Origin of the sequence: Halomonas sp. ANAO-440 (assembly GCF_019915905.1) — a bacterium.
GTDB lineage: Bacteria > Pseudomonadota > Gammaproteobacteria > Pseudomonadales > Halomonadaceae > Halomonas > Halomonas chromatireducens.
Window position 1 is genome coordinate 1 of sequence record NZ_JAHXBV010000007.1, and the last position, 51465, is coordinate 51465.

The window sequence follows — 51465 nt, forward strand, 5'->3', positions numbered from 1 at the left end:
CACGGTTCGGAGGGCGGGGAGGCTAAGCCTTCCCGACCCCTATCAGCTGTTTTGTCCAGCCATGGCAGGCGATTACCACCCTGTTGGAGTATCTTCAGATCACGACTGGAGGCCGAAGGACTCCCGGCGGTGTTGCCCGACGTTGGCGATCACTGCCAATGTGGCGGCCTCCGCCGAGGCGCCTGGTGGCGCCAGTCGCGACGCAGAGTCGGAGCGCCGAACCGAGCGCTCCCACCATGATACTTTCCACCGACGGTGCTACGCCGCTGTAGGAGTCTCACGTCCGATCATCCTCGGAAGTCGAGCGGGCCACCGTTGAGTCCGGTTCCAAGGATCTGAGCAGGCCGCGCAGCAGCGAGAGCTCCTTGCGGCTGGGTTGTGCGCGTGAGAACAGGGCCTGGAGCTGGGTTTCGGTTCTGGCATGGGGCTGCGTCAAGAAACCGCTCTGCCGCATGACACGACCCAGGTGCTCATGGAAGTGCTCCAGCTGCTCGCGGGTGGGCTGGCGTTCCTCGGCGGGGCGGGGGTGTTGGTAGAGGCTCTCGGGGCGCTGGCGCCACGCCTTGAACGTCTCGTAGGCCAGCACCTGTACCGCCTGGGCGAGATTGAGGATGCCATAGTCGGGATTGGCCGGAATGCTTACCTGGTGGCTGCAACAGCGGATCTCGTCGTTGGTCAACCCGAAGCGCTCCCGGCCGAAGACCAGGGCGACCGGATCGTCGGCGTTGGCGATCAGCTCGCGTGCCATGGCCTCTGGTTCGTCGAAATGGGGCAGCGGCAGGCTGCGCAGCCGTGCGCTGGCCCCGACCACCTGCACGCAATCACTGACGGCCTCGGCCAGGGAATTAACGATCCTGGCATTGTCGATCACGTCCTCGGCGCCGGCAGCCATGCGCGAGGCTTCTGGGTCAGGAAAACAGCGGGGGTTGACCAGCACCAGGTCGGTCAGGCCCATGGTCTTCATGGCCCGCGCCGAGGCGCCGATGTTGCCGGGGTGATAGGTCTGAACCAGTACGATACGAATATTGGCGAGCATGAGTCAGGGTCGCAGGAGTCTTAAAACGGCGATGGTACCAAAAAACAAGCCCCGCACGTGGCGGGGCTTGCTCAGTCTTGCAGGCCGGAAAGGCCTTGAGGGTGGGGCTGCTTACATCATGCCGCCCATGCCACCCATTCCACCCATGCCGCCCATGTCCGGACCGGAGTCCTTCTCTTCCGGGTCGTCGGCGATCATGCACTCGGTGGTGATCATCAGACCAGCCACTGAACCAGCGGACTGCAGGGCAGAACGGGTCACCTTGGCCGGGTCGAGGACACCCATCTCGAACAGGTCGCCGTACTCGCCGGTCTGGGCGTTGTAGCCGAAGTTGCCTTCGCCTGCCTTCACCTCGTTGAGGATCACGGAGGCTTCCTGGCCGGCGTTGGTCACGATCTGACGCAGCGGTGATTCCATGGCGCGCAGGGCGATGGCGATACCGTGGGTCTGGTCGACGTTGTCGCCCTGGAGGTCCTTGATCTTGGTCAGCACGCGGACCAGAGCGGTACCACCGCCAGGTACGACGCCTTCCTCGACGGCGGCGCGAGTGGAGTGCAGGGCGTCTTCGACGCGGGCCTTCTTCTCCTTCATTTCCACTTCGGTGGCGGCACCGACGCGGATGACGGCAACGCCGCCGGCCAGCTTGGCGACACGCTCCTGAAGCTTCTCGCGATCGTAGTCGGAGGAGGTATCTTCAATCTGGGCGCGGATCTGGTTGACGCGGGCTTCGATGTCACCCTCGCCACCGGCACCATCGATGATGGTGGTGTTTTCCTTGGACATGGTGATGCGCTTGGCGCTGCCCAGGTGATCCAGCGTGGCCTGCTCGAGGGTCAGACCCACTTCCTCGGAGATCACGGTGCCGTTGGTCAGGATGGCGATATCCTGCAGCATGGCCTTCCGACGATCACCGAAGCCGGGTGCCTTGGCGGCGGCGACCTTGACAATGCCGCGCATGGTGTTGACCACCAGGGTGGCCAGCGCTTCGCCTTCGATGTCTTCGGCGATGATGGCCAGCGGCTTGCCGGCCTTGGCGACAGATTCCAGCACCGGCAGCAGTTCGCGGATGTTGGAGATCTTCTTGTCGACCAGTAGCAGGTAGGGGTCTTCCAGCTCGACCGCCATGGTGTCCTGGTTGGTCACGAAGTAGGGCGACAGGTAGCCGCGATCGAACTGCATGCCTTCGACCACTTCCAGCTCGTCTTCCAGGCCACGGCCTTCGTCGACGGTGATGACGCCTTCCTTGCCGACCTTCTCCATCGCTTCGGCAATGATCTCACCGATACGGGCGTCGCCGTTGGCGGAGATGGTGCCGACCTGGGCAATGGACTTGCGCTCGGTGCAGGGCACGGCCAGGTTCTTGATTTCCTTGACCGCAGCGATGACCGCCTGGTCGATGCCGCGCTTGAGGTCCATCGGGTTCATGCCCGCGGTCACGCCCTTCATGCCCTCGGTCACGATGGACTGGGCCAGCACGGTAGCGGTGGTGGTGCCGTCACCGGCGACGTCGGAGGTCTTGGAAGCGACTTCCTTGACCATCTGAGCGCCCATGTTCTCGAAGCGGTCCTTGAGTTCGATTTCCTTGGCGACGGAGACGCCGTCCTTGGTCACGGTCGGTGCGCCGAAGGATTTCTCGAGAACCACGTTGCGACCCTTCGGGCCCAGGGTGGCTTTGACGGCGTTGGCCAGGACGTCTACGCCACGGGCCATGCGCTTGCGGGCGTCATCGGAGAACTTGACTTGTTTCGCTGTCATTTTTCGCTACTTCCTGTGAGTTCTTGAACGTCGTATGAATTAAGGAGGTAAGAGCAGGAGCGGCTCAGCCTTCGACAACGGCGAGGATATCGGACTCGCTCATGATCAGGACTTCCTCACCATCGATCTTCTGCTTCTCTACGCCGAAGCCTTCTTTGAAGATCACGGTATCGCCGACCTTGACGTCCAGCGGGCGGACATCACCGCTGTCGAGAATCCGGCCGTTACCGACGGCGAGCACTTCGCCACGAGTCGGCTTTTCCTGGGCATTGCCCGGAAGCACGATGCCGCCAGCGGTTTTTTGCTCTTCTTCAACGCGACGGACGACGACGCGATCGTGCAAGGGACGGATGTTCATTGCTCACGTTCTCCTGATGGTTTGCAGTGCCATGATTAAAGACATGGCGGTTCATCTTCACCCTTCCAGTCACCTGGAAGGTGGAGGCGAGGACGCCTTCCTTGTCGAAGGTGCCGAGCGCTGCTCGGCACCGAAGCCTGGTGCTGACCGTGAAATGGGGCCGAGCAAATCCCTTTCAAGGGTCAGAACGAATTTTTTTTATGCAATGAGCCTCATCGACACAGTGACTTAGCGACTCGTCTCGTCACGGCTGATGAAATCCCCCTCCAGCGGCCGCTCACCATTATCGTACTGGCCCGGGCCGCGTCCTCGATCCTTGCCTGCCTGTTCGCCTCGGGCTTGCTGCCAGCCGTCGGCCTGACCTGGTCCTTTGCCATCTCGGCGTGCGGCCATTACCTGCAACCGGACATGGGCCGCGGCGAGCAGCCTGGCAAGCAGGCGCCTGGCCCCGGGGATGACGCAGAGAAAGCCCAGTGCATCGGAGAGGAAACCGGGGGCCAGCAGCAGGGCGCCACCGAAGATCAGCGCCGCGCCGGTGAGCAACTCGCTTGAAGGCAGCTCCCCCAGCTCCATGCGTTGACGGGCACGTGAGAGTGCGGCGGTGCCTTCCCGGCGGATCAGGTAGAGCCCGGCGAAACCGGTGGCCAGTACCAGCCCCAGCGTGGTCAGCAGACCGATGTTGCTGCCCACCGAAAACAGAATGACAAAATCGAGCAGGGCAAAGAGCGTGAAGATAAGCAGTAAAGGCATGACGGCTCCGGGAGGGACGGTTGCCGAAAGGATGGGGGCAAATTGGTGAAAATCAAGCCTGGCGAAGGCACGAAAGGAGAGCTTGATAGCGGGCTATCATTTGCTGCATTGCACAAAGATGCTAAGGTGGGACTAAAGCTTTCCACCATTGCGGCCGAAAAAGCAGGAGAGCCGAAACAAATAATGACGGGCGGCGCTCATGCCGCTGCATACCATTTCCTGAGGAATCCTATGAAACTGGACAAGACTGTCATCGCCATTACCGGTGGGGCTCGCGGCTTGGGCTTCGCCATGGCACGTCGCCTGGGTAAGCAGGGTGCCAGGCTGGCTCTGCTCGACATGGATTCCGGCGCACTGGACCAGGCGGTATCGGCACTTCATGGCGAAGGCATCAAGTCAGGTGCCTTTAAAGTCAATGTGGCCGACGAAGCATCGGTCAAGCAGGCTTTCGGGGATGTGGCTGCCTCCCTGGGGCCGGTCAGCGGCCTGGTCAACAATGCCGGTATCCTGCGCGATGCGCTGCTGGTCAAGGCCAAGGACGGGAAGGTCGAGAAGACCATGTCCCTGCAGGCGTGGCAACAGGTCATCGACGTCAACCTGACCGGGGTCTTCCTGTGCGGCCGTGAAGCGGCTTCACAGATGGTTGAGGCGGGCCATGAAGGCGTCATCGTCAATATCTCCAGCATTTCGCGGGCCGGCAACATGGGCCAGAGCAACTATGCCGCAGCCAAGGCCGCCGTGGTGTCGCTGACCACCACCTGGGCCAGGGAACTGGCGCGCTACGGGATTCGCGTGGGTGCCGTGGCGCCGGGCTTCATCGAGACCGACATGACGGCCTCGATGCGTGAGGACATGCTGGAGAAGCTCACCGCGGGTGTGCCGCTCAAGCGGCTCGGGGATCCGGACAACATCGCCCAGAGCGTGTCATTCATCTTCGAGAACGACTATTTCACCGGCCGCGTGATCGAATGCGATGGTGGGCTGCGCCTCTGAGTGCATGCCGCTAAGCGGTAAGGGCTGAACGACGAGGCCGGCGGTGTTCACCGCCGGCCTCGTTGCGTTTCAAGGTAGCGCCCCCATCATCAGAATTCGACTTGATCGCGGAACGCCTCCACCGTCGCCGGCCCGATGCCGCTGACTCGTGTAAGGTCGTCGGCACTCTCGAAGCTGCCGTTGGTCTCGCGCTCCTCGATGATGGCTTCGGCCCGGCTGGGCCCGATGCCCGGCAGTTCGGCCAGCAGCTCGGCATCTGCCGTGTTGACGTTGATTGGCGCCAACTCCTGGGCCTGGGCCGTGGAGGCCATGGCCAGCAGTACACACAGAATCAAGCCGAGCGCCGCCCCATGAATGTTTCCTTTCATGATTTTTCTTCTCCTTTTGTAGCGTGTTTGTGACACCTGGCGTGTCCCGTTAAACGCTATAAGAAAGGGGGCGATGACGGGGTCGGTATATGACGGTTTTCTATGTAAGAAAAAGCCGATTATCATGGGCGTCATTTTCGACGTCACTTGTGGGACAACGCCTAATATACGCCCGACTCCGCTATCAGGCGGGTCGGGCGAGGTCGCACTAAGCGCAGGTAAGCGAGGGGCGGGAGCTTACTCGGTGGCGGCTTCGTCGGTACGGGCTGCCAGGATGAAGTCGTTCTTGTGCAGGCCCTTCATTTCGTGGGACCACCAGGTCACCGTGACCTTGCCCCATTCGGTGAGCAGGGCGGGGTGATGGCCCACCTCTTCGGCGATCTCACCGACACGGTTGGTGAATGCCAGCGCCTGCTTGAAGTTGCGGAACTTGAATACGCGCTCGAGCTGCTTGACGCCATCGCGTTCGACGATCTCCCACTCCGGGATATCGCGATGGTAGGCCTGAATCTCTTCGTCACTCACATGGGGGGCGTCCCAGCCGCAGGCTTCGCACTGCTGTTCGGATAGTTGGCTCATGCCGTCTCCTTGTCGTCGTCGGGGGTTGTCGTTGTTCAGGCCTTGGTGCGCTTGGGGGCCGGCTCGAAGAGCGGCTCGTGCAGGCCCAGCGCCATGGCCTGCTGCACCATGCCCATGATGTCCTTGTGGGAAAGGTCGTGCAGGGTCTTGAGGTCGTCAAGCACGTAATAGAGCGGCTGCAGGATATCGATGCGGTAGGGCGTGCGCAGTGCTTCGACCGGGTCGAATGGCTCGTGTACCGGTGCATCGGAGAGAGCATGCAGGGTCTCCTTGGGCGAGGAGATGATGCCGCCGCCGTAGATGCGTCGACCCGCCGGCGTGTCCACCAGCCCGAACTCCACCGTCATCCAGTAGAGGCGAGCCAGATAGACCCGCTCCTTGGGCGATGCCGCCAGGCCCAGCCGCCCATACGTCGCGGTGAATTCGGCGAAGGCCGGGTTGGTGAGCATGGGGCAGTGGCCGAAGATCTCGTGGAAGATGTCCGGCTCCTTGAGGTAGTCCAGCTCCTCCGGAGTACGAATGAAGGTGGCTACCGGGAAGCGCTGGCTGGCGAGCAGGGCGAAGAAGGTGTCGAAGGGGATCAGCGCCGGCACCTGGGCGGTTTCCCAGCCGGTGCTGGCCTTGAGTACCCGGTCGATATCGGCGAGCTGGGGTACCCGGTCTTCCGGCAGGGCCAGCCGCTCGAGCCCGTCGAGATACTCCTGGCAGACGCGTCCCTCGATCATGCCGAGCTGGCGCTGCATCAGTGTCTGCCAGGTGGCGTTGTCTTGCTCCGACCAGGCGATATGGCCACTCTCGTCGGGCAGGCGTGCGCGATAGCCGGTCTTGCTGGCAACATCGCTGAGATGAGCGTTGGATGACGTCATGGGATCTCCCGCTGGCGGTTTATGATTGTCTTCGTGACTGTTGTACGTGCCTTGGAATGGCTTCGAGTCTAGACAGGTACGCAGCGGGAAAGCGCCCGCATTACGCCTCATCGAGGTGTCATGCGCGGGTCGTTCTGTAAAGAAAACCTTACAATAGAATTAACCCTTTGCCTTGAGGGGGAGAAGTCCCGGGCAGGCTGGTTTGAGGTTGCGCGAGTGTCACGTTATCTTGACGGTAGAGTCACGATGGCTTGACGCCTTTCTTTCCCGGCGTCGCGGCCACGCCAACCATTTGCCCGTTTCTGATTCGAGTACACCCTGATGAGACTGAGGTTCCACTGCCAGAATCGCATCGGCATTCTGCGCGATATCGTGTCGCACTTCGTCGATTATGGGCTCAACGTGGCGCGCGGGGAGGTGGGGGGAGAGCACGGCAACGCCATCTATCTGCACGTACCCAATCTGCTCAACGCCCAGCTTGCGACCCTCAAGCCGGTTCTGGAAGCCGTACCCGGCGTGTTCGGCGTCCGCCGGGTCAACCTGATGCCCAGCGAACGTCGCCACCTGGAGCTCGATGCGTTGCTGTCGTCGCTCTCAGACCCGGTAATGTCCATCGACATGGAGGGGCATATCGTGGCGGCCAACCGGGCAGCCGGCCAGTTGCTCGGTGTCCGCATCGACGAAGTGCCGGGCCTGTCGCTGAACCGCTACCTGCCGGATATCGATCTGCCGGCACTGATCCGCCGCAACAACGCACGGGTCAACGGCCTGCGTATCACCCTGCGCGACGCCACCTTCCTGGCCGATATCGCGCCACTGCACCGCGAGCACCTCGATGACGTGGCGTCGCTGGCCGGGGCGGTGGTGACCCTGCACAGCGTCGATCGTATCGGTGAGCGGATCTACCAGGTCCAGCGTCAGGAGCTGCGCGGCTTCGATGCGCTGTTCCAGGCCAGTCCCAGGCTGGCGTCGCTGATTCGTGAGGCGCGACGCATGGCGCCGCTGGAGGCGCCGCTGCTGATCCAGGGCGAGACCGGCACCGGCAAGGAGCTATTGGCCAGGGCCTGTCACCTGGCAAGCTCCCGTGGACAGGCGCCGTTCATGGCATTGAACTGCGCCGGACTGCCGGAATCCATGGCCGAGACCGAGCTGTTCGGCTATGCGCCGGGGGCCTTTGAAGGAGCGCGCCCCGAAGGCAAGCTGGGGCTGCTGGAACTGACGGCGGGTGGCACCATCTTCCTCGACGAGGTGGGCGAGATGAGCCCACGGCTGCAGGTCAAGCTGCTGCGCTTCCTGCAGGACGGCGGCTTTCGCCGGGTAGGCAGCGACGAGGAGACCTACCTCGACGTGCGGGTGATCTGTGCCACCCAGCAGGATTTGCCCGGGCTCTGCGCCGAAGGCCATTTCCGCCATGATCTCTATCACCGGCTCAATGTGCTGTCGCTGGCGGTACCGCCGCTGCGGGAGTGCCTGGATGGCATCGAGGCGATGGCCAACCACTTCATCGACCGGGCCGCGCGACAGATCGGCTGCCGTGCGCCGTCGCTGTCGCCGGCGGCCCTGGCCCGGCTATCCGGCTACCATTGGCCCGGCAACGTACGCCAGCTGGAGAACGTGCTGTTCCAGGCGGTCTCGCTCTGCGAGGGCGAGGCCATCGAGCCCGCCCACTTGCGCCTGCCGGATGTGGGCCAGGCGCCAGGGCTCTCCGGCATCGACCTCGACGGCTCCCTTGCCGACATCATGGGCGACGTGGAGCGCCGAATACTGGCCTCGCTCTATCCGCAGTATCCTTCCAGCCGACAGCTGGCCAAGCGCCTGGGTGTCTCCCACACCACCATCGCCAACAAGCTGCGACAGCACGGTATTGGCCCGGAGGGTTAGCGTCAGGCGGGCGAAACCAGCCCCGATCGGATCACCAGCTCACGCACCTCGGCGTAGTGGTGAGCCTCCAGAGCACCGAAGCCGGCCAGCCGCCGCGCCTTTAGTCGGGTGAGCAGCGGCGTGGTGAGGCCGCACAGGAAGCGTGTGATCAGGTCGGGAGTGAGCGGATGGCGATCCTGGCTGGCGGCGAGCTGCTGGATCAGCTCGCCCGCCAGCCCCTCGACGGCGTCGACTGCCAGCGGTGGTGGCGCCTCGCCCTGGGGCAGGCGGGCGACCTGCCCGTGACAGGCGGAGCAGTGGCCGCAGTGCTGTGGCGCCCGGTCATCGCCGAACCACTCCGCCAGGCGACGGCTCAGGCATGCCTCGCTTTCGAACAGGGCCAGCATGGCGTGGAGTCGCTCCACCTCCGCCTGCTCCTTGTCCCGGAAATAGCCATGCAGTTCATCGCTCAGGGCGGCCGGATCGATGTCCTGGCGCAGCACCTCGTAGACCTCGGTCATCTGCTTGCTTTCCAGCGTCATCCAGCCCTTGGTGACGAAGTAGTCCAGTGCCGTGATCACCCGGCCGCGCTCGGTGTTCACGCCCCGTTCGCCGCCCAGGCGGGCGAGTGCCTCGAAATCCAGGGTATACCAGGTCCGGGCGCGCTGGGAGGCGTCGAGGATCGCCTGCACGAAGGCGGCACGCTCGCCCTCGAAGCGGGCGACCAGTGCCTCGGGCTCCTCGCCCAGGCGGAAGCGGTATTCGGCGAAGTAGCTGTAGCGCGGGGCGATGATGCCGCGCAGCTCCAGCTGAACCAGCAGGGTCTTCAGCGGCAGTGGGCGAATGTTGCTCTGCTGCGAGAGGCTGTTGAGCATCAGTTCCCACTGGCTGCCGGCGCCGCCCCGGCTCACCGCTACCACCTCGTCGATCACCTGGCGAATGCCGTAGTGTTCCGGGGTGTCGCCGAAGACGAAGTTCTCGAGCACGTTGAGGTGGTCGCGCCCGGCCAGCATCAGGCAGTCGGAAGGCTGGCCGTCGCGGCCGGCCCGGCCGATCTCCTGGCTATAGTTCTCGATCGACTTGGGCAGGTCGAAATGCACCACGTTGCGAATGTCGGCCTTGTCGATGCCCATGCCGAAGGCGATGGTGGCGACGATGCAGGGCATCTGGCCCGCCATGAAGTCGCGCTGGATGCGCTCGCGGATATTGCTGTCGAGCCCGGCGTGGTAGGCGGTGGCGGGGAGCCCGGCCTTGCTCAGGTAGGCGGCCAGGCGTTCGGCGGTCTGCTGCAGGGTGACGTAGACGATGGTAGGCGCGGGGGGCTGGGAGTCGAGCTTGGGTCGCAGCCACTCGACCAGGCGGCGTGGCCGCGTCTCGGCCGGCACCGGCGCCACCTCCAGGTGCAGGTTGGGACGATAGAAGCCGGTGGCGGTGACGTCGCTCTCGGCGATGTCGAAGCGCGAGCGCATGTCCGCGATCACCCGCGGGGTGGCCGTGGCGGTCAGCAGCAGTACCTGGGCAATGCCGAACTCGCGCCGGTAGTCGGGCAGCTTGAGGTAGTCCGGCCGAAAGTTGTGGCCCCACTCGGAGATGCAGTGGGCCTCGTCCACCACCATCAGCGAGATCGGTACGCGCCGGATGAAGGCGCGGAAGCGTTCGTTCTTGAGCCGCTCCACCGATATCATCAGGATCCGAATATCACCCCGCTTGACGCCCTCCATCACGGCGGCGGCCTCCTCGCGGCTCTGGCCAGAGTCGATGCTGGCGGCGGCGATTCCGTGGCGCTCGAGGAACGCCAGCTGGTCCTGCATCAGTGCCAGCAGCGGTGAGATGACCAGGGTCAGGTGGGGCAGGTGCAGCGCAGGGAGCTGGTAGCAGAGCGACTTGCCGGAGCCGGTGGGAAAGATTGCCGCCGCCGAACGGCCCGCCGTTATCGCCTCGATCACCGGGCGCTGGCCGGGGCGGAAGTCGCCGTAGCCAAAGACCTGCTGTAACGTCTGCTCAATCATGAAGACACTCCCTGTTATGACCGCACGTACACTCCGCACATTCTGGCATATCGCCGGCTGCGACGACGGCCTCTTCGCCCTCGGAGTGATCGGCAGTGGCTCGCCCGGGATCTTGAGTCCACCGCGTGGAATGAGACATGACACAGCTTGTCATGACCCGGCCGCCCCAGGTTGGCATAATGCCCCTTTTGCCCGCAGGGAAGACCCATGACCGCCTGGAGCAAACTGCTTGTTGCCACCACAAGGCTGATCGACCTGCACGACAGCGCCCACGAGCCGGGTTCGGCCTTCGTGCAGGTCAGCCAGGAGCAGCGCCGAGGCTTGCGTGACGGCTACTGGCTCGACCTCGGCTGCCTGCTGCTGGACTACCTGCTGGATGTGGATTTCGCCACCAACAGTGCCTTCGTCTCCCAGACGCGCTGCCTCAACCACCTGCGCGATACCTATCCCGAGCTGCCCCATGACGACCTGACCTTCGTCATCAACCTGCTGTCGACGCCGAGTGAGCTGAATTTTCGTCAGCCGTCCCCGACCCCGGACGGGCGCCAGGCGTCCCCGACCCCGGACGCGCGACAAGCGTCCCCGACCCCGGACGGGCGTCAGCCGTCCTCGAATCCAGATGCCGGTGAGGCGAGCGGTGCAATGCGCTCGCGGCGCAGCACCAAGCGCACGGCGCTGATCGAGAAGCAGGGCCAGACCGGCCAGGTGCGCCTCACGCCGAGCGGCCGCCAGGCGGTGACCCTGGCCAGCCAGGTCGAGGACCTGCTCTATTCCGAATACGATGCCGCCAAGGTGCTGGCGGCGCTGGCCCGGGGCGACTTCGCCCGTATTCCCGATATCACCAACCAGATCCTGCTGGCCATTCGCGCCCTGACCCAGGAGCTGCGCCGGGTGCGCGAGAATCCCACCCGCGAGGGCAAGTTGATCGCGCTGCTCGACAACGAGCGCCACTACCATAACGCGCTCTCCAGCATACAGCAGACCCTGCTCGACGGCCGGGCCCAACTGACGACGCCCAAGCTCATGGAGCGCTTCGACGTCTGGCGGGAGGAGCAGCCCGACGAGTGGGATCTGCGCGTGCTCTCCGGTGCCATCGGCCGTGTGCTCAACGCCATCGAGAACCTGTCGCGGCGACTCTCTGAGCTGCTGGCCGACATCGCCGAGGGTCGAATTCAGTCCATGGGCGTGGTGGACTTCCAGGACATGGCGCGCGAGTTGCTGGCCGCGCCCGCATCGCCACGGCTGCAGGAGGCGGTGGTGCGCCGCATGATGCCGCTGCATGCCCAGGCGGTGTTTCCCCGCCTGGCGCCGCTGGTGCCGCTGCTGGAGAGTCGCCGTGCCGAGGCGAGCCACGCGGCGCTGGTCTTCGACGAACAGCACGATGCCAGGCCGGAAGACCCGCTGCTGGCACGCTTCCTCGAGGCCCGTGGGCCGGCGCTGCGTGAGCGGATCCACCAGGCCCCGCTGTCGCTGCCCCAGGCGCTGGAAGAGGGCTGGCACCGTTTCGAGGAGGGCGACTGCCTGGCGCAGCTGCTCAACACCTTCGTCGACACCGAATTGCTCGATCGCCGTCTCACGGTGGGCATCGAGAGTGAGCCCTTCACGTTGCTGTTGGCCGATGGCCGGCGTATCGACGGTGCGGTGACCCCCTCGCTTGGCTTTTTTCAGGCGACCGGCGATGAACACAGCGCTACCAACCGAATCGATCAGGACGAGCCCGTATGAACATGACCGAAATGGGCGAGGTGGTCGCCTACCTGCTGCGCTATCGCAGCGCCGAACGCCTGCCCGGCAGCGGCCGCAAGCGGCGTGCCGCGCGGGAGGGCCAGCTCTCCGAGCGCGATGTCTGCGCGCTGATCGATGATGCCAGCGATATCGAGCGCGAAGGGCTGCGCGACTTCCTCGCCGGCCAGGGGCTGCGGCTCAAAGTGTTCGAGACCGGCGACTACCCCGGCATCGCGCCCGGCTCGCGCTACTACGCCCTGCTGCCGGACCCGGAGCTGGAGCAGCCGCCGCTCTATACCCGCGAGCCGGTATTCGAGGCGCTCAAGCTGCGCCAGGAGAGCCGTGCCGAGCTGGCCCAGTGGTACCTGCAGCTCTGGCTGCTGATGCACACCCTGTTATATACCCGCTACAACCGGGCGCTCTCCGACGTCAGCCGCTACCAGGAGGCCACCTTCAGCGGCGTGGAGCTCGCCGAGCTGATGCGCGAACAGCTTGAAGCGCTGCGTGCCCTGGGCGAGGCGGCGCCGGAGACGAGCCGCGGGCTGCTCGAGGAGCGCGGCGAGGATATCACCCGCCGAGTGCGCGCCTTCATCGAGCTGCAGGTCCGGGCCGGGCTGCTGGAGAGCCCGCGGGATTCCGGCGAGGCGTCGGCCGTGGACCCTGAAGGCGAGAGCGTGGGCGAGGTCTGGCAGCAGACGCTGCTGGGCGCCCTGGAAAGCGAACAGATCGGTATCCACCAGCTTGGGCATCTCCAGGCACTGGCCAGAGGGCTGGAGGAAGCGCCGGGTAGTGGTCAAGAGAGATGCGCTCAGGAGGATGCCATCGAGAGCGACGGTCACGACGAGGAGGCAACCGCATGAGCGTGATCAACCGTATCGAGATCGCCAACCTGCTCAACAAGCACGGCGACGTTGCCTCGCCCTGGGACGCCAAGATGCGTCACCTGCTGCTCGACCTGCGCGGCCAGTCCAGCGCCATCAGCATGGAGAACGGCTTCGGCAAGACCACCCTGGCCGAGGCGCTGATCGGGCTGCTCTCCCGGGACCGCACCCTGCTGGCGCGCACCCGGCGCAAGTGCACCCCCTCATCGGTGGCGGGCGAAGGGCGCAGCTGGAGCCACCTGCGGGTGGAGTTTCGCTCCCGCAGCGGCGGTGCCCGCCAGGACGACATGCTGGCCGCCGCGGGGGAGGAGGTCGCCGGCGAGACCTTCGTCTTCGGCTTCTATGGCTACAGCGATGGCAGCGGGCTCTCCTTCTATCACTATGCCGGTCGGCTGGAGGACATTCCGGTTCATCACCTGACCCGGGACGGCAAGCTTGCCCTGCACGCCAACAGCGATATCAAGATGGCCATGAGCCAGCGTGGCGTGCGCCTGACCCACAACCGCGAGGAGTGGCTGGAGGCGGTGGGCGCCCATGTCTCCCGCCGCGAGCTCGCCCAGCTCGCCGCCTTCCAGAAGGAGGGCGGCGCCGACAAGAGCCAGATCTTCAATGCCATCAAGCCGCGCCAGGGCGAGAAGGCGGATCAGGCCTTCTTCTTCGAGGTGCTGGCCCCCGAGATCCTCTCCGGTGCCACCCGGGGCGAGACCGACGAGAGCGAGGAGCTGATCGAGGAGGTGATCCTCAACTCCGGCACCAACATCACCGAGCTGCGCCACCGGCTCGAGGAGGCCGAGAGCGACCAACGCCGTGCCAGCGACAAGGTCCAACGCCTGGCCGCCCTCAAGGGCCAGGGCGAAACGCTGCGCGCCGCCCGTGACCAGCTGCTCGAGCTCGACCGCGGGCTGGCGGCGAGCGAGGCCCTGCTCGGCGGGCAGGCCCTGCTCGGCCTGCCGGGGTTGCCGCGGCGGCCCGCTGCTGTCGATGGTCAGGATGCTGCCGATACAGAGCCAAGCGAGTACGAAAGCGTCCAGGGCTTCGCCTGGGCCGTGGGCGATACTGGCCGTCCCCGGGTCTCTACCTGGCTGCTGGCCAAGCTCTCCGGGCTCACCGAGCGCGCCGTGCGCCAGGCGCTCTCCGAGCGGGGCGCGCGCCTGGACGTTCACCGCCGCCTGATTCACCTGGCCGAGGCCGACTGGCCGGCGGGCCGGGATATCGGCCATGTGGCCTTCGCCGCTGCCCGCGACTGGCTCGCCGAGAGCCTCGCCTTCAATGACGACAGCGCGCGCTACCGGGCGCTGAGCGCGTTGGACGAAGGCGCCGAGGCATTCGAGGCCCTCGACGGCAACCGCTTCCGCGAGGAGGTGATCGCCGACACCCTCTACCATGAGGAGCTGGGTCGTGACCTGGCCGGGCTGGACGAGCACCGCGATGGCCTGGAGCAGGCCCGCGAGCGGCTCGAGTCGCAGCAGCGGGACTTTGTCGATAACCAGAGCTTCTACACCCAGGCCCTGGCCGAAGGGCTATTCGATGAGGCCGAGCTGGAAGTGCCGGAGGCCACCGCAGAGGTGGCCCGGGAGCAGGCGGCATCCGCCAGGCAGGCTTTCAATGCTCACCTTGGGCGCATCGGTGAACTCAAGCAGGTCGCCGCTTGGCACGAGGCTTTCCAGCGGCAGCAGCCGGGTGCCATGCCCGGAGAGCTGTTGCAGGAGAAGCAGGAACGCGAGGCGGAACTGGAGGAAACCCTGGAGGGGCTTGCCCGTGAGCGCGACGACGCGACCGTGGCCCTGGAACGGGCCCGCGGCGAACGCGAACGGCTGAGCGGCGAGCGTGAGCGACTGGCCGGCGAGCAGGGGCTGCTGGCCCGTGGGCAGGCACCCTGGCGGGCCTTCGTCGAGGGCTGGCCCAACGAGGAGATCGGCGGCTTCTGGTCCCGTCGCAAGACCGCCCTGGCCGAACTCGACACCCGCTGCCGTGAGGCCGACCGGCGTCGGCAGGATGCCGAGCGCACCCGGACGCGGCTGGCCCCGCTGGCCCAGGCCGCACGCCACTACCAGGAATTGCACGGCGGCGACGACCCGGTGCATCTGCGCCAGCGCCTGCGCGATCGGGAGCGCACCCTGGCCGACGAACAGCACCGCCTGGAAGCCGAAGAGACTCGGCTGCGGCGACTGCACCGGGCGCGGCTCGCCTTCGCCGACAACAGCGAACTGACGCCGGAGGCCTGGCTGCAGGACGCCAAGCGTCGCTATCCACGCTTGCTGCGCGAGGCGGAAACACTGGAAGACGATATCCAGGCGCGGGAACGTTACCTGGAGAGCCTGGCCGGCGACCCGCTGGAGCGCCGCACGGTCGAGGCCGAAGCGCACCGCCTGCTCGACGACACGGGTGTCGCCTGGCAGCCGCTGCACGAGGTTCTCAATCATGCCGACTCCCCGCTGGAGCGACGGCGTGAATGGCTGGCCCAGGCGGCCGGCCTGCTGTTCGCCCCGGTGGTGGCCGGCGTCGGCGCGGCGCAGGATGTCGCCGCCGCGCTGATCGAGGCCGGGCTAGCGGTGCCGGTCTTCGAGGCCGAGCGGCTCTCCTCGTTGCTGGCTCGCGGCGAGCCGCCGCTGGGTGCCGTGCAGGGCGTCGAGACCCTGGCGGTGAAGGCCGCCCTGGACCCGAGCTATCTGGAAGCCCTGCGCGAGGCCACCGAGAAACGCCTGGCCGCCGACCGCGAACGGCAGAAGGCGCTGGCGGCCGAGTGCGCTCGTCTCGACCCCCATGGCGAGAGCTATGCCCTGGCACTGGAGGCGCGGGCTGGCGACGAGGAGGGTGTCGAAGCCTTGCTGGAGACGCTGGGGGAGGCCCAGGGCGAGCTGGCTGAACGCCAGGCGGCGCTGGCGCCGCGGCTGACCGATGCGGCATTGGCCTGTATCGATGACTTCCAGCGCTACCTGCAGGAGGGGGGCGATCTCGCCCTGGAGGAGGCCGCCGAGGCCAGCCTCGAGGCCGAGACGGCACTGGCCGAGCTGACGCCGGAGCGGGAGCGTGCCACTCGCGAGCTGGAGGCCCACGGCCAGACCTGGCTCGCCGCTGAACAGTTCAACGATGCCGGCGGTGTCGAGCGGCTGCAGGCGCTCGAGGCGCGCTTAGCCGAGCTTGAACGGCACCTGGCCGAGGCCGCCGAGCGGCTGGAAGCCGCCGTCGAGAGGAATGAGCTGCTGAATCAGCAGCACGCCGATGCCGAGGCGCAGCGGCGTCGCATCTTCGGCGATGGGGAGCGCGACCGCCTGCGGGCACTGGCCGCCTTCGAGGAGGAGGGCGGCGTCGCCTTCATGGCCAGTGCCGCCGAGGTACAGGCCGAGCTCGAGGTGGCGCTGGCGCAGGCAAGCCGGCGCGCCGACTTCGATTTCAGCCGCATACGCGCCTATCTCGATGTGCGCGATGCCGGTGGTGGTAGCCAGAAGCTGGAGCGTGAGATCGCCCGGGTCAAGCGCGAGCTGGGCGAGGCGCGTGACGCGCGCAAGGCCAAGGCCGCCGAGCGCGATGCGGTGGAGGGTCGCCTGAACGATCAGCGTCGTGCCCTGGAGTGGGTCGATCAACTCGCCGTCGACTGGCTGCGTGCGCTGCGTGAACTGCCACAGGGCTGGGCGCGTCGCCTGGCGTCGCTGGAGGACCTGGCCGACGCCAGCCGCTGGCCCCACGACGATGGCGACCACGAGGCCCGTGACGCCGCGCTCGAGACCTGGCATGCCATGGCGGGGGAGACGTCCGAGCTCGATGTCACCGCCCTGGAAGCCTGCCAGCAAACCCTGCTGGACGCCCTCGGCGAACTCAACCTGGGCGAGCGGGCCCGCAACCGGGAGCGTCAGGCGAAGCAGGTCGAGACGAGCGAACGGCGGCTGGCGGAGTCCCTGGAAGAGGCGGCCCACAGCCGGCTGTTCAGCGATACCGAACGCGCCAGGCTGGCCATGCTCAAGGGTGCCAGCGCCGCCGCGCTGAATGACCTGCTCGCACTTCACGAACAGCTCTTCGACCAGCTTGGCGACCATCGCCAGCGGGTCGATCGGCTGCACGCTTCCCGTGAGCAGATCGAGGGCACCCTGGTCGAGCGTCTCAGCTCGATCATCAGCGATGCCGCCGGCAACCTCGACATTCTCCGGCGGGTGGCCCGCAGCAGCGGCGAGGGCGGTGCCTTCTTCGAGGTCAAGGCGGCGCTGATCGGCCCCGACCAGCTGCGCGAGCTGATCACCACCCTGCTGGCCGATATCGACGAGCACCAGGCCGCCATGCGGCGTCGTGCCGAGCGCGATGGCGGTGTGGTCGACGGCGAATCGCGGCGCCGCGACGACGACCTGCTGCGCCAGATCCGGCGACGCATCTATCGCGGGCTCTTCCACGATGTCTCGATCCGTCTCAAGCACGACGCCATCCGCCCCCACGGCCGGCTCTTCTCGCTCAACGAGGAGATGTCGGAGGGCCAGCGCGAGGCCGTGTCGCTGATGTGGCTGGTCAAGCTCTCGGAATTCGCCATCGAGCGCGAGCTTCGCGAACTGCCGGGGCACCACAAGCGCCGTGCCCGCAGCAGCCGCGAGAGCGTGATCCTGCTCGACGGGCTATTCTCCAAGCTGTCGCATCGTCGGCTGATTCAGGACTCCCTCGAATCGCTGCGCAACACCCGCGGGCGCTTCCAGATGATCGGCCTGATCCACAACCCCAACTACGAGAACGACCCCGAGATATTTCCCACCTACCTGGTGGGCAGTGTCATCGGCGGCGCCCAGGGGCAGGGCGGCCACGTCATGGTGCGCGACGGCCGCATCACCGCCCCCGAGGACGTGGGGCGCAGTCAGGGCGAAGCCAGCCTGTTCGGCATTCACGTCACAGAGGCGGTGGAGTGAAGGATCCGGCAGGAAAGGGTTACTGTTGGAGCGCTGCTCCGCATCGCGACTGGCGCCGCCAGGCGCCTTGGCGGAGGCCGCCACGTTGGCAGCGATCGCCAACGTCGGGCAACCCCGCCGGGAGGCCTTCGGCCTCCAGTCGTGAGCTGAAGCTTCCTCCAACAACGGGGTAGCACCGTTGGTGGAGAAAACCGCTGTTGGAGCGCTGCTCCGCATCGCGACTGGCGCCGATAGGCGCCTTGGCGGAGGCTGAAGCGTGGTGATGGTCGCGAACGTTGGCAACACCGCCGGGAGGCCTTCGGCCTCCAGTCGTGAGCTGAAGCTTCCTCCAACAACGCGGTAGTTGCCGACCTTGTTGGAGCGCTGCTCCGCATCGCGACTGGCGCTGCCAGGCGCCTTGGCGGAGGCTGCAACAGCAGCAGTGTTCGCCAGCGTTGGCAATACTACGGTCGCCGATGCGTCGGACCGGAGCTAAAGCTAACTCCGACAGCGACTTTCTCATAGACGAAGGAGTACACGGCATGCACGTCATCATCGATCTTTGCGTAGTCCCACTGGGCGTGGGGGTATCGGTTTCACCGCAGATCGCCGCCTGCCAGCGGGTCATCCAGGCATCGGGCCTCGAGCATCATATGCACGCCTATGGCACCAATATCGAGGGGCCGTGGGACGAGGTGATGGCGGTGGTCAAGCGCTGCCATGAAGTGGTGCACGAAATGGGTGCGCCGCGCATCACCACCACCATCAAGCTGGGGACCCGGACCGACCGCGAGCAGAGCATGGGCGACAAGATAACCAGCGTGGAGGACAAGCTAGGCGGTCAAATGTGACTCCCAATACTTGAGGTGTCAGGTTTTCGTTACGCCCTGTCAGGTTTTTGAACCGGTCTACTGGCGCGACAGGCCGGCTTCGGAAGGGTGTAAGCATTGCTTTACGGCGGCCGGGGTGGCGCCGACGCCGGCAGGGGTAGATAGGGGGTGTCCGGACGTTCCGATGGGCGCGGCGGGGCACTAGGCTGGGGGCACATCACGGCGCCGCAGGGCGCCCATAACAACTGTGTCAAACCCTGGCCAAACCCTTGGAGAATTTCCATGAACGCGCCTGCCAAGACCGTCGCTCCCATCAGCCAAGACAACCCAATCGGCACCAACGGCTTCGAGTTCGTCGAGTACACCGCCCCTACCCCCGAGGGCATCGAGGAACTGCGTGCGCTGTTCAACCGCATGGGCTTCACCGAGACCCGCAAGCACCGCTCCAAGCAGGTGTTCCTGTTCCAGCAAGAGAACGTCAACTTCGTGCTCAACGCCGAGCCGGAGAGCCACGCCGCCGAGTTTGCTCGCGTGCACGGCCCCAGTGCCTGTGCCATGGCCTGGAAGGTGGCCGACGCCAGGCAGGCCTTCGACTACGCCGTGGCTCATGGCGCCGAGCCGATGGAGAATCCGGTCGGCCCCGGCGAGGTGGGCATTCCCGCGGTTCGCGGCATCGGCGGTTCGCTGCTCTACTTCGTCGACAACAAGGTCGATAGTGAAGGGCGCACCATCTATGACATCGACTTCGAGCCCATCCCCGGCCGCACCCCGCAGGACAGCAGCGTGGGTTTGCAGGTGCTCGACCACCTGACCCACAACGTCGACCGTGGCCAGATGGACTTCTGGGCGAATTTCTACACCGATATCGCCAACTTCCGCGAAAACCGCTACTTCGATATCAAGGGCAAGAAGACCGGTCTGCACTCCCGCGCCATGACCGCGCCCTGCGGCAAGATGCACATCCCGATCAACGAGTCCGCCGACGACACCTCGCAGATCGCCGAATTCCTGCGCGAGTACAACGGCGAGGGCATCCAGCACCTGGCCATGGCCACCGACGACATCTACGCCACGGTGCGTGCCCTGCGCGCCAACGGTGTGACCTTCCTCTCCACGCCGGACACCTACTACGAGAAGGTGGACCAGCGTGTGCCCAACCACGAGGAGAATGTCGAGGACCTGCGCGAATTGAGCCTGCTGGTCGATGGCGGCCCCGACGAGGGCGTGCTGCTGCAGATCTTCACCGAGACCGTGATCGGCCCGATCTTCTTCGAGATCATCCAGCGCAAGGGTAACGACGGCTTCGGCGAGGGCAACTTCAAGGCCCTGTTCGAATCCATCGAGGAAGATCAGATCCGTCGCGGTGTGCTCAAGGACGACTGACCGATCCACGATCCAATGGTAAGCCAGTGGCTGCATCAGACGCTGGCTGGCTGACCTCCGCAAGCCTATCGGTCGACACCGATGGGCTTGCCCACTGCCCAGAATCGCTGGGGTGCCTCGGCTTCGGCAGCATGCGACAATGATGCTTTCACCAGCGCCGAGCCTCAGCCCATGTCCTCCCCGCGCAGAGAATCCATTGCCGAGCTCCAGCGTATGCGTCGTGGCCGACCGAGGCGTGGTTGGCTCACGCGCAGCTTTCGCCTGCAGGTGATGCTGCTGGTCGGCGTTCTGCTGGCCGGCATGCTGCTGGCCCAGGGCGCCTACCTCAACCACCGCAAGGGCGAGATCATCAGTGACCAGATTGGCCAGCGAGCCCTGGCCGTGGCGCTGAGCGTGGCCAGCATCCCCGAGCTCATTGCCGCCTTCGACGACCCCGACCCCAGCGCCACCATCCAGCCCATTGCCGAACGCATCCGGCGCGAGACCGGTGCGCGCTACGTGGTGGTGGGCAATAACGAGGGGCTTCGCTATTCCCATCCCCTGCCCGAGCGGCTCGGCAAGCCGATGGTCGGCGGTGACAACGACCGGGCGTTGCTGCACGGCGAATCCTATGTCTCGGAGGCCACCGGCACGCTGGGCGAGGCCATGCGCGGCAAGACGCCGGTCCTCGACGCCGAGGGAAATATCATCGGTATCGTGTCGGTGGGCTTCATGCTCGACCGGGTGGCCATGGACGTGGTCGAGCACACCAGCCTGGGCTGGTGGCTGGTGGCGCTGATGATCGTGCTCGGCTTTGCCGGTGCCTATGGCCTGTCGCGGCATCTCAAGCGGGTGATCCTGGGCCTTGAGCCCTACGAGATCGCCCGCCTGGCCATGGAGAAGGAGGCGATCCTACAGTCGATTCACGAGGGGATCCTGGCGGTGAATCGAGAGGGCCAGATCACTCTGGTCAACCAGCAGGCGCGGCGCTTCCTTGGCCTGCCGCCGGTCCATGCGGTGGTCGGGCAGCCAATTCAGGACATCGTACCCAACTCGCGACTGCTAGAGGTCATGGAGCGAGGCGAGCATCAGTTCGACCAGGACATGTGGCTGGGGGATCATCCGGTGGTGGTCAACCGGGTGCCTATCCATCACGCGGGTGAGGTCGAAGGGGCGGTGGCGACCTTCCGCAGCCGGCGCGAGATCGTCGAGCTCTCCAATGCGTTGAATGCCGCCAGCCGGGACGTGGACATGCTGCGTGCCCAGGCCCATGAGTTCTCCAACAAGCTCTATACCATTTCCGGGATGCTCCAGCTCGGCCGTATCGAGGATGCCATCGCCCTGATTCACCAGGAGAGTGCGCATCAGCAGGCCCAGATGACCTTCCTGATGAAGCATGTGGGCGACCCGGTGGTCAGCGGCACCCTGCTCGGCAAGCTGACCCGGGCCCGCGAGCTTGGCGTGAAGCTGGAGATCGACGAGCAGAGCTCGCTGGTCGAGCCGCTCACGGTGACGGGCCAGGAGGTGCTGATGACGGTGATCGGCAACCTGCTGGACAATGCCTGCCATGCGGCGCTACAGGGCGACCGTCATGCCGAGGAGGGGCCGCGGGTGAGGTTGTTCTTCACCGATCTGGGTGAGCAGCTGCTCATCGAGGTGGAGGACAATGGCCCGGGAGTCCCCCACGAGCACGTCGAGGCGATTTTCCAGGAAGGCTTCTCCACCAAGCCGGGCAAGCATCACGGCATCGGCCTGGCCCTGGTCAGCCGCCTGTGCCGGGAGAATGGTGGCGCCATTACGCTGGAGGAGAGCGAGCTGGGAGGGGCCTGCTTCATCGCCGTGCTCGATCGCTCCCTGTGCCGGTCGCCGTCAGCGGGGGCAGGGCCAGCCGCCGCGACAGGGCAGACCATGAATCGCACATGACCACAAGCACAACCCATAAGCACAACCCATAAGCACAACCCATAAGCACAAGACGATGCAGAAGACATCGCGAGGGTAATGAGATATGCATGAATCGGACGATTCGCCTGCGGAGTTTGGCATCCTGATCGTCGAGGACGACTTTCGCATTGCCGACATCCATCGCGCCTTCATCGAGCAGAGCGAAGGCTTCCGGGTGGTGGGCATGGCCAGAAGCGGTGCCGAGGCACGGTCGCTGATGTCGCGACAGGCCGATACGGTACATCTGGTCCTGCTCGATGCCTACCTGCCGGACGTGGAGGGACTCGAACTGCTCTGGTCGCTGCGCCGGGATTACCTGCAGGTGGATATCGTGATGGTCACTGCCGCACGGGAAGTGGATACCATCGCCGAGGCCCTGCGTGGCGGGGTCTTCGACTACCTGATCAAGCCGGTGCAGGCCGGGCGTATGGCGCAGATGCTCGCGCGCTTCCGCCGCGAGCGCGCCGCCCTGACCGCCCGCAGTGAGATGAGCCAGGAGGAGCTCGACAGGGCATTGACCCGGCTGCGTCCCGAGGGGGCGCCGGGAGGCGGTGTGCGCAGCCTGCCCAAGGGAATCGATCGTCTTACGCTGCGCACCGTGGTGTCGGCGCTCGAGCAAGCCGCATCCCCGCTGGCCGCCATGGAGGTGGCCCGGGCCATGGGCGCCAGCCGATCAACGGCCCGTCGCTATCTGGAGTTTCTGGTCTCGGTGCAGGTGGTGTGCGCCGAGCTGGGCTACGGTGACGTGGGCCGACCGGAGCGTCGCTACCGCCTGGTGGGCGATACGTCGCCATGGTGTGAGGAAAGCTAGTTGAAGAAGGCTAGTTGAAGAAGGCTAGCTGGGAAGGTCAATTGAAGAGGGCTAGTTGAAGAGGGGGCGTGGAGGGGGAAGGCGAGTGGGAAGATCTCCGTGAACAGAATGGACAGAATGGGCGTAAAGGACTATTTGTCATTTATGTTCAGAAGCTTGTGGCCCAAGTGTCGCTCTTCTAGTGTTTGCATGGTAGCGCCCTAGGGCGACCACATAACGATCACAAGAATGATCACAAGAACGATCACACAACAAGATGCCGAACCCGGAGAACGCCATGACTACCAAGCTTTCCCTCAAGCGCCTGACGCTGCTGGCCTTGCCGCTGGCCGCTGTCGCCGGTGTAACGACTGCTGCCAGTGCCGATGAATGGACCCCGACTCGCTCCATCGAGTTCATCGCGCCGGCCAACCCAGGCGGTGGCTGGGATACCCTGGTGCGCACCACCTCGCGGGTGATTCAGCAAGAGGGCCTGGCAGAGCAGAACCTGGCCGCCATCAACGTACCGGGGGGTGGCGGTGCCGTCGCCTGGGCCCAGATCGCCCGCGACAGTGGCAACCCCCACAAGCTGTTCGCCACCAGCCCGCCGATCATCCTGGTGCCGCTGGCCGGCACGTCACGCTATGACCATAACGACTTCACGCCGATCGCCCGCCTGATCACCGACTACTCCATCGTACTGGTGGCGCAGGATTCCGAGTATCAGGATCTCAACGACCTGTTCGCGGCCGTCGAAGAGAACCCTGGCCTGAGCATCGGGGGCGGCAGTGCACCGGGCTCCATGGACCATATCTCCATCGCCGGCCTGGCATCGGCTGCCGGCCTGAACGCGGCTGAGATCAACTACATTCCCTTCTCCGGCGGTGGCGAAGCAATGACCAGCCTGATGGGTGGCCATGTCGAAGCGGTCATCACCGGCGCCGGCGAAGCCTCCGGTCAGCTGGGTGAGGGAAGCGACGTCAGGGCGCTGGGCGTTTCGGCTCCCGAACGTATGGGCGGCGTCCTGGCCGACATTCCGACCTACCAGGAGCAGGGCATCGACTACACCTTCGACATCTGGCGTGGCGTGATGGGTGCCCCGGACATGCCGGCCGAGGCGGTGGCCTACTACGAGGACCTGTTTGCCCGCATGCAGGAGACCGAAGGCTGGCAGGATGCCCGTGACCAGTTGGGCTGGCTCGACGCCTACCAGTCCAGCGAGGAGTTCGGTGAGTTCCTCGATGCGCAGAAGGAACTCTTCAGCGAAGTCCTGAGCGAACTCGGTCTGCTCGGCGAGTAACCGTTACGAGCCATCGTCGGCGAGGGCCCCGCAACGGGGCTCTCGTCCGTACCTTCAGCACTGCTTGAGCCCCTCAGGCTCGAGGTCCGCCATGACTCGACTCAATTCCAACCAGATCATTGCTCTGGTGCTGGCCGCGCTAGCGGTAGGCTACCTGGCCATGGCCTGGCAGATCCGTCCCTTTCCTCTGCCAAGGCCGATCGACTCCGATCTCTTCCCCAAGGTGCTGGGCTTCACGCTGCTGGGCCTGTCCCTGCTGTTGTTCCTGGAGAAGCCCAAGTCACAGGACGTACCCGAGGAGCTGGACCCCGAAGAGCAGGCCGCCCCGCTGCTGCTGAAGCCATGGTCGCGGGTCATCGTGACCACCCTGGCCATCGTGGCCTACGCGCTGCTGCTGGTGCCGGTAGGCTTCGTGCTGGCCTCCGTATCGCTGGTCTTCGGGCTGGCCTGGTACTACGGCTATCGCCGCCATGGGGTCAACCTTGCCACCTCGCTGGGCGTCGTGCTGACTCTCTACCTGACCATGACTCGGATCATGGGTGTCTATCTGCCCACCGGTTTGCTGCCGCTCTGACCACGGCCCGGAGTCTCCCATGGAATCTCTGAACAACCTGATGTACGGCTTCGGTATCGCGCTGGAGCCGATGAACATCGCCTACGTCTTCGCCGGGGTCTTTGCCGGCACCATCATCGGCATGCTGCCGGGCCTGGGTCCGATCAGTGCCCTGGCGCTGATGATCCCGATCACCTTTGCCATGGAACCCTCGTCCGGCCTGATCCTGATGGCAGGGGTCTACTACGGTGCCATCTTCGGTGGCTCGAGTTCATCGATCCTGCTCAACGCGCCGGGCGTCGCCGGTACCGTGGCGACCTCGTTCGACGGCTATCCAATGGCCAAGCAGGGGCTGGCGGGCAAGGCCCTGGCCATTGCCGCCTATGCGTCCTTCGTCGGCGGCACCATCTCCATCGTCTTCCTGATGCTGGTGGCACCGATGCTGTCGAAGGTCGCGGTCAGCTTCGGGCCGGCCGAGTACTTCTCGCTGATGGTGCTGGGGCTCACCGCGGTGGTGTCGCTCTCCGACAAATCACTGGTCAAGGGACTGATCGCTGCCGTGATAGGGGTGATGATCTCGATCATGGGCATCGACCTTCAGACCGGCACGGAGCGATTCACCTTCGGCACTGCTCATCTCCTCGACGGTATCGACTTCCTGGTGGTGGCGCTGGGTATCTTCGCGCTGGCTGAAGTGTTCTACATGCTGCTGCGCGGTGGTGGGGGCAAGGAGCAGCCGCGCAATGCCATCGGTTCGCTGAAGCTGAGCCGAAGCGAGGTTCGCGAGATCGCGCCGCCCATCGCCCGCAGCTCCGTGCTCGGTTTCTTCACCGGCGTATTGCCTGGGGCCGGTGCCACTATCGGTTCATTCCTCGGCTACAGCATGGAAAAGCGCCTGGCCAAGGATGGGGATACCTTCGGCAAGGGCAATATCAAGGGCGTCGCGGCCCCCGAGGCGGCCAACAATGCCGCCTGTACCGGCTCCTTTGTCCCGCTGCTGACGCTTGGCGTGCCCGGTTCCGGCACCACGGCGGTGCTGCTGGGTGCGCTGCTGGTCATGGGCGTCAGCCCGGGGCCGGCCATGCTGGTCGACCGTCCCGACGTGTTCTGGGGCGTCATCGCCAGTATGTACATCGGCAACATCTTCCTGCTGGTACTCAACCTGCCGCTGATTCCCTATATCGCCAAGATCCTCGAGATGCCGCGTCCGCTGCTGCTCGCCCTGATCCTGATCTTCTGCATGGTGGGGGTCTACGGCATGAGCTTCAGCGTCTTCGATCTGCTCCTGCTGCTGGGATTCGGCCTGGTGGGACTCGGCATGCGCCTGTTCGGCTTCCCGGCGGCGCCGCTGATCCTGGCGCTGATCCTCGGTGCCATCATGGAAGAATCCATGCGCCGGGCGCTGCAGATCTCGGGTGGTGACTGGATGATCTTCATCGACAAGCCGATCTCCATGTGGCTGCTGATCATCGCCGCGCTGTCGCTGCTGCTTCCAGTGGTGAAGCAGGGCCTGGCAAAGGCGCGCCGCGCACGGACATGATCGCGCCAGGGTTTTGATGTTGGGGTGCCGGTGCAGACCGGTGCCCCTTTTTTGTGTGCCCTGCACGCGAACGGTGCGGGAAGTGCGGAGAAAGGGGACTCTGTCTGCACCACGGTAGTGCCGAGGGATATGTGAATGGTCCTGGCTGGTGTTTCCAATGTATTGAAATTTAAAAGATTTACGATTTTTGCGTGAGGGTGGCGCAGGCCTTGCAAAGACTGATGGCTGAGACCCGCACGGACGGTCCTTTGACCCAGTGCGATGCCATCACAATGAAACCTTCCCGCAGGAAGGTGCAAGGAGTGACAAGTGAACGAATCCCGACGCAAGGTCCTGTCCCGTCCCTATCTCCATCCCTATCTTCGTCCTTCACGGCTGGCGGCTGCCGCACTGGTTACCACTGCCAGCCTTGGTTTCAGCGCCCAGGCGCTGGCGGAAGAACCGATCAAGGTGGGCATTCTCCACTCGCTGTCCGGCACCATGGCGATCAGCGAGACGGTGCTCAAGGACACCGTGGAAATGCTGATCGAGCAGCAGAACGAGCAGGGCGGCCTGCTGGGCCGCCAGCTCGAGGCGGTGGTGGTCGACCCGGCCTCCAACTGGCCGCTGTTCGCCGAGCGTGCCCGCGAGTTGCTGGCCCAGCATGAAGTCGATGTGGTCTTCGGCAACTGGACCTCGGTCTCGCGCAAGGCCGTGCTGCCCGTCTTCGAGGAGCTCAACGGCCTGCTGTTCTATCCGGTGCAGTATGAGGGTGAGGAGTCCTCCGAGAACGTCTTCTATACCGGAGCGGCGCCCAACCAGCAGGCCATTCCCGCCGTCGAGTACCTGCTGAACGAGGTGGGCGTAGAGCGCTGGGTGCTGGCCGGCACCGACTATGTCTATCCGCGCACCACCAACCGTATCCTCGAGGCCTTCCTCAAGGAGGAACACGGGGTGGCCGACGACGACATCATGATCAACTACACGCCCTTCGGTCACTCCGACTGGCAGAACATCGTCTCGGATATTCGTCGCTTCGGTAGCGAGGGCAAGAAGACCGCGGTGGTGTCCACCATCAACGGGGATGCCAACGTGCCTTTCTATACGGAACTGGCCAACCAAGGCGTTGACGCTGCGGATATCCCGGTGGTCGCATTCTCGGTGGGCGAGCAGGAGCTGACCGGGATCAACACTGGCCCGTTGGTCGGCCACCTGGCCGCCTGGAACTACTTCATGAGCGTCGACACCGATGAAAACTATGACTTCATCGACGCCTGGATCGATTACACCGGCGACGAGGAGGCGGTGACCAACGATCCCATGGAGGCTCACTACATCGGCTTCAACATGTGGGCCGAGGCGGTGCGCAAGGCCGGTACCACCGACGTCGACGCGATCAAGGAGGCGATCATCGGTGTCACCGTACCCAACCTGACCGGCGGCTATGCGGCGATGATGCCCAACCACCACATCACCAAGCCGGTGCTGATCGGTGAGATCCAGGATAATGGCCAGTTCGACGTGGTCTGGCGGACACCTTCCACCGTGGCCGGCGATGCCTGGTCCGACTACCTGCCGGGCTCCCGTGACCTGATTGCCGACTGGCGTGCACCGATGCGCTGCGGCAACTTCAATGTCGCCACCGGCTCCTGCGGCGGCAGCACTGCGGCCGAAGAAGCCGAGGCTGCCTTGGCCGAATAAATCGAGTGAGTCGATTTCCCCGCCGCCCAGCCGGGCGGCGGGACGCACGCCATCTTGTCTCTATCCAGAGGCCTTCTCGTCTCTATCCAGAGGAAAGCTCCGATGAGGATTTTCCCGTTGCCCTGGCCAGTGGCGGTCAAGGCGAGTGCCGGCAGCGCTGCTGGCCGACCTTCTCGCTGCCTGGCGATGTTGATCCTGCTGATTTCCCTGTGTATCACGGCTGGGGCTGCGCAAGCACAGTCTTCCGACGCCGGCGATGACGTCGCGGCCCTTGAGCTGCTCGAAGCGCTCGATGTCGACTCCTATCCGGCCAAGGGCGAAGCCATAGATGCCATCGTCCAGAGCGACGATACGCGCGCCCGCGACTGGCTCTCGGCGCTCCTCGACGGTCGCCTGCAGCGTACTGACGATGGCCGCTTCGTGGTGGTGCTCGATAACCGTGGTCGCGACTGGCCGGTGGCGGATGCGCTGTCCGGGGAAGCGCTCGGTGAGATGTCGCGCCGCGAGCTGGATCGCATCGGTATCAACAATGCCCTGCGCAATCAGCTGCGCAGCGCCATTGCCGTGGTCGATCTCTACTCACCGGATCTCGAGCTGCGCCGCGCCTCGGCGGAGCGCCTGCTCGGCGAGGTCGATGCCGATCTGGCGGAGCCATTGGCCGGTGTCATCGAGCAGGAGGAGGATCGCCGGGTGCGCGCCAGGCTGACCCAGGCGCTGGCGATCCATCGTCTGGAGCAGGGGGAACTCGATGCCGTTGCCGACCTTGAGGGCAGTCTCCATCCCCGGGTGCGTGTTGCATTGAATCGTGCGGTGATGGGCGATGACCCGGTGGTCGCCGACGCCGCCCAGGCGGCGCTGAACAGCATCGAGCAGAACCTGCGGATCAACCGCGGCCTCGAGACCCTCTATTTCGGTCTGAGCCTGGGTTCGGTACTCGTGCTGGCGGCCATTGGCCTGGCCATCACCTTCGGTGTGATGGGCGTCATCAACATGGCCCACGGCGAGCTGATCATGCTGGGTGCCTATACCACCTGGGCCATGCAGCAGCTGATTCCGGGACAGCCCGGTCTGGCGCTGATCCTGTCGATACCCGCCGGGTTCATGGTCTCGGCATTGGCCGGCATCGCCATCGAACGCGGCGTCATCCAGTTTCTCAAGGGACGCCCCCTGGAGACCCTGCTGGCCACCTTCGGCATCAGTCTGATCCTGCAGCAGCTGGTGCGCACGGCCATCTCCCCGCAGAACCGGACCGTGGTCACCCCGGATTGGATGAGTGGTTCGCTGGTCGTCAACGATGCCCTGTCGCTGACCCTCAATCGCATGTATGTGCTGGGCTTCACCCTGGTGGTGTTCGCCGCCCTGATGCTGATCATGCGCCGCACCCGGCTCGGCCTGGAGGTGCGCGCCGTGACCCAGAATCGCGCCATGGCGCGCTCCATGGGCATTCGCGCCACCCGGGTCGACATCATGACCTTCGCCCTGGGCTCCGGCGTCGCCGGCCTGGCCGGGGTGGCGCTCTCCCAGCTCACCAACGTCGGCCCCAACCTGGGGCAGAACTACATCATCGACTCGTTCATGGTGGTGGTCTTCGGCGGGGTGGGCAACCTCTGGGGCACCCTGGTGGCGGGACTGTCGCTGGGCGTGATCAACCAGATTCTCGAGCCCTGGGCCGGTGCCGTGCTGGCCAAGATCATCGTGCTCGTCTTCATCATTCTTTTCATCCAGAAGCGCCCCCGCGGACTCTTTCCGCAAAAGGGCCGGGCAGCGGAGGGTTAACGCATGCATTGGCTAGGAAGACCCTTTACCGAGCGATCGACCCAGCTGTTCCTCGGCGTGCTGCTCGCCGCGCTGGTCCTGGTGACGATCCTTCATGTGGCCGTACCCCAAGGGCATCCGCTCTACGTCAACGCCTATACCGTCAACCTGTTCGGCAAGTACCTGAGCTATGCGCTGCTCGCCGTCGCGGTGGACCTGGTGTGGGGCTATCTGGGCATTCTGAGCCTGGGGCACGGCGCCTTCTTCGCCCTGGGCGGCTATGCCATGGGCATGTACCTGATGCGCCAGATTGGTGACCGCGGTGTCTACGGTCATCCCGAACTGCCGGACTTCATGGTGTTCCTCAACTGGGACAGCCTGCCCTGGTACTGGACTGGCTTCGACATGGCCTGGTTCGCCTTCGCCATGGTGCTGCTGGCACCTGGCCTGCTGGCCCTGGTGTTCGGCTTCCTGGCATTCCGCTCGCGGGTGACGGGGGTCTATCTGTCGATCATCACCCAGGCGTTGACCTTCGCCCTGATGTTGGCGTTTTTCCGCAACGAGATGGGCTTCGGCGGCAACAACGGCCTGACCGACTTCCGCGACATCCTCGGTTACAACCTGAGAAGCGATGCCACCCGGCTGGGCCTGTTCATCGCCACCGGGGTGGCCCTGGCCGTGGGCTACGTCCTGTGCCGTGCCATCGTCGGCAGCAAGCTGGGCCGGGTCTGCGTGGCGACCCGCGATGCGGAGGCGCGAACGCGCTTCATCGGCTATCGGGTCGAGCGCTTCCAGCTCTTCGTCTTCGTGGTTTCGGCGATGCTGGCCGGCCTGGCTGGGGCGCTCTACGTACCCCAGGTGGGCATTATCAATCCCAGCGAATTCTCACCGGTCTTCTCCATCGAAATCGTACTCTGGGTGGCGCTGGGCGGCCGCGCGACGCTCTACGGCGCGGTGATCGGCGCCATCCTGGTCAACTACGCCAAGACGGTCTTCACCGGGGTGATGCCGGATGCCTGGCTGTTCGCCCTGGGCGCGATGTTCGTGCTGGTGACGGTATTCCTGCCCAAGGGTGTGGCTGGACTGCTGGCCTATCGCGTCCGGCGCCGGAAACACCGTGGCGAGGATGACGAATCGCCCACTCCCAGCGGCAAGGAGGTATCGGCATGAGCTTTCTCAGATCACTGGCCGACCGGGATCGTGTGTTCGACTTCCTGGTGCCGGCAGCATCGCCGGTGGATGTACGCCATGGGCCCATCCTTTACCTCGAGGACGTCACGGTCAGCTTCGATGGCTTCAAGGCTATCAACGACCTGAACCTGACCATCGACGACGGCGAGCTGCGCTGCATCATCGGGCCCAACGGTGCCGGCAAGACCACCATGATGGACATCATCACCGGCAAGACCCGCCCCGATGCCGGCAAGGTGTGGTTCGGCAGCCGCCATGATCTCCTGACCATGAACGAGCCGGAGATCGCCAGCCTCGGCATTGGCCGCAAGTTCCAGAAGCCCACCGTGTTCGAGGCATTGACGGTGTTCGAGAACCTGGAGCTGGCCATGGCGGCGGACAAGCGCATCCTGCCGACTCTCACGGCCAGAATGACGCCGTCCATTCGCGAGCGCATCGAGGAGGTGCTGGAAAACATCGGCCTTGCCGAGCTTCGCCTGCGTCCGGCGGGCATCCTCTCCCACGGCCAGAAACAGTGGCTGGAGATCGGCATGCTGCTGATGCAGCGCCCGCGTCTGCTGCTCGTCGACGAACCGGTGGCCGGCATGACCGAGCAGGAGATGGAGCGCACCGCCGAGCTGCTCACCGGCCTTGCTGGCAAGCAGTCGGTGGTCGTCGTGGAGCACGACATGGGCTTTGTGCGCTCCATCGCACGCAAGGTGACGGTGCTCCACCAGGGCAGCGTGCTGGCCGAGGGCAGCATGGACCAAGTGTCCAACGACCCGAAAGTGGTCGAGGTCTACCTGGGAGCCGACGCCGAAGAGGAGGTGGCCTGATGCTGACCGTCGACAAGCTCAACCAGTACTACGGTGAGAGCCATACCCTGTGGGACCTCGATCTGGACGTGCCTGCCGGCCAGTGTACCTGCGTGATGGGTCGCAACGGCGTCGGCAAGACCACGCTGCTGAAGGCGATCATGGGCGAGGTGGCCATCTCCAGCGGCAGCATCCGCTACGCGGATGACGTTGAGCTGACCAGGAAGCGGGTTGAGGAGCGCTCGCGCCTGGGCATCGGCTATGTGCCCCAGGGACGCCAGATATTTCCGCTGATGACGGTGGAGGAGAACCTGCGTACCGGGCTGGCGGCACGCCGCGATGGCAAGCGCAGCATCCCTGAACGGGTGTTCGAGCTGTTCCCGGTGCTCGCCGAGATGAAACACCGCCGCGGAGGGGATCTCTCCGGGGGGCAGCAGCAGCAGCTGGCCATCGGCCGGGCGCTGGTGATCGAGCCCCGCCTGTTGATCCTCGATGAGCCGGGGGAGGGGATCCAGCCCAATATCGTCGCCCAGATCGGCGAGGTGATCCGCAAGCTGATCGACGAGGATGGGCTCACGGTGCTGCTGGTGGAGCAGAAGCTGCCCTTCGCCCGCAAGTACGCGGATCGCTTCGTGATCATGAACCGAGGTCGACCGGTGGCCAAGGGGGGGATTAACGATCTGACGGATGGGCTGATAAAGGAGCATCTGACTGTGTAAATTATTATTCTTGGCAATACCCTCGGTGTAATGCCGGAGGAGTAGTGTTGACTAAACCTGATGGGAGACATTCGATAGGTCAGTGTTACATTCATGCTTGACAAGCTGAGCTTTATCATCAAATCTAGTAGACAAGGGTTTCCCAATGATGGGGAGCCCTCCAAGGAGCAGCACAGCTCCCCGTAGAAACTGGCTTTATAGCCGGTTACCGGGGGGCTTTTTTTTTTGGAGTGATAACGAAAATGTCAAGCAGCAACCATATCTGCCAGCCTTGCAAATTAGGCGTGCTGTTCTCCACAACAGGCACCTTGGCAATTATCGAGAAAGCTCAGCAACAGGGTGTGCTGTTAGCAATTGACGAGGTGAATAATGCAGGAGGCATTAATGGCGTAGAAATCGAACCGATCATGTATGACCCTGGTTCACAAGACAAGCGATACGGTGAGCTGGCTGAACGACTCATCTGTGAAGATGGAGTCAGGCTCATCATTGGTTGCTACACTTCATCGTCACGGAAAGAAGTGCTTCCTGTAGTCGAGCGACAAAATGCGCTTTTTTTCTACCCTACCTTATATGAAGGTTTTGAATATTCCGCTAACGTGATATATGGTGGCGCTGCCCCGAATCAGAATAGCGTCCCTCTAGCCAGATACTTGATGGAAAATTTTGGGAATAGATTCTTTTTTGTCGGTTCTGACTATATTTATCCCCGGGAGTCGAACAGGGTCATGAGAAATATCCTGCGCCAAGCCGGTGGCGAGGTGGTAGGCGAAAGGTATGCACCTCTTTTAGCTAGCTACGAAGATTTTGATGAAATAATCCAGGAAATAGATGAAGCAAAGCCGGATGTTATATTTTCGACTGTTGTGGGAGATGCAACGGTTCGATTTTATAAAGCATATAAAGCTCATGGTGGCCAAGCGCCTATCGGCAGTCTCACCACCAGTGAAGCCGAAGTGGCAGAAATGGGGGCTCAAGCCGCAGCGGGGCATATTACGGCAGCGCCATATTTTCAAAATTTAAATACTCAATCCAGTCAGGCTTTTGTGGAGCGGTTTCGTAACCGTTTTGGCGTGAGTGCTCATGTGACAAGCTGTGTAGAGTCAGCTTATTTTCAGGTGCATTTGTTGGCCAATGCACTAAAATCTACAGGCTGCCAGGATCCTGATCGACTACGAATAGCACTTGGTGGAGCGGAGTTTGAAGCGCCACAGGGAAGAATTAAGATAGATCCAGATAATAACCATACATATTTATATTCTCGGATAGCACGCGTGAGCCAGGAAGGGCAATATGTGGTGGAGAGGGAGACTCCCTATTCGGTAAAGCCTGATCCGTACCTTGTGGTTCCGGCTTTGCATGACTGGAGTGCGGAAATGGCTCATCCCTCCAGAAACCGAAGCGCCTGAGAGGTAGCCTGTGGAAAACATGACAACCGGAAATATAATAAAATCAATCCGAACTTTGCGCACAATGGTTCTGCACCCACAAGATTCACATGCAGAGCAATTAATTGAGCAAATAAGGCGTATTGGTTGTCAAGTAGAAGCGCAATGGCCTGTGCCGCACGCCTTGCCTGAACATGTCGACATACTATTTATTGAGGTGACGGAAAGCCCAGCGGCAAAATTGTTGGAGCTGCTGGGGAAAGAATGCGAGAGACGGCCAACGTTAATTGGAGTCGTTAGCTACGAAAATCCCTCTGTGCTTAACGCCTTGTTGGACATGCGTGTCGATGCGGTATTAACAAAACCGCTACGACCGACAGGTGTGCTAAGCAACATGGTGCTGGCGAGGAGAATATGGAAAGATTTTCAACGCTCTGAAAAAGAAATTAATAAACTGAAAGATAAGGTTAAGAATTCACAAATTGTCACCCAGGCTAAATTCATAATTATGCGTCTGCATGATATATCGGAAGATGAGTCATATGCAATGATACGTAGCCAGGCGATGTCAAAGAGGACATCAACCGTTGAAATTGCCCAAGCGATAATCAATGCAGATAGCATACTGGGAAATATAAGTTCCAAAGGAATAAAGGATGCATGGGGAGAGCACAAGCTTCTTGACGACGGCGTTGAGTGAAGCTCTGGCTTGTGTTTTGAATTGTTAATATGTCGCCTGTTGTTTTCGACATATTGATGGATGAACTTGGAGTGGTTTGCTGCATGCTGTAATGGTTTGCTCAGGGAGAAGTGTCGGTATATAGAACCAAAAAAATTTGCCGTGTCGACCTGATCTAGCAAGATGCCTGGAAAAGGCAAAGCTTGGTACATCAACGTTGATGTATCTGGTAAAAGTGGCAGAGAAGCCTCTTGGGATAGCAGTGTTAGTGCTTGCCAAGAGGTTTTTTTGTGCCTGAATGGTGCGTTGAGTATTAGCCGTATTAAGCATAAAGACAAGAATAGGAGAGCAATTATGAAACGTAGAGATTTTTTAAAAGGTGTGGCTGCAACGGGCGTCCTTGGGGCAACAGGGTTTCCAGGAATATGGACCAAGAGCGGTAATGCATGGGCCTCTAACAATGAAATACCGGTAGGTGTCTTGTTTTCCCTTACGGGTCCAGTGGCCGTAGTGGAGAGCACTTTGCAGAACGCTTGCTTGATGGCAATTGAAGAAATCAATGCCGAAGGGGGAATCCATGGAAGAATGCTTAAGCCGGTAATAGAGGATCCCGCATCAGATCCGGCAACATTTGCAGATAGAATCCGCCGGCAAGTCTTGCGCGATAACTGCGTAAGCGTATTTGGTGCATATACATCTGCCTCAAGGCAAGCAGTACTACCTGTGGTTGAGCAGCATGACAACCTTTTCTGGTACCCAACTTTGTACGAAGGTAGAGAGTGCTCACGCAACGTAATGTATGGCGGCGCCGTACCTAACCAGCAGCAACAGGAATTCGTACCTTGGCTGGCGGAAAATTTTGGTGGTCGCTTCTATTTGATCGGAAATAACTATGTTTACCCCCGTGAGGAAAATAATGTTTGTAAAATGATCCTGGATGATATCGGCGGAGAGGCGGTGCATGAAGAGTATGTGCCAATGGGGCATTCAGATTTTGGTTCTGTGATAAACAGAATTCGTGATATGAAACCTGATGTTATTTTCTGCACATTGGTAGGTGACTCAGATGTCGCTTTCCAACGCCAAATGCATGCTGCCGGTTTTGACCCGGAGACAATGCCTGTTGCAAGCCTTACCCGTTCTGAGATTGAAGTTAAGGCAATGGGTGGAGCTGCAGCAGCAGGTCACTTCTCTTCGGCACCCTATTTCATGGGACATGAGTCAGCAGCTAACCATCGATTCGTAGAAGCGTACTTGAATCGCTTTGGGCAAGATGAAGTAACCCACTTTGTCAATGAGGCAGCGTATTTCCAGGTATATCAATTTAAAGCAGCTGTTGAGCAACTCGCTCCTAGTGATATTACCCCATTGAATATTAGAGACGCTGCCGTTGGCCTGCGTCTGCTTGCACCGCAAGGTGAGATTGAAATAGATCCCAATTTGCACACTTACCTTTGGCCGAAAATCGCCAGATGGCAAGCAGATGGTCAAGCAGAAGTGGTACAGCAGTCTGCGAGACGCATGGCGCCCGAGCCATACTGGGCTTACGAGGACCAAATGTGCACAGCTGAGGGTCTTGTCCGTACTTAATTTGACTTGGTATTGCCCGGCGCTGTCGCATCGTTTCCGCGTCGGGTATTTCCTACCTTCAGGAGTGGCAAGTTATGGATTTTGCTTTAAATCAGTTTTTTGCTGGATTAAGCATTGCTTCAATTTTGCTTCTAATAGCACTTGGATTGGCAATCATTTACGGGACTATGGGTGTCATTAATCTTGCGCACGGCGAATTTGTAATGATCGGTGCTTATTCCGCCTGGTTTCTTCAAACATCAATGGGGCTGAATATTCTGCTTTCGTTGCCACTGGTATTTCTTGTTGTTGCATTAATGGGGCTTGCGATAGAGCGTGGAGTGGTACGCTGGCTGTACCATCGTCCTCTTGACACCATACTTGCTACCTGGGGCATTGGAATTGTCATTGAGCAACTGGTGAGATTGATTCTAGGGTCTACATCACGATATGTAGAAGGACCTTCAATGTTGGGTGGTAATGTTGAAATTGCAGGCGCGACCTTATCCATTTACCGCCTTTTCTTGATCGTGTTTTCGTTAATGGTGGTACTTGGTACTTGGTATTTGATGCGTCGCACAGAGTTTGGGATGAAACTTCGCGCGGTAATACAAAATAAAGAAATATCTGAATGTTATGGAATACGTTCTGAAAATGTTTATGCGGTAACCTTTGCGTTCGGTGCAGGCCTGGCTGGCATAGCAGGTGCTCTAGTGACACCCTTGATAAGCGTAACTCCCGGCATGGGTACATACCTTGTAGTAGATGCCTTCCTTGTTGTTATTTTAGGTGGGGTGGGCAGTTTGTTGGGTACAGTGGTGGCTTCAGGCCTTGTTGGTGAGGCTACGGCACTTTTTTCATTCCTTTTTAATGACACTATAGGTCGTGTCGCGGTGTTAATGGCAATTATCATTATTATAAGATTTCGCCCTCAAGGGTTGTTTCCAGATAAAGTGCGGCGCTAAGGAGGGGGTGTCATGAATCTTAATTTTCGTTATGACGTTGTCGGGTATGTTTTATTTGCAGTATTTGTGCTGCTTATAATGCCGATGTACGCATCTTTTGATGGCTTTCAGCTTAACACTTATGCACGATATCTGACGCTAGGCTTGGCGGCCATGGCTTTAGCTTTATCCTGGGGCTATGCCGGGATATTGAATCTTGGCCAAGCCGGGTCATTTGCCTTGGGCTCTTATATTATGGCCGCTCACTTAAAGCTCAAGGCCAGTGAAAATATGCCAGGAGGCATGCCCGACTTCATGGGCTGGACGAACCTTGAAGCTTTGCCATGGTTCTGGCAACCATTTCACTCGGTTACCCTGACACTGATTTCGGTAATATTGTTGCCTGCGATAGTTGCAAGTATCATTGGGGTCTTCATGTTCAGGGGAAGAATTACGGGTGTATTTGTAGCCATCATTACCTTGTCCTTTCTTGTGGCTTTCCAGTTGGTGTTTGTTGAGTATCAAATGTATACAGGGGGGGAGAACGGTCTTACAGGCTTGGCATCCTTGGAGTTGTTCAACTGGACGGCAAATAGCTATAGCACTGATTTCTACTATTTTGTTGCTGGGTGCTTGATTGTCATAATGGTCCTTACTGTAGCTCTTGTGCGAAGCAAGGTCGGGTTGATTCTACGTGCAATAAAGGAAAATCCAGATAGAGTTCGGTTCTTTGGATATAATGTAGCTAGTTATGAAATCATGGCTTTCAGTACATCTGCTGCGATCGCCAGTTGGGCAGGTATGCTGTACGCCTTGGTGCTTCAGTTCGCATCTCCGAGCTACATGAGCGTCTCCTTTAGCCTTGCAATTGTGATCTGGTGTGCTGTTGGTGGACGAAACTCACTTGTAGCCGCTGCACTTGGTGGGATAGTTGTAAATGCATTGCAAGGACGGCTTTCAGAGATATTTGTTGAAGGCTGGATGCTTTTCCTCGGCGTCGTGTTCATTCTAGTGGTTTTGTTTATGCCTAACGGGATTTATGGCCTCTTGCGTGCAAGTGTTGGTAAATTAAAAAATATGACTTCAGATGGTAAAGGTCACAGCCATGCAATAGAAGCTAATACAGGTTTACCAATGCAAAGCGACTCCAAGAAGGAGCGGTAATATGGCACATTTAGAAATTAAGGATCTTTCGGTAAATTTTGGCGGGCTTCGTGCTGTTGATGGGCTAGCCATGAACCTCGAGTTTGGTGAGTTACGCTGCCTTCTCGGGCCGAATGGCGCAGGGAAATCGACTACACTGGATCTCATTTGTGGGAAAACGAAAGCGACTAGCGGGGAGATAATATTCTCAGGCAATAATATAACCTCTATGCTGGAGTTCAAGCGTGCTCGTGCTGGAGTGGGCAGGAAATTTCAGACTCCATCGGTGTTCAAGGATTTAACTGTTTGTGAGAACCTTGAGGTTGCTCGATCACAAAAGCCTAAGGTTTTAGATTCCTTGCGCGTCTTTCGCTCTAATATGAGCGGTCGCATGGCTGAGGTTTTAGATATTATCGATTTGGGTGATGAGCTCAATACCGTTGCTGCCAACCTTTCCCATGGCCAAACCCAGTGGTTGGAAATTGCAATGCTATTGATTCAAGACAGCAAGCTGATACTTTTCGATGAGCCTACTGCTGGTATGACTATCCAGGAGACCATGAAAACAGCAGAAATTTTCAATGCGCTTAAGGGTAGTCACACCATGATTGTGGTTGAGCATGACATGGGGTTTGTTCGTGAAATTGCTGAAACTGTAACCGTTATGGACATGGGTAAACTGTTAGCCGAAGGCAGCATACAAGAAATTGAAAATAACCCAGCGGTGAGGGAAGCCTATTTAGCTGGAGACGATGATCATGCTTGAGGCAAAAGATCTTTTTTCATTTTATGGTAAGAGCCCGGTAATCCAAGGCCTGGACTTTACTATCAAACAAGGCAGCTTCGTTAGTGTGCTGGGCCGAAATGGTGTGGGTAAAACGACGCTTTTGCGTACCATCATGGGCCTAACCGATCGAATTACCGGATCATTAACATTCATGGGTAATGATCTTGGGAGTATGGCCACACACCAGCGTAGCAAAGAGGGTATTGGCTATATCCCACAAGGACGTGAGGTAATTCCTCGCTTCACAGTGCGTGAAAATATTGTCATGGGTACGTATGCAAGAAAAGATGGAAAGCGTGATTTTCCGGAATATATCCTGGACATGTTCCCAATTTTAAGAGAGTTCTTGAATAGGCGTGGTGGTGATCTGTCTGGTGGTCAGCAACAGCAGTTGGCAATTGGCAGGGCATTGGCAATGGAGCCGAAGATTCTTCTTCTAGATGAGCCAACTGAAGGCATACAACCTAATATCGTTCGCGAAATAGAAGACGTGCTTGTTAAATTAAACCGCGAGATGGGCATTACCATTATTCTAGTTGACCAGAACATTCCATTCGCTCGTCGTGTTTCAGATCACTTTCTTGTCTTAAATAAAGGACGTATTGCGGTTTCAGGAACAGGGGAGGAACTCACCGACCAAATCGTTGACGAGTACCTCACCTTCTAGGCGGCACCCATTCGTTCCGCCATAAAACCTCGGACTCCCCTTGTCCGAATCATGATAAATAGATGTTAAGGAGTCAAGATATGCGACACGGTGATATTTCCAGCAGCAATGATACGGTTGGCGTGGCAGTTGTTAACTACAAGATGCCCCGGCTCCATACCAAATCAGAAGTTCTTGATAATGCACAGAACATTGCTGACATGATTGTTGGTATGAAAAAAGGTCTACCGGGAATGGACTTGGTGATCTTTCCAGAATACAGCTTGCAAGGGATCATGTACGATCCACAGGAAATGATGGAAACAGCTTCCGTCGTCCCAGGCGAAGAGACTGAGATATTCTCAAAGGCGTGCCGTAAAGCGAATACCTGGGGAGTCTTTTCCATCACCGGTGAGCGTCATGAGGAGCATCCCAAGAAAAATCCATACAACACACTTCTCTTGATCAACAACAAAGGTGAGATTGTCCAGAAATATCGTAAAGTCATTCCTTGGTGCCCGATAGAGGGATGGTATCCTGGCAACACCACTTATGTATCTGAAGGTCCTAAGGGGCTGAAAATCAGTTTGATTATCTGTGATGACGGAAACTATCCGGAAATCTGGCGTGATTGTGCTATGAAAGGAGCAGAGCTGATCGTCAGGTGCCAAGGGTATATGTACCCAGCAAAAGAGCAGCAAATCATGATGGCAAAAGCGATGGCATGGGCTAATAACTCTTATGTTGCTGTAGCCAATGCTGCTGGCTTTGACGGTGTATATAGTTATTTTGGTCATTCTTCCATCATTGGATTTGATGGTCGTACTCTGGGTGAGTGTGGCGAAGAAGAAATGGGCATTCAGTATGCACAGCTGTCAGTGTCTCAAATCCGTGACGCTCGACAGAACGATCAATCACAGAATCATTTGTTCAAGATTCTGCATCGTGGCTATTCCGGCATGCACGCATCTGGAGATGGAGACAAAGGGTTAGCCGAGTGCCCGTTTGAGTTTTACAAGACATGGGTTAATGATGCAGAGAAGGCTAGAGAGGAAGTAGAAGCCATTACACGTAAAACCTCAGGTGTGGCGCAATGCCCGGTTGGTAGCTTGCCTTATGATGGAAAAGAAAAGGAGGCTTGATAGGTAAGCTATCTCAATGGCCCTGCTGTCAGTTGGCAGGGCCGGTTACGCTCTATTTCAATTTTTCCGATTCTGCTTTGTGGGCGGTAGGGAGATCAGCTAATGCCTTTTATTAACGACATGCTGGATAATACGGACAGGCAGCGAATGGATCAGGATGCCTTGGATTCGGAGAATTCTTCAGAGCATGACGTGCTCCAGTCACACCTGGCACACAAGTCAAGGCTGGAAAGTCGTTTTAAGTTTGATGTTGATATTGTCATGGATGCATTGAAGAAGGATATTCTAGGTCAAGAAAAGGCGATTGAGTCTGTACATGATATACTCAAGGTTGTACGTGCGGATATTACCGATCCCCGGCGTCCGTTATTTACCGCTCTTTTCCTTGGCCCTACTGGTGTCGGCAAGACGGAAGTCGTTAGATCATTGGCGCGTTCCCTGCACGGTGATGCGGATGCATTTTGCAGAGTGGATATGAACACACTCTCCCAGGAACACTATTCTGCAGCCATCACCGGTGCTCCTCCCGGTTATGTTGGAGCCAAGGAAGGTAATACGTTATTTGACCAAGATAAAATGGAAGGTAGTCTAGGGCGCCCTGGGATCGTCTTGTTCGATGAATTAGAGAAGGCGAGTCCTGAGGTGTTGCAGGCCCTTCTGAATGTTTTTGACAACGGAATGCTTACTGTTGCTTCTGGTGAAAGAACCTATAGTTTTCGTAATACACTGATTTTCATGACCAGCAATTTAGGGGCTCGTGATATTCAACGGTACGAGCAGCGTCAAAATGGTTTCATTCGTCGCCTGTTTCCACGATCTGCTAAGGGCAGGCATAAACAAGTCGAAGATATCGTTCAGGAAAAATTGTTGAAGTCATTCTCACCTGAGTTTGTTAACAGGATTGATAATATCACAATTTTCAATTGGATCGAAATGGAGTTGGTTGGTGACCTTGTCAAGCTTGAGGTTCAGAGACTTAATCGAAGGCTGCTTAAGCACCAGTGCCGGTTGACTGTGAGTGATGAAGTTATCGATTATGTCTCATCTACAGGTTTCGACCGCCAGTTTGGTGCACGTGCGTTACGCCGTGCCGTTCGTAGAGTCATTGAGGTTCCTCTTGCAGAATACCTGCTGGATTTTCACTCCACTGATGATAATAGAGAAGACATTGTTGTTTACCATGCTGAATTTCACAAGGGGCATGTGTTTTTTCAGTGCAAAAACCGCTGATCCTGTGCCAGCCAATTCATCTTTGCACTATAGCTGGGCAAATCCTTGAATTATGCACCAGATAGATGCAGCAAAATGTTTATGAACGTTCTTCTTGGATTTTTAGGTTGATGATTTCAAATGATATTTTATCATTTCGCTTTTCTTAGTCTTAATTTTGCATGCTCTTGGTCACTATCATCCTTTATTGGTGCATGAATGTCTCTTTCAGGGCACTGTTACGATAGCGAAAGGTGCTGGGCGGCCTCGCTGGCGCTGGCTTTCGAGGCGCGTGGCGGGGTTACGAGAATGGTGCAAGCGCGCCACCAGGGGCCGCTACGGGTACAGCGGCCGTTCTATCCCGAAGGTCGGACGGGCCCCTGCCACGTCTACCTGTTGCACCCACCGGGGGGGCTGGTCAGCGGCGACAGGCTCTCGATATCGGCCCGGGTGGGCACGGATGCCCATGCGCTCCTGACCACGCCGGCTGCCAATAAGCTCTACAAGGCCGACAGCCATGGCGTGGCCTGGCGACAGCAGACCCATCTCGAAGTGGAAGATGGCGGCGTACTCGAGTGGCTACCCCAGGAGACCATCGCCTTTGACGGGTCGAAGGGTGCGCAAGCAACGCATATCGACCTGGCCGGCTCGGCGCGCTGCCTGGGCTGGGAAGTGCTGGCATTGGGGCGTCCGGCAAGCGATCTGCCCTATGTCTCCGGCCGCATCGACCAGCGCTTTCGCCTGATGCGGGATGGCAAGCCGCTGTGGCTGGAGCGTCAGCCCCTGGACCCGCTGCACCCGCGCTTCGCCAGGCGCTGGGGGCAGGGTGGCGCCACGGTGCAGGCCACGCTCTGGGCGGTAGGGCTGTACGACGAGGCCGGCGCCATCGAGGCGCTGCGGAATGCCATCTCCATGACTCCACGCTGGGCGGTGACGGTACGTCACGGCGTACTGCTGCTGCGCTACCTGGGGCAGGAGCGTAATGAAGCCTGGGATATCTGCCAGCAAGCCTGGGCCTGTCTCAGGCCTCTGCTGAGCGGTACATGTGCCCATCCCCCCCGTATCTGGTTTACCTGACTCTCCAGGAGAATCGCATGGAACTGACCCCCAGAGACAAGGACAAGCTGCTGCTATTTACCGCCGCCTTGCTTGCCGAACGTCGCCGAGCGCGCGGGCTCAAGCTCAACTACCCCGAGGCGGTGGCCCTGATCAGTGCCGAGATCATGGAGGGCGCCCGTGACGGCCGCACCGTCGCCGAAATGATGAGCTACGGCCGCGAGATCCTCAGCCGTGATGACGTCATGGAGGGCGTGGCCGAGATGGTCGACGAGGTGCAGGTGGAAGCGACCTTTCCGGATGGCACGAAGCTGGTCACGGTTCATTCGCCCATCGTCTAACACTGGCTGCAGGAGGGAAAACATCCATGATTCCCGGCCCCATGATTCCAGGACAGTATCAACTGAAAGATGGCGAGATCGCGCTCTGCGAGGGGCGTGAACGGATCAGTATCGAGGTCGCCAATACCGGCGACCGGCCGATCCAGATCGGTTCCCACTATCACTTTGCCGAGGCCAATCCGGCGCTGACCTTCGATCGCGACCGCGCGCGTGGGCACCGCCTCGACGTGGCGGCGGGCACGGCCATCCGCTTCGAGCCCGGCCAGTCCCGCAAGGTTACCTTGATTCCCTTCGTCGGCCGTCGCCATGTGTATGGCTTCCGCGGCGAGGTGATGGGCGCGCTCGACACGGCGGACAAGGGAGGCAAGCCATGAAGCCCGATAACAAGATCAGCCGCCAGGCCTATGCCGATATGTACGGCCCCACCACCGGCGACCGGGTGCGCCTGGGCGACACCGAGCTGTGGATCCAGGTCGAGGACGATGCGACCCATTACGGCGACGAGGTCAAGTTCGGCGGTGGCAAGGTGATCCGTGATGGCATGGGCCAGAGCCAACGCCATGACGACGCGGTGATGGATACCGTGATCACCAATGCCTTGATCCTCGACTGGTGGGGCATCGTCAAGGCCGACGTGGGGCTCAAGGCCGGCCGCATCGCTGCCATCGGCAAGGCGGGCAACCCCGACACCCAGCCCGATGTGGCGATCGTCATCGGTCCCGGCACCGAGGTCATCGCCGGCGAAGGCATGATCCTGACGGCTGGCGGCATCGACGCCCATATCCACTTCATCTGCCCCCAGCAGGTGGAGGAGGCGCTGATGAGTGGCATTACCACCATGCTCGGGGGCGGTACCGGGCCCGCCACCGGCTCCAAGGCCACCACCTGCACGCCCGGGACCTGGCATATCGGCAAGATGCTCCAGGCGGTGGACGAGATGCCCATGAACATCGGCCTGCTCGGCAAGGGCAACGCCAGCCTGCCGGAGGCGCTGGAGTCCCAGCTCGTTGCCGGCGCCATGGGCCTCAAGCTCCACGAGGACTGGGGCACCACCCCGGCATCCATCGACAACTGCCTGAGCGTCGCCGACGAGTACGACGTCCAGGTGGCGATCCATACCGATACCCTGAACGAGTCGGGTTTCGTCGAGGACACACTGGCGGCGTTCAAGGAGCGCGGCATTCATACGTACCATACCGAGGGGGCTGGGGGCGGCCATGCGCCGGATATCCTTACCGCCTGCGCGAAGTCCTACGTGCTGCCGTCGTCCACCAACCCGACGCGGCCCTACACGGTCAATACCATCGACGAGCATCTCGACATGCTGATGGTGTGCCACCACCTGGACCCGAACATACCCGAGGACGTGGCCTTCGCCGATTCGCGCATTCGCCGTGAGACCATCGCCGCCGAGGACATTCTTCACGACCTGGGGGTGATCTCCATGATCGCCTCGGACTCCCAGGCTATGGGCAGGGTGGGCGAGGTGGTGTGCCGCACCTGGCAGACCGCCCACAAGATGAGAGTGCAGCGCGGGCTGCTGCCGGAAGACGCGGCATTGGGCGCCGACAATTTTCGCGCCAAGCGCTATATCGCCAAGTACACCATCAACCCGGCCATCACCCACGGCATCGCGCATGAGGTGGGCTCCATCGAGCTGGGCAAGCTGGCCGACCTGGTGCTGTGGGACCCGGCCTTCTTCGGCGTCAAGCCGGCACTCATCATCAAGGGCGGCATGATCGCCGGTGCCCCCATGGGCGACCCCAATGCCTCGATCCCGACGCCACAGCCGGTGCATTACCGTTTCATGTTCGGTGCCCTGGGCCGTGCGGCCAGCGCCACTCGCCTCAGCTTCGTCAGCCAGGCGGCCATCGAGGCCGGCATCAAGGAGCGGCTGGGGTTGCACAGTGAGCTTTCGGCGTGTCGCAACGTGCGCGGCGTGCGCAAGCAGCACATGAAACTCAACGACGCCTGCCCGGAGCTGACCGTCGACCCGCAGACCTACGAGGTGCGCTGCGACGGCGAGCTGCTGACCTGCGAGCCGGCCACCGAGCTGCCGTTGGCCCAGCGCTACCACCTGTTCTGAGTGCCGAGCGCCGCACTACGGGCTGCGACCGCCAAAGTGAGCGGCGCTGGGGGCAGGTCGTAGCGGGGGTCCGATTCCAGGGAAGGAATCGGTAGCGTACAGGGACGTATTCACAGCGCCCCCGCCTAGACGTGTCGCCGGGTTAGCCGCGGTAAATAGGCTACGGATTCGAAGCTCAAAAAAGGAAATGAACGATGCTGAAACTGACCGAACGCCTGGGGCCCGTCGCGGCCGACCAGGCCAGCGACACCCTGACGCTGCCCTTCGAGCTGCGCATTCGCGGCCGGCTCAAGGCGAAAAGCGATGCCGGCCGCGAGCTCGGCCTGTTCCTCGACCGGGGCCCGGTGCTGCGCGACGGCGAGGGGCTGCGTGCGGAGAGCGGCGAGATCGTGCGCATCAGGGCGGCCATCGAACCGGTAGTCACGGCACGTGTAACCGCCGGCCTGCCGCTGGCGCGGCTGGCCTACCACCTGGGCAATCGCCATGTGCAGCTGGCCCTGGGCAGCGACGATGCCAGGCCCGACCAGGGCTGGGTGCGCTTCCCACCAGACCATGTGCTGGAGGAGCTGGCCGAGCTGCTGGGGGCGGCCCTTGAGCGGCATCAGGCACCGTTCGACCCCGAGCCCGGTGCCTATAACCAGCTGGGTCATGGGCACTCACACCCTCACTCACACTCTCAGGCCCATCACCACGACCACGAGCATGAGCACGATCATGATAGTCACCCCCATGGCCACACCCATGCCCACTGAGCGGGCAGCGGTGGTGGGGCAGGGAGGGGGCGATGACCTGGCCCTGTTGGGGCTCCTGCAACTGGTCAGCCCGGCACTGCCTATCGGCGCCTTCGCCTTCTCCCAGGGCCTGGAGAGTGCCTTCGAGCTGGGCTGGGTCACCGATGAGGAGAGCCTCGGCGAGTGGCTGGAAGGGGTGCTGGAGGACGGTCTGACACGATGCGAGCTGCCGGTGCTGGCGCGCCTTCAGGCGGCCTGGGCGGCAGGCGATGGGGAATCGGTGGCCGAGTGGGACCGGTGGCTTGCGGCCAACCGCGAAACCGCCGAGCTGGCGGCGGAAGATTCGCGCCTGGGGGCTTCGCTGATCCGGCTGCTGGGCAGCCTCGACCTGCTGCCGAATAGCCCTGAGAAAAATCCTTCGAGAGCGTCGCCGGCGCTGCCGCCGGGGGCCGGTTACGTGACGGCATTTGCCTGGACGGCCCATGTCCGTGGCGTGCCGGTGCGCCAGGCGCTGCTCGGCTTCGCCTGGGCCTGGCTGGAGAACCAGCTTGCGGTGGCCTGCAAGGCGCTGCCGCTTGGCCATACCTCGGCCCAGTGGCTGGTGGAGCGGCTGCGCCCGGCGCTCGTGACGGCGGTGGATGAGGCGCTGGCCCTGGAGGAAGACGAGCTGGGGCCTGTTCTGCCCGGCCTGGCGCTGGCCAGCGCACTACACGAAACCCAATATTCGCGGCTGTTTCGCAGTTGATGGAACAGCGGATGTCACCAGGCAGAAGTTGGCCCGGCATCCCATGAACCTGACAAAGCCGCCTAAGCGGCCAAGGAGAGATCGACATGACACACTGTTTACGCATCGGCGTCGGCGGCCCGGTAGGTTCCGGCAAGACGGCACTGCTCAAGCAGCTCTGCCTTGCTCTGCGTGACCACTACGATATCGCCGTGGTCACCAACGACATCTATACCCGCGAAGATGCCGACTTCCTGCTCAAGCACGATGCGCTGCCGGCGGATCGCATTCTCGGGGTGGAAACCGGCGGCTGCCCGCATACCGCCATCCGCGAGGACGCCTCCATGAATCTGGCGGCCATCGACGACCTGCAGGCGCGTCACCCCGGCCTGGAGCTGGTGCTGGTGGAGTCCGGCGGTGACAACCTGTCGGCCACCTTCAGCCCCGAGCTCTCCGATCTCACCCTCTATGTGATCGACGTCTCGGCCGGCGACAAGATTCCCCGCAAGGGCGGGCCCGGCATTACCAAGTCGGATCTGCTGATCATCAACAAGATCGATATCGCCGAGCAGGTGCATGCCTCGCTGGATGTCATGGAGCGGGATTCGAAGAAGATGCGTGGCGAGCGCCCCTTCGTCTTCACCAATCTCTATGACGGAGTGGGCCTCGAGGCCATCATCCGCTTCATCCTCGACCGCGGCATGCTCCCGGAGCGCCGGCACCAGGCCGCGGTCGTCTGACAACCGACCTTCCATCATCGCCTCACCATTGTTCCAGTCATTGCACAGGAGAACGCTCTCATGATGTCAGCTCTTTCCCCCGCCACCCGGGCGGCCCTGGCCGCCGCGCCGGCCATGTTGCTGGTGGCCGGCCTGGCCGTTGCCCACCCCGGTCATCACCACGAAGGCGGCTTTGCGGCCGGCTTGACCCACCCGCTGCTGGGGCTCGACCACCTGCTGGCGATGCTGGCCATCGGCCTCTGGAGCCTTCGCCAGTCCCGCCCGCTGCGCCTGGGGGCGCCCCTGCTCGCGGCCGGCGGCATGCTGCTGGGTGCCGGCCTGGCCTGGGGCGGGCTGGCGCTGCCCGGGGTCGAGTTCGGTATCGCGCTGTCGGTGCTGCTGGCAGGTGTGCTGATCGCCGCCCTGGTCAAGGTGCCGAGCGTGCTTGGTGCCGGGGTGGTCGTGCTGTTCATGCTGTTTCACGGCCATGCCCACGGCAACGAGATGCCCCACGGCGTCTCGATGTTCGCCTACCTGGCCGGTTTCACCCTGGCCACGCTGGCCATTACCTATGCCGGTCGCCTGCTCGGCGGCATCCTGATGGCGCGCGAGAGCCGTCTCGTGCGTGGCCTCGGGGTCGCCATTGCCGCTGCCGGGGCACTCTTCGCCCTGGGCTGAGCCACCTGCCTTACCCTGCGGCCACCCGGGAAGCCGGATGGCCGCTATCCGCCTATCGGCGGCCGGTGGTTGAAAGCAGGAAGTTGACAGGCGACGCCCCCAGGCTCAGCTTGAAGGAGTCCTATTCGACGGAGAGCGTGCATGGATAAGCTGCTGCTGGCGGTCAAGATTTTTATTGCGGCGTTGGTACTGATTCTCGTCGTACAGAATATCGTCATGGTTGAAGTGCGATTCTTCACCTGGAGCCTCCGGTTGCCCATGGCAATACTCCTGGTGGTCATCTACCTGCTGGGTATGCTCACTGGCAAGAGCCTGTGGACGCTGATCCGGCGCCTGCGGACCGACCGGGCCCAGCGGCCTCGTTGAGCATGCCATCGATGCAGGCCCGAACAGGTTCTGTCGTTCGGCCGCCTGCTTCAATCCAGATGGGTGACCGGCTGCCGGCGTGGGTCCACGTGCCACGGTAGCCCTCGACGTGCGTTGTACTCCAGCTCTGCGATCACCTGTGCCCCCAGCAGCAGGATGATGGCCCCCACCTCCAGGCTCAGCAACACCACGATGAGGGCGGCCAAAGAGCCGTAGACGACGTTGACGAAGGAGAGATTGACGAAGTAATACACCAGTATCAGCCGCACCCCCTCCCATAGCAGTGCCGCTACGAAGCCACCCACGATGGCGCGTCTCAGGGCTATTTTTACCACCGGCAGCACCTTGTAGATGGCGCTGAACAGGATGAAGACTCCGAAGAAACTGAACAGGTTGAGCAGCGGCTCCGAAAGGCCGGCGAGGGGCATGTTTCGGCCAAAGATGGCTATCCACAGGGCATTGATGGCTTCAGCCAGTGTGGCCAGCAGGGTGAGTGCCATCAGACCGGTGCCCAGTACCAGCATGAAGGCGTAAGGAAGCAGCACCGAGACCCAGATGCTGCGTCCCTTGTGCGGGTCGGGGGCGTGGAAGATGATCGCCAGCGCATCCTCCAGCATGCGGAAGGCGAAGGAGCTGAAGAGCAGCAGTATCAGTATGCCGAACAGCCCGATGGCATCACGGGAGTCGAGCAGGGCGCGGACGGCATCCATCAGCAGCTCGGCGTGGGCCGGGGCCAGGTGCAGCACCTGGACGCTGAGCACGTCGAGCAGGATCTGTTCCTGAACGACCTGCGTCAATAATACCGTTATCAGGGCGAACAAGGGGACGATGGAGAGCAGGATATTGTAGCCGACTCCTCCGGCCAGGAGGATGCCTCGGTTGCGCAGGAAAGCGGACAGGACACGCCAGAGAAAACTCCCCACCTGGGGGAGTAGAACGATAAGGACGTTCCGCGTTTTGCGTGCTCGAGACATGCGTTTGCCGTCCTTGTGCTCAGATTGCTGTTACCGACCGTCAGCAGTGAGTACTACGATGTTTTCCCTTGCGCCGTCCCTGTCACTGCCAGGCTACATTTCTACTCTGTTTAAGGTATTAGGCTACTCGAAAATCGACAACCAAGGTGTACTTGATTTCCTCTCTCGCTGGCTGAATCCAGCAGGTTCGCTACACTGGAAGCTGACGAAGAGAGCAGATTCGTCATGCGTTTCCCCATTTATCCTGCCAGCAAGGAGTGCTGAATGCGCAATATCATCTATATCATCGGCTTGATCGTCGTTGTCCTCTTCATCCTCTCGATGCTTGGACTCCGCTGATAGCGTGTCGGGTAGCAGGACGAGGCCGTTTAGCAATGGTGCCAGCTGTTGTCTTTCGCCTCGCCCTCGCCCGGTTGCCTCCTCCTCGGCATTGTTGAGCTGAGCACCCTTGAGTTCCCGTCAGGTCCCATCAGGACTTCAGTTCGGCCAATTTCCTCAGCAGAACCATCTGCGACCAACACCGTCAATAAGTGCGGTGGAAGCCACTATCGTTGGCATCCACCGTCAAGGAAACGCTGCTCAATCGAATCGTTGCGTAGGTATCCCTCAGTATTCTTCAGAACGAATCGCAGCTGCAGGCTGTCCTGCGGGTACGGTAGTGAAGCTGGATAAGCCTTGATAGGATTCAGGACGAGAGCTACCGCTACATCAACAATCACGGATGTCCATGCGAAGACCCGCCAACCATCAGGATGAGCATCTACGACTTGCCGCGCTGTATGAGCTCGGGATACTCGATACCCCGCCTGACCCCGGTTTTGACCGATTGACCTCCCTTGCCTGCGACCTGTTCCAGGTTCCCATCGCCGTGGTCTCGCTCGTGGATGCGCGCCGCCAGTGGTTCAAGTCACGCTCGGGGCTTGAGCGGTGCGAGACTCACCGAGACATCTCCTTCTGTGCACATGCCGTGGTCAGCGATACGGCCCTGGTGGTGGAAGATGCGCGGGAAGATGCGCGTTTTCATGACAACCCCTTTGTCATCGGTCCGCCGCATATCCGTTTCTATGCAGGTCAGCTGTTACGCCCTGATGGGCGTCACGCCGTGGGGACCCTGTGCCTCATGGATCATCTTCCACGCACCCTGTCGGCCAAGGATCACGATCGGCTGGACCAACTGGCCGCCCAGGTGGAGGAGCTGCTGCGAGAGCATCAGTTGCGGGTTCAACTGGTTGAACAGAAACGGGTGTTGACGAATACCACTCAGCGCTTGTCGGCCCTGCTTCAAGCGATTCCCGATGCGCTCTACCTGCTGGATGAAACAGGGCTTGTTACACGCCTGGATGTTGCGACACCGGCCAATGAGTCCTTTGCCGATGAACTCAGGCGGCGATTCGCGCTGCATGGCAAGGACAACATGCCCAGTTTCATATGGCAGGATGATGGGGAGGATACCGTTCATGAGGTGAGGGTGGTGCCAGCACATGGTGAGTATCTGGCGATAGCGCGTGACATTACCGAGCGGCTGCAGATTGAAAAGATGAAGGGTGAATTCATCGCTACGGTCAGCCATGAGCTACGCACCCCGTTGACAGCGATCCGCGGTGCGCTGGATATGCTCGATAACGGTCTGGCCGGCGAGCTGCCGGACTCCGCCCGTCCGCTGGTGAGTATTGCTAACAAGAACAGTCGACGGCTGGTGCGGCTAATCAATGACATACTCGATATCGAGAAACTTGTTCTGGTCAAGTCAGAGCGGACACATTTTCAAGCCGCAGCTGCCAAT

The 51465-nt window shown here is 61.1% G+C and carries 45 protein-coding genes; 36 read left to right on the top strand and 9 right to left on the bottom strand.

The window, feature by feature from the left end; translation table 11 throughout:
* Window positions 1–277: 277 nt before the first annotated feature.
* From KZO25_RS06875 to KZO25_RS06890, 4 genes are all read right to left on the bottom strand, one after another.
* A complete protein-coding gene (locus KZO25_RS06875; RefSeq protein WP_223136399.1) occupies window positions 278–1036 on the bottom strand; it encodes an RNA methyltransferase in 759 nt (252 codons plus the stop codon).
* 111 nt (window positions 1037–1147) lie between these two features.
* Window positions 1148–2791: a chaperonin GroEL gene (groL, locus tag KZO25_RS06880; protein WP_066447355.1), complete on the bottom strand. Its 1644-nt coding sequence runs from the start codon at window positions 2789–2791 to the stop codon at window positions 1148–1150.
* A 64-nt stretch (window positions 2792–2855) separates the two neighbouring features.
* Entirely contained in the window at window positions 2856–3149 is a 294-nt protein-coding gene (locus KZO25_RS06885; protein ID WP_043518768.1) for a co-chaperone GroES, read from the bottom strand.
* Window positions 3150–3377: 228 nt separating this feature from the next.
* A complete protein-coding gene (locus tag KZO25_RS06890) occupies window positions 3378–3899 on the bottom strand; it encodes an FxsA family protein (protein WP_223136400.1) in 522 nt (173 codons plus the stop codon).
* 231 nt (window positions 3900–4130) lie between these two features.
* On the opposite strand from KZO25_RS06890, the gene KZO25_RS06895 reads away from it, so the two are divergent.
* Window positions 4131–4892, top strand: a complete 762-nt coding sequence (locus tag KZO25_RS06895; RefSeq protein WP_066443524.1) for an SDR family oxidoreductase — start codon at window positions 4131–4133, stop codon at window positions 4890–4892.
* Between the two features lie 89 nt (window positions 4893–4981).
* Here KZO25_RS06895 and KZO25_RS06900 read toward each other — a convergent pair whose 3' ends face one another.
* From KZO25_RS06900 to phhA, 3 genes are all read right to left on the bottom strand, one after another.
* Window positions 4982–5203 carry a ComEA family DNA-binding protein gene (locus tag KZO25_RS06900; protein ID WP_410505378.1) on the bottom strand — a complete coding sequence of 74 codons (222 nt, stop codon included), beginning with the start codon at window positions 5201–5203 and terminating at the stop codon, window positions 4982–4984.
* Window positions 5204–5497: 294 nt separating this feature from the next.
* Complete coding sequence (locus KZO25_RS06905; RefSeq protein ID WP_066443530.1) at window positions 5498–5839, bottom strand: 4a-hydroxytetrahydrobiopterin dehydratase; 342 nt, start codon at window positions 5837–5839, stop codon at window positions 5498–5500.
* A 35-nt stretch (window positions 5840–5874) separates the two neighbouring features.
* A complete protein-coding gene (phhA, locus tag KZO25_RS06910) occupies window positions 5875–6816 on the bottom strand; it encodes a phenylalanine 4-monooxygenase (protein WP_223136401.1) in 942 nt (313 codons plus the stop codon).
* Between the two features lie 210 nt (window positions 6817–7026).
* On the opposite strand from phhA, the gene KZO25_RS06915 reads away from it, so the two are divergent.
* Window positions 7027–8586, top strand: a complete 1560-nt coding sequence (locus KZO25_RS06915) for a sigma-54-dependent transcriptional regulator (RefSeq protein ID WP_223136402.1) — start codon at window positions 7027–7029, stop codon at window positions 8584–8586.
* 2 nt (window positions 8587–8588) lie between these two features.
* Here the strand turns inward: KZO25_RS06915 and KZO25_RS06920 are convergent, their stop codons facing one another.
* Window positions 8589–10574, bottom strand: a complete 1986-nt coding sequence (locus tag KZO25_RS06920; protein WP_223136403.1) for an ATP-dependent DNA helicase RecQ — start codon at window positions 10572–10574, stop codon at window positions 8589–8591.
* A gap of 207 nt (window positions 10575–10781) precedes the next feature.
* Here KZO25_RS06920 and KZO25_RS06925 point away from each other — a divergent pair, with 207 nt between their 5' ends.
* The 33 genes from KZO25_RS06925 (at window position 10782) to KZO25_RS07085 (ending at window position 48708) form a co-directional block, all read left to right on the top strand.
* Window positions 10782–12299 carry a hypothetical protein gene (locus tag KZO25_RS06925; protein WP_223136404.1) on the top strand — a complete coding sequence of 506 codons (1518 nt, stop codon included), beginning with the start codon at window positions 10782–10784 and terminating at the stop codon, window positions 12297–12299.
* Window positions 12296–13159: a hypothetical protein gene (locus tag KZO25_RS06930; RefSeq protein WP_223136405.1), complete on the top strand. Its 864-nt coding sequence runs from the start codon at window positions 12296–12298 to the stop codon at window positions 13157–13159. Before KZO25_RS06925 ends, KZO25_RS06930 begins: the two co-directional genes overlap by 4 nt.
* A complete protein-coding gene (locus tag KZO25_RS06935) occupies window positions 13156–18063 on the top strand; it encodes a hypothetical protein (protein WP_223136406.1) in 4908 nt (1635 codons plus the stop codon). Before KZO25_RS06930 ends, KZO25_RS06935 begins: the two co-directional genes overlap by 4 nt.
* A gap of 521 nt (window positions 18064–18584) precedes the next feature.
* Window positions 18585–18893 (top strand): MTH1187 family thiamine-binding protein, encoded by a 309-nt coding sequence (locus KZO25_RS06940; RefSeq protein ID WP_223136407.1) that lies wholly within the window; start codon window positions 18585–18587, stop codon window positions 18891–18893.
* A gap of 261 nt (window positions 18894–19154) precedes the next feature.
* Window positions 19155–20255, top strand: coding sequence for a 4-hydroxyphenylpyruvate dioxygenase (gene hppD, locus KZO25_RS06945; RefSeq protein ID WP_223136408.1), 1101 nt, complete (start codon window positions 19155–19157; stop codon window positions 20253–20255).
* Window positions 20256–20426: 171 nt separating this feature from the next.
* Complete coding sequence (locus KZO25_RS06950) at window positions 20427–22157, top strand: sensor histidine kinase (RefSeq protein ID WP_223136409.1); 1731 nt, start codon at window positions 20427–20429, stop codon at window positions 22155–22157.
* 85 nt (window positions 22158–22242) lie between these two features.
* Complete coding sequence (locus tag KZO25_RS06955) at window positions 22243–22989, top strand: response regulator (RefSeq protein ID WP_223136410.1); 747 nt, start codon at window positions 22243–22245, stop codon at window positions 22987–22989.
* Between the two features lie 277 nt (window positions 22990–23266).
* Window positions 23267–24268 (top strand): tripartite tricarboxylate transporter substrate binding protein, encoded by a 1002-nt coding sequence (locus KZO25_RS06960; RefSeq protein WP_223136411.1) that lies wholly within the window; start codon window positions 23267–23269, stop codon window positions 24266–24268.
* 91 nt (window positions 24269–24359) lie between these two features.
* Window positions 24360–24842, top strand: coding sequence for a tripartite tricarboxylate transporter TctB family protein (locus KZO25_RS06965; RefSeq protein WP_083517752.1), 483 nt, complete (start codon window positions 24360–24362; stop codon window positions 24840–24842).
* 19 nt (window positions 24843–24861) lie between these two features.
* Entirely contained in the window at window positions 24862–26361 is a 1500-nt protein-coding gene (locus KZO25_RS06970; protein WP_066452091.1) for a tripartite tricarboxylate transporter permease, read from the top strand.
* Between the two features lie 309 nt (window positions 26362–26670).
* Window positions 26671–28041 (top strand): urea ABC transporter substrate-binding protein, encoded by a 1371-nt coding sequence (gene urtA, locus KZO25_RS06975; RefSeq protein WP_083517668.1) that lies wholly within the window; start codon window positions 26671–26673, stop codon window positions 28039–28041.
* Between the two features lie 186 nt (window positions 28042–28227).
* Window positions 28228–29817 carry an urea ABC transporter permease subunit UrtB gene (gene urtB / locus KZO25_RS06980; RefSeq protein WP_223136431.1) on the top strand — a complete coding sequence of 530 codons (1590 nt, stop codon included), beginning with the start codon at window positions 28228–28230 and terminating at the stop codon, window positions 29815–29817.
* 3 nt (window positions 29818–29820) lie between these two features.
* A complete protein-coding gene (urtC, locus tag KZO25_RS06985) occupies window positions 29821–30966 on the top strand; it encodes an urea ABC transporter permease subunit UrtC (protein ID WP_223136412.1) in 1146 nt (381 codons plus the stop codon).
* A complete protein-coding gene (gene urtD / locus KZO25_RS06990) occupies window positions 30963–31802 on the top strand; it encodes an urea ABC transporter ATP-binding protein UrtD (RefSeq protein WP_223136413.1) in 840 nt (279 codons plus the stop codon). The genes urtC (KZO25_RS06985) and urtD (KZO25_RS06990) overlap by 4 nt, the downstream gene beginning before the upstream one ends.
* Complete coding sequence (gene urtE, locus KZO25_RS06995; protein WP_223136414.1) at window positions 31802–32500, top strand: urea ABC transporter ATP-binding subunit UrtE; 699 nt, start codon at window positions 31802–31804, stop codon at window positions 32498–32500. Before urtD (KZO25_RS06990) ends, urtE (KZO25_RS06995) begins: the two co-directional genes overlap by 1 nt.
* A 242-nt stretch (window positions 32501–32742) precedes the next feature.
* Complete coding sequence (locus KZO25_RS07000) at window positions 32743–33909, top strand: transporter substrate-binding domain-containing protein (RefSeq protein ID WP_223136415.1); 1167 nt, start codon at window positions 32743–32745, stop codon at window positions 33907–33909.
* 19 nt (window positions 33910–33928) lie between these two features.
* Window positions 33929–34588 (top strand): ANTAR domain-containing response regulator, encoded by a 660-nt coding sequence (locus tag KZO25_RS07005; RefSeq protein WP_262488891.1) that lies wholly within the window; start codon window positions 33929–33931, stop codon window positions 34586–34588.
* A gap of 333 nt (window positions 34589–34921) precedes the next feature.
* On the top strand, window positions 34922–36157 hold the full coding sequence (locus KZO25_RS07010) for a transporter substrate-binding protein (protein ID WP_223136417.1): 1236 nt from the start codon (window positions 34922–34924) through the stop codon (window positions 36155–36157).
* 74 nt (window positions 36158–36231) lie between these two features.
* Window positions 36232–37101: an urea ABC transporter permease subunit UrtB gene (gene urtB / locus KZO25_RS07015; protein WP_223136418.1), complete on the top strand. Its 870-nt coding sequence runs from the start codon at window positions 36232–36234 to the stop codon at window positions 37099–37101.
* Window positions 37102–37113: 12 nt separating this feature from the next.
* Window positions 37114–38244 (top strand): urea ABC transporter permease subunit UrtC, encoded by a 1131-nt coding sequence (gene urtC, locus KZO25_RS07020; protein ID WP_223136419.1) that lies wholly within the window; start codon window positions 37114–37116, stop codon window positions 38242–38244.
* A gap of 1 nt (window position 38245) precedes the next feature.
* A complete protein-coding gene (gene urtD, locus KZO25_RS07025; protein ID WP_223136420.1) occupies window positions 38246–38989 on the top strand; it encodes an urea ABC transporter ATP-binding protein UrtD in 744 nt (247 codons plus the stop codon).
* The gene (urtE, locus tag KZO25_RS07030; protein ID WP_223136421.1) at window positions 38982–39677 is read left to right on the top strand and encodes an urea ABC transporter ATP-binding subunit UrtE; all 696 of its coding nucleotides are present in this window, start codon (window positions 38982–38984) and stop codon (window positions 39675–39677) included. Before urtD (KZO25_RS07025) ends, urtE (KZO25_RS07030) begins: the two co-directional genes overlap by 8 nt.
* 80 nt (window positions 39678–39757) lie before the next feature.
* Window positions 39758–40798, top strand: coding sequence for an aliphatic amidase (locus tag KZO25_RS07035; RefSeq protein WP_223136422.1), 1041 nt, complete (start codon window positions 39758–39760; stop codon window positions 40796–40798).
* 102 nt (window positions 40799–40900) lie between these two features.
* Entirely contained in the window at window positions 40901–42028 is a 1128-nt protein-coding gene (locus tag KZO25_RS07040; protein WP_223136423.1) for an AAA family ATPase, read from the top strand.
* Between the two features lie 198 nt (window positions 42029–42226).
* The gene (locus tag KZO25_RS07045) at window positions 42227–43084 is read left to right on the top strand and encodes an urease accessory protein UreD (protein WP_223136424.1); all 858 of its coding nucleotides are present in this window, start codon (window positions 42227–42229) and stop codon (window positions 43082–43084) included.
* A gap of 17 nt (window positions 43085–43101) precedes the next feature.
* Window positions 43102–43404 carry an urease subunit gamma gene (ureA, locus tag KZO25_RS07050; RefSeq protein ID WP_114478961.1) on the top strand — a complete coding sequence of 101 codons (303 nt, stop codon included), beginning with the start codon at window positions 43102–43104 and terminating at the stop codon, window positions 43402–43404.
* Window positions 43405–43445: 41 nt separating this feature from the next.
* On the top strand, window positions 43446–43778 hold the full coding sequence (locus tag KZO25_RS07055) for an urease subunit beta (RefSeq protein ID WP_114479025.1): 333 nt from the start codon (window positions 43446–43448) through the stop codon (window positions 43776–43778).
* Window positions 43775–45490 (top strand): urease subunit alpha, encoded by a 1716-nt coding sequence (ureC, locus tag KZO25_RS07060; protein WP_223136425.1) that lies wholly within the window; start codon window positions 43775–43777, stop codon window positions 45488–45490. The genes KZO25_RS07055 and ureC overlap by 4 nt, the downstream gene beginning before the upstream one ends.
* A gap of 194 nt (window positions 45491–45684) precedes the next feature.
* Window positions 45685–46242, top strand: a complete 558-nt coding sequence (gene ureE / locus KZO25_RS07065) for an urease accessory protein UreE (protein WP_223136426.1) — start codon at window positions 45685–45687, stop codon at window positions 46240–46242.
* Window positions 46232–46966, top strand: coding sequence for an urease accessory protein UreF (locus KZO25_RS07070; protein WP_223136432.1), 735 nt, complete (start codon window positions 46232–46234; stop codon window positions 46964–46966). The genes ureE and KZO25_RS07070 overlap by 11 nt, the downstream gene beginning before the upstream one ends.
* 86 nt (window positions 46967–47052) lie before the next feature.
* A complete protein-coding gene (gene ureG / locus KZO25_RS07075; protein WP_223136427.1) occupies window positions 47053–47685 on the top strand; it encodes an urease accessory protein UreG in 633 nt (210 codons plus the stop codon).
* 60 nt (window positions 47686–47745) lie between these two features.
* On the top strand, window positions 47746–48342 hold the full coding sequence (locus tag KZO25_RS07080) for a HupE/UreJ family protein (RefSeq protein WP_223136428.1): 597 nt from the start codon (window positions 47746–47748) through the stop codon (window positions 48340–48342).
* A 141-nt stretch (window positions 48343–48483) separates the two neighbouring features.
* Window positions 48484–48708 carry a DUF1049 domain-containing protein gene (locus KZO25_RS07085; RefSeq protein WP_223136429.1) on the top strand — a complete coding sequence of 75 codons (225 nt, stop codon included), beginning with the start codon at window positions 48484–48486 and terminating at the stop codon, window positions 48706–48708.
* 50 nt (window positions 48709–48758) lie between these two features.
* Here the strand turns inward: KZO25_RS07085 and KZO25_RS07090 are convergent, their stop codons facing one another.
* Window positions 48759–49682, bottom strand: a complete 924-nt coding sequence (locus KZO25_RS07090; protein ID WP_223136430.1) for a YihY/virulence factor BrkB family protein — start codon at window positions 49680–49682, stop codon at window positions 48759–48761.
* Window positions 49683–50409: 727 nt separating this feature from the next.
* Here KZO25_RS07090 and KZO25_RS19955 point away from each other — a divergent pair.
* Window positions 50410–51465, top strand: a 1056-nt coding sequence (locus tag KZO25_RS19955) for a histidine kinase dimerization/phospho-acceptor domain-containing protein (protein WP_316935555.1), incomplete at its 3' end; no start/stop codon positions are given.

Excerpts from the sequence above, each read along its gene's own strand:
- KZO25_RS06875 (WP_223136399.1), bottom strand. The coding sequence starts at position 1,036 with ATGCTCGCCAATATTCGTATCGTACTGGTTCAGACCTATCACCCCGGC.
- groL (WP_066447355.1), bottom strand. The coding sequence starts at position 2,791 with ATGACAGCGAAACAAGTCAAGTTCTCCGATGACGCCCGCAAGCGCATG.
- KZO25_RS06885 (WP_043518768.1), bottom strand. The coding sequence starts at position 3,149 with ATGAACATCCGTCCCTTGCACGATCGCGTCGTCGTCCGTCGCGTTGAA.
- KZO25_RS06890 (WP_223136400.1), bottom strand. The coding sequence starts at position 3,899 with ATGCCTTTACTGCTTATCTTCACGCTCTTTGCCCTGCTCGATTTTGTC.
- KZO25_RS06895 (WP_066443524.1), top strand. The coding sequence starts at position 4,131 with ATGAAACTGGACAAGACTGTCATCGCCATTACCGGTGGGGCTCGCGGC.
- KZO25_RS06900 (WP_410505378.1), bottom strand. The coding sequence starts at position 5,203 with ATGGCCTCCACGGCCCAGGCCCAGGAGTTGGCGCCAATCAACGTCAAC.
- KZO25_RS06905 (WP_066443530.1), bottom strand. The coding sequence starts at position 5,839 with ATGAGCCAACTATCCGAACAGCAGTGCGAAGCCTGCGGCTGGGACGCC.
- phhA (WP_223136401.1), bottom strand. The coding sequence starts at position 6,816 with ATGAGGCGTAATGCGGGCGCTTTCCCGCTGCGTACCTGTCTAGACTCG.
- KZO25_RS06915 (WP_223136402.1), top strand. The coding sequence starts at position 7,027 with ATGAGACTGAGGTTCCACTGCCAGAATCGCATCGGCATTCTGCGCGAT.
- KZO25_RS06920 (WP_223136403.1), bottom strand. The coding sequence starts at position 10,574 with ATGATTGAGCAGACGTTACAGCAGGTCTTTGGCTACGGCGACTTCCGC.
- KZO25_RS06925 (WP_223136404.1), top strand. The coding sequence starts at position 10,782 with ATGACCGCCTGGAGCAAACTGCTTGTTGCCACCACAAGGCTGATCGAC.
- KZO25_RS06930 (WP_223136405.1), top strand. The coding sequence starts at position 12,296 with ATGAACATGACCGAAATGGGCGAGGTGGTCGCCTACCTGCTGCGCTAT.
- KZO25_RS06935 (WP_223136406.1), top strand. The coding sequence starts at position 13,156 with ATGAGCGTGATCAACCGTATCGAGATCGCCAACCTGCTCAACAAGCAC.
- KZO25_RS06940 (WP_223136407.1), top strand. The coding sequence starts at position 18,585 with ATGCACGTCATCATCGATCTTTGCGTAGTCCCACTGGGCGTGGGGGTA.
- hppD (WP_223136408.1), top strand. The coding sequence starts at position 19,155 with ATGAACGCGCCTGCCAAGACCGTCGCTCCCATCAGCCAAGACAACCCA.
- KZO25_RS06950 (WP_223136409.1), top strand. The coding sequence starts at position 20,427 with ATGTCCTCCCCGCGCAGAGAATCCATTGCCGAGCTCCAGCGTATGCGT.
- KZO25_RS06955 (WP_223136410.1), top strand. The coding sequence starts at position 22,243 with ATGCATGAATCGGACGATTCGCCTGCGGAGTTTGGCATCCTGATCGTC.
- KZO25_RS06960 (WP_223136411.1), top strand. The coding sequence starts at position 23,267 with ATGACTACCAAGCTTTCCCTCAAGCGCCTGACGCTGCTGGCCTTGCCG.
- KZO25_RS06965 (WP_083517752.1), top strand. The coding sequence starts at position 24,360 with ATGACTCGACTCAATTCCAACCAGATCATTGCTCTGGTGCTGGCCGCG.
- KZO25_RS06970 (WP_066452091.1), top strand. The coding sequence starts at position 24,862 with ATGGAATCTCTGAACAACCTGATGTACGGCTTCGGTATCGCGCTGGAG.
- urtB (WP_223136431.1), top strand. The coding sequence starts at position 28,228 with ATGTTGATCCTGCTGATTTCCCTGTGTATCACGGCTGGGGCTGCGCAA.
- urtC (WP_223136412.1), top strand. The coding sequence starts at position 29,821 with ATGCATTGGCTAGGAAGACCCTTTACCGAGCGATCGACCCAGCTGTTC.
- urtD (WP_223136413.1), top strand. The coding sequence starts at position 30,963 with ATGAGCTTTCTCAGATCACTGGCCGACCGGGATCGTGTGTTCGACTTC.
- urtE (WP_223136414.1), top strand. The coding sequence starts at position 31,802 with ATGCTGACCGTCGACAAGCTCAACCAGTACTACGGTGAGAGCCATACC.
- KZO25_RS07000 (WP_223136415.1), top strand. The coding sequence starts at position 32,743 with ATGTCAAGCAGCAACCATATCTGCCAGCCTTGCAAATTAGGCGTGCTG.
- KZO25_RS07005 (WP_262488891.1), top strand. The coding sequence starts at position 33,929 with ATGACAACCGGAAATATAATAAAATCAATCCGAACTTTGCGCACAATG.
- KZO25_RS07010 (WP_223136417.1), top strand. The coding sequence starts at position 34,922 with ATGAAACGTAGAGATTTTTTAAAAGGTGTGGCTGCAACGGGCGTCCTT.
- urtB (WP_223136418.1), top strand. The coding sequence starts at position 36,232 with ATGGATTTTGCTTTAAATCAGTTTTTTGCTGGATTAAGCATTGCTTCA.
- urtC (WP_223136419.1), top strand. The coding sequence starts at position 37,114 with ATGAATCTTAATTTTCGTTATGACGTTGTCGGGTATGTTTTATTTGCA.
- urtD (WP_223136420.1), top strand. The coding sequence starts at position 38,246 with ATGGCACATTTAGAAATTAAGGATCTTTCGGTAAATTTTGGCGGGCTT.
- urtE (WP_223136421.1), top strand. The coding sequence starts at position 38,982 with ATGCTTGAGGCAAAAGATCTTTTTTCATTTTATGGTAAGAGCCCGGTA.
- KZO25_RS07035 (WP_223136422.1), top strand. The coding sequence starts at position 39,758 with ATGCGACACGGTGATATTTCCAGCAGCAATGATACGGTTGGCGTGGCA.
- KZO25_RS07040 (WP_223136423.1), top strand. The coding sequence starts at position 40,901 with ATGCCTTTTATTAACGACATGCTGGATAATACGGACAGGCAGCGAATG.
- KZO25_RS07045 (WP_223136424.1), top strand. The coding sequence starts at position 42,227 with ATGTCTCTTTCAGGGCACTGTTACGATAGCGAAAGGTGCTGGGCGGCC.
- ureA (WP_114478961.1), top strand. The coding sequence starts at position 43,102 with ATGGAACTGACCCCCAGAGACAAGGACAAGCTGCTGCTATTTACCGCC.
- KZO25_RS07055 (WP_114479025.1), top strand. The coding sequence starts at position 43,446 with ATGATTCCAGGACAGTATCAACTGAAAGATGGCGAGATCGCGCTCTGC.
- ureC (WP_223136425.1), top strand. The coding sequence starts at position 43,775 with ATGAAGCCCGATAACAAGATCAGCCGCCAGGCCTATGCCGATATGTAC.
- ureE (WP_223136426.1), top strand. The coding sequence starts at position 45,685 with ATGCTGAAACTGACCGAACGCCTGGGGCCCGTCGCGGCCGACCAGGCC.
- KZO25_RS07070 (WP_223136432.1), top strand. The coding sequence starts at position 46,232 with ATGCCCACTGAGCGGGCAGCGGTGGTGGGGCAGGGAGGGGGCGATGAC.
- ureG (WP_223136427.1), top strand. The coding sequence starts at position 47,053 with ATGACACACTGTTTACGCATCGGCGTCGGCGGCCCGGTAGGTTCCGGC.
- KZO25_RS07080 (WP_223136428.1), top strand. The coding sequence starts at position 47,746 with ATGATGTCAGCTCTTTCCCCCGCCACCCGGGCGGCCCTGGCCGCCGCG.
- KZO25_RS07085 (WP_223136429.1), top strand. The coding sequence starts at position 48,484 with ATGGATAAGCTGCTGCTGGCGGTCAAGATTTTTATTGCGGCGTTGGTA.
- KZO25_RS07090 (WP_223136430.1), bottom strand. The coding sequence starts at position 49,682 with ATGTCTCGAGCACGCAAAACGCGGAACGTCCTTATCGTTCTACTCCCC.